Origin of the sequence: Cedecea davisae DSM 4568 (genome assembly GCF_000412335.2) — a bacterium.
In the GTDB taxonomy this organism is placed as follows: domain Bacteria; phylum Pseudomonadota; class Gammaproteobacteria; order Enterobacterales; family Enterobacteriaceae; genus Cedecea; species Cedecea davisae.
Map to the genome: position 1 here is coordinate 34,014 of NZ_KE161030.1, position 57,671 is coordinate 91,684.

Consider the following 57,671-nt stretch of genomic DNA (forward strand, 5'->3'; position numbering starts at 1 on the left):
TTTTTATCAGAACCCTGGAAATTTTCTACACGAGCATGGTCATGCGACAAACGTGTCGGGAACACGTTTGAACGCCGCGTGCGGCGGCCCCGGAGGGGCGAGTATCAGGATGATACGAGTAGTGTGGGAACTGCCAGGCATCAAATAAAACAAAAGACCTCAGCCTGACGGCTGGGGTTTTTTGTTTTCTGCTATCTTAAAAAGCATCAAAAAAAACGGCCTTCCAAAACAATCAAATCTGCTGCCTTTAAGCCAGAAAACCAGCATAACCCTCTGTTTATCATTGCCGTCTCTAAATGAAACATTTTCACCTTTTCGCTTCCGGCTCGACATTATTCACTAATTTCGGTATCTTCAGCTGTCTGGATGTCTAAACGTTTAAACGTATGCTTTGAGGATATAAGGTTATGCCTATTCGGGTGCAGGACGAGCTACCAGCCGTCAATTTCCTGCGTGAGGAAAACGTCTTTGTGATGACATCTTCGCGCGCCAGCAATCAGGAAATCCGTCCGCTAAAGGTGCTGATCCTGAATCTGATGCCAAAGAAGATTGAGACGGAAAATCAGTTCCTGCGTTTGCTCTCCAACTCGCCGCTGCAGGTAGACGTTCAGTTGCTGCGTATCGATAGTCGTGAATCGCGGAATACGCCCAGCGAACATCTCAATAACTTCTACTGTAATTTTGAAGATATCCAGCACGATAATTATGATGGCCTGATAGTCACCGGTGCGCCGCTTGGGCTGGTCGAATTTAACGATGTTGCCTACTGGCCGCAGATCCAGCAGGTGCTGGAATGGGCAAAAGATCACGTCACCTCAACGCTGTTTGTCTGTTGGGCCGTACAGGCCGCTCTGAATATTTTGTATGGCATTCCGAAGCAGACCCGCAATGAAAAACTCTCCGGCGTTTATGAGCATCACATTACACATCCCCACGCTCTGCTGACTCGCGGATTCGACGATTCATTCCTGGCGCCTCATTCCCGCTATGCCGACTTCCCGGCCCAGCTGATCCGTGACTATACCGATCTGGAGATTCTGGCCGAAACGGAACAGGGCGATGCTTACCTGTTTGGCAGTAAGGACAAGCGCATCGCGTTTGTGACCGGCCACCCGGAATACGATGCTCTGACACTCTCCGGGGAATACTTCCGGGACATTGAAGCCGGGCTTGAGACTGAAGTGCCTTATAACTACTTCCCGGACAACGATCCGGGTAAAACACCCCACGCCACCTGGCGCAGCCACGGTAATTTGCTGTTCACAAACTGGCTAAACTACTACGTCTACCAGATCACACCGTTCGATCTGCGCCATATGAATCCTACGCTGGATTAAGCGTTTCAGCCTCCCACCACAAGCGCCTTCGGGCGCTTTTTTTGTACTCTGAAAACCACTTCCCTCTACGATCAAACTTTAATCATATAAATATCAATATGATAAATGATTTTTAATTTCAAAATGGAAATTGTTTTTGATTTTAAAAAATCATGAAGTAGTCTTAATTCTGTTGCATGAAAACTGCACAGCCGTGCCTGATCCACTTTTGGCCGTATCGACGGGATAAGACGAAGGAGTAACCGAATGACACAACAGACAGTTAGCGAAGAGTTGGCCTTTAGCCAGCCGTTTGGCGAGCAAGAGAGACAAATCCTGACGCCGGAAGCCGTAGAATTCATCGGCGAACTGGTGGCTCGCTTCACCCCGCAGCGTAACAAGCTGCTGGCGTCTCGGATTGCTGAACAGCAGGCTATTGATGCCGGCAAACTCCCTGACTTCAATTCGGAAACTGCTTCCATTCGTAATGGTGACTGGACAATTCGTGGCATCCCGCAGGACTTACTCGACCGCCGCGTGGAAATCACCGGGCCGGTTGAGCGCAAAATGGTAATCAACGCCCTGAACGCTAACGTGAAAGTGTTTATGGCCGACTTTGAAGATTCTCTTGCGCCGAGCTGGAGCAAAGTGATCGACGGCCAAATCAACCTGCGCGATGCGGTTAATGGCACCATTAGCTGGACCAACGAAGCCGGTAAAATCTATCAGTTAAAGCCCAATCCTGCGGTGCTGGTTTGCCGCGTTCGCGGTCTGCATCTGCCTGAAAAACATGTGACCTGGCGCGGGGAAGCTATCCCGGGAAGTCTGTTCGACTTCGGGCTTTATTTCTTCCATAACGTTGATGCGCTGCTTGCCAAGGGCAGCGGCCCATACTTCTACCTGCCAAAAACGCAGTCCTGGCAGGAAGCCGCCTGGTGGAGTGAGGTGTTCAGCTTTACGGAGGATCATTTCTCCCTGCCTCGCGGCACGATTAAAGCCACGCTGCTTATCGAAACGCTGCCGGCGGTATTCCAGATGGACGAGATCCTCCACGCTCTGAAAGATCACATCGTTGGCCTGAACTGCGGCCGCTGGGATTACATCTTCAGCTATATCAAAACGTTGAAGAATCACCCGGATCGTGTCCTGCCCGACCGTCAATCGGTCACGATGGATAAGCCATTCCTCAACGCCTACTCGCGCCTGTTAATTAAAACCTGTCATCGCCGTGGCGCTTTTGCCATGGGCGGTATGGCGGCATTTATTCCAAGCAAAGACAGCGCCCGCAATGAGTGGGTACTGAACAAGGTTAAAGCGGACAAAGAAATGGAGGCCAGCAATGGCCACGACGGCACCTGGATTGCTCACCCGGGGCTTGCTGACACGGTAATGGAAGTGTTTGGCAAGAAACTGGGTTCAGGCCATAACCAGCTGGATGTTAAGCGCTACGAAGACGCGCCGATTACCGCGGCTCAACTGCTTGAGCCTTGCCCCGGAGAGCGCACCGAAGAAGGGATGCGCGCCAATATTCGCGTTGCCGTTCAGTACATCGAAGCGTGGATCTCCGGCAACGGCTGCGTGCCTATCTACGGTCTGATGGAAGATGCCGCGACCGCTGAAATTTCCCGTACTTCAATCTGGCAGTGGATACATCACCAAAAGACGCTGAGTAACGGCCAGACCGTGACCAAAGCGCTGTTCCGCCAGATGCTTGCCGAAGAGATGTTGGTGATTCAGGAAGAGCTGGGCGACCAGCGTTTTAGCCAGGGACGCTTCGACGAAGCTGCGCGGCTGATGGAACAAATTACCACCTCAGAAGAATTAATCGACTTCCTGACGCTGCCGGGCTACCGCCTGCTTGCCTGAACCTAACCCTACAAATATGGAGCATCTGAAATGAAAACCTCACGTAGCCAACAGATTCAACAATTACAGCAAGAATGGACGCAGCCTCGTTGGGAAGGCATTCAGCGTACCTATAGCGCCGAAGACGTGGTGAAACTCCGCGGGTCGCTGAACCCGGAATGCACGCTGGCGCAGCACGGAGCGGCTAAGCTCTGGCGCCTGCTGCACGGAGAGTCGAAAAAAGGTTACGTCAACAGCCTCGGGGCATTAACCGGTGGCCAGGCTTTACAGCAGGCAAAAGCGGGTATTGAGGCTATCTACCTTTCCGGCTGGCAGGTCGCGGCGGACGCAAACCTCGCCTCCAGCATGTACCCGGATCAATCGCTCTACCCGGCGAACTCGGTTCCGTCCGTGGTCGATCGGATCAACAACAGCTTCCAGCGTGCGGATCAGATCCAGTGGGCTTCAAACATCGAGCCGGGCGATCCGCGCCATGTCGACTACTTCCTGCCGATCGTTGCCGATGCGGAAGCCGGTTTTGGCGGCGTACTTAATGCTTTCGAACTAATGAAATCGATGATTCAGGCCGGTGCTGCCGGGGTTCACTTTGAAGACCAGCTGGCCTCGGTGAAGAAATGCGGGCATATGGGTGGCAAAGTGCTGGTACCGACCCAGGAAGCCATTCAGAAGCTGATTGCCGCTCGTCTGGCGGCTGACGTAATGGGCGTTCCGACGCTGCTGATTGCCCGTACCGACGCCGATGCGGCCGACCTGATCACTTCCGACTGCGATGAATACGACCGCGAATTTGTGACCGGCGAGCGTACTCAGGAAGGCTTCTATCGCACCCGCGCCGGTATTGAGCAGGCTATCAGCCGCGGCCTGGCCTACGCGCCTTATGCCGACCTCGTCTGGTGTGAAACCTCTAAACCGGATCTGGATCAGGCTAAGCGCTTTGCGGATGCTATTCATGCTCGCTTCCCGGGTAAACTGCTGGCCTACAACTGTTCGCCGTCGTTTAACTGGAAGAAAAATCTTGATGACAAAACCATCGCGGCCTTCCAGCAGGAACTGTCGAATATGGGCTACAAATACCAGTTCATTACCCTGGCCGGTATTCATAGCATGTGGTTCAACATGTTCGACCTTGCCCATGCCTACGCTCAGGGCGAGGGGATGAGGCACTACGTCGAGAAAGTGCAGCAGCCAGAATTTGCCGCGGCTTCTGAAGGCTACACCTTCGTTTCCCATCAGCAGGAAGTTGGCACCGGCTACTTTGACCGGGTGACCACCATCATCCAGGGCGGCGCTTCCTCTGTCACCGCGCTCACCGGCTCCACTGAAGAAGAGCAGTTCTGATCCTAAAATCCCTCTCTCTACGGGGAGAGGGAGCAATCTGGCGGAGAAGCCTATGACGCGCGGCCTGGAACTTCTGATTGCCCACACTATCCTGCAGGGGTTCGACGCGCAATATGGTCGATTCCTTGAAGTGACCGCCGGCGCTCAGCAGCGCTTTGAGCAGGCCGACTGGCACGCCGTCCAGCAGGCGATGAAAAGCCGTATCAATCTTTATGACCATCACGTTGGCCTGGTGGTGGAGCAACTTCGCTGCATCACCGGCGGGCAGAACACCGACGTGGCCTTTTTGCTGCGTGTGAAAGAGCAGTACACCGGACTATTGCCGGATTATCCGCGTTTTGAAATTGCCGAGAGTTTCTTCAACTCTGTCTATTGTCGGCTGTTCGACCACCGCTCGCTTACTCCCGAGCGGCTTTTTATTTTTAGCTCGCAGGCAGGAAAGCAGCTCCGGCCGCTGCCTCGTCCGCTGGCGAAAATCTTCTTCCCCGAGCAGGGATGGAACAAATTGCTGACAACCCTGCTTGCCGACCTCCCGCTGCGCCTTCCGTGGCAGGACCTGGCTCGTGACGTTAGTTATATTACTGCCCATCTTACTGAAACCGTTGATGCCCAGGCGCTGAGTCATGCGTCTCTGGAAGTGGCTAATGAACTGTTTTATCGCAATAAGGCGGCGTGGTTGGTCGGCAAACTGGTGCTGCCGGAGGGCAAAATCCCTTTCTTATTGCCCATCCACCGTACCGACGACGGACAGCTGATGGTCGATACCTGCCTGACCAGTTCCGCGGAGGCGAGTATCGTCTTCGGCTTCGCTCGTTCGTATTTTATGGTGTACGCCCCATTCCCTGCCGCACTGGTGGAGTGGCTGCGCGAGCTGCTGCCGGGTAAAACCACCGCCGAGCTGTATATGGCGATTGGCTGCCAGAAGCACGGCAAAACGGAAAGCTACCGCGAATACCTGACTTATATTACGGGGACGGACGAGCAGTTTATCGAGGCGCCGGGCATTCGCGGCATGGTGATGCTGGTGTTCACCCTGCCGGGCTTTGACCGCGTTTTTAAGGTGATTAAAGATAAATTTGCGCCGCAGAAGGAGGTCAGCGCTGAGAGAGTGCGGGCCTGCTATCAGCTGGTTAAAGAGCACGATCGCGTCGGGCGCATGGCGGACACCCAGGAGTTTGAAAACTTTGTGCTGGATAAACGTCAGATAGGCCCCGAGCTAATGGCCCTGCTACGCCAGGAAGTGCCGGAGAAACTCACTGATTTGGGTGAACGCATCGCCATCAGCCATCTCTACATTGAGAGGCGTATGGTGCCGCTTAACCTGTGGCTGGAGCAGGTTGAAGGCCAGCAGCTGCGTGATGCGGTAGAAGAGTATGGCAACGCCATTCGCCAGCTCGCGGCGGCTAATATCTTTCCGGGCGATATGCTGTTTAAGAACTTTGGCGTTACGCGCCACGGGCGGGTGGTGTTCTACGACTACGATGAGATTTGTTATATGACGGAGGTGAATTTTCGCGATATCCCGCCGCCGCGCTACCCGGAAGACGAGCTTTCGGCTGAGCCGTGGTACAGCATCTCACCGGGCGACGTTTTCCCCGAAGAGTTTCGCCACTATCTCTGCGCTGACCCGCGCATTCGTCCGCTATTTGATGAAATGCACGGCGACCTTTTCCGCGCTGAGTTCTGGCGTGCCCTGCAAACCCGCATTCGTAATGGCCACGTCGAAGATGTCTTTGCCTATCGCCGCCGCCAGCGTTTCAGCCTGCGATTTGGCGAGGTAAAACGGGCGGGTTAGCGCCCGCCGCCGTAAGCCTGAGTAATTTCTTTCGCCGCCTTAATCACCAGCGCGCCCAGCTCCGTAACCCGGTCGTCAGTCACGCGGGAAATCGGGCCGGAAATAGAAATAGCGGCAAACGCTTCACGATGCTCATCATAAATACATGAGGCCACGCAGCGCAGGCCCAGGGCGTGTTCTTCATCATCAAACGAATAGCCGCGCTTGCGCGTCTGGGCTAAATCTTCTTTCAGATGCAGGGGCGAGGTGAGGGTGGCTGGGGTGTAGCTGTGCAGCCCTTTGCGGTGCAGCAGCCCGGCAACTTCATCGTCGCTAAGGTGCGCCAGAAACGCTTTCCCGGCTCCGGAAGCATGCATCGGCAGCTTGCCGCCAATGGGAGCCGACATGCGCATCAATTGGGTACACTGAACCTGGTCGATAATAATCGCCTGATGGTCGCTGCTGTCGAGCACGGCAAGGTTAACCGTTTCGCCGGAATCTTCCATCAGCTTGCGCAGGATCGGGTGAACAATCGCCAGCAGATTACGGCTTTGCAGGAAGCTGCTGCCAACCACAAAAGCGTGGGCGCCAATCGTCCAGTGGCCAAGGTCGCCAATCTGGCGAACAAAGCCCAGCTGCTGCATAGTGGTCAGCAGGCGGTGCGTGGTGGAGTTCGGTAAACCAGCCTGCTGAGCCAGCTCGGTGAGCGCCACGCTGCCGTGAGACTCGGCAATCCATTCCAGCAGTTTTAGCCCGCGGGTGAGGGATTGAACCTGCCCGGTAGCCGGTGGGGCCGCAGCGGCGGCGGCACGCGGTTTTTTACCTCGTTTAGCGGGAACGGTGGCAACCATAGCGGACTCCTTTTTCGTATCGTGGAAATCATTTTCGTTTTATTTGGCGATTTTGCAACCGCTAAGCAGACTGATCGGAGGAGTGATGCTGAACATCTCTCATGTTACCGACTAGCGACTTTTCCGCCCCTGCAGTTTGTGCAAGTATGGGTCTGCAGGTCTGTCTGGCCCGGGAAAACAGGTGGGAGTGAGAGTGAGCAACAACGTAGAACGGCTTCATCAGCAATTAAGCGAACGCATTCTGGTACTGGACGGCGGCATGGGCACTATGATCCAGAGCTATCGTCTTGATGAAAGTGATTTCAGAGGAGAGCGCTTTGCCGACTGGCCGTGCGACCTGAAAGGCAACAACGACCTGCTGGTGCTAAGCAAGCCCGAGGTTATCGCCGCGATCCACTACGCCTACTTCGAGGCCGGGGCGGATATCGTTGAAACCAACACCTTCAACTCCACCACCATCGCCATGGCCGACTACCAGATGGAATCCCTGTCGGCAGAAATTAACTACGAAGCGGCGAAGTTGGCACGAGCCTGCGCCGATGAATGGACGGCGAGAACGCCGGAAAAACCGCGCTATGTTGCCGGGGTGCTTGGCCCCACAAACCGTACCGCATCAATTTCTCCTAACGTTAACGATCCCGCATTCCGTAACATCACTTTCGATCAACTGGTAGAAGCTTACCGCGAATCCACCCGAGCGCTGGTGGAAGGCGGGGCTGACCTGATTATGATCGAAACGGTGTTCGACACCCTGAACGCAAAAGCGGCGATATTCGCCGTTAAAACAGAATTTGAAGCGCTTGGCGTCGAGTTGCCCATCATGATTTCCGGCACCATTACCGACGCTTCAGGCCGTACGCTTTCCGGGCAGACGACCGAGGCATTCTACAACTCGCTGCGCCATGCGGATGCGCTCAGCTTTGGCCTTAACTGTGCTTTGGGGCCGGACGAGCTGCGCCAGTACGTTGCCGAGCTGTCACGCATTGCCGAATGCTACGTTACCGCACACCCTAACGCCGGGCTGCCAAATGCCTTCGGCGAGTACGATCTCGACGCTGACGTAATGGCCCTGCAGATTGGCGAATGGGCGCAGGCGGGTTTCCTGAATATCGTCGGCGGCTGCTGCGGCACTACGCCAGCGCACATTGCCGCGATGAGCAAAGCGGTGGAAGGCGTTGCCCCACGCAAGCTTCCCGAGCTGCCGGTTGCCTGCCGTCTTGCCGGGCTGGAGCCGCTTAATATCGGCGCGGAAAGCTTGTTTGTAAACGTCGGGGAGCGTACCAACGTGACCGGCTCTGCAAAATTTAAGCGGCTGATTAAAGAAGAAAAATATAACGAAGCGCTGGACGTGGCCCTGCAACAGGTCGCCAGCGGGGCACAAATCATCGACATCAACATGGATGAAGGAATGCTCGATGCCGAAGCGGCAATGGTGCGTTTCCTGAATCTGATTGCCGGTGAGCCGGACATTGCCCGGGTGCCGATTATGATCGACTCCTCAAAATGGGAGGTCATCGAAAAAGGGCTGAAATGCATCCAGGGCAAAGGCATCGTCAACTCTATTTCCATGAAGGAAGGGATTGAGCCGTTTATCCACCATGCCCGGCTGGTACGGCGCTACGGCGCGGCCATGGTAGTCATGGCGTTTGATGAAGTCGGCCAGGCGGATACCCGCGAGCGCAAAATTGATATTTGCCGCCGCGCCTACAAGATCCTTACCGAAGAGGTCGGTTTCCCGCCCGAAGATATTATTTTTGACCCAAATATCTTCGCCGTGGCGACCGGCATCGAAGAACACAACAACTACGCTCAGGACTTTATCGGCGCCTGCGAAGACATTAAGCGTGAGCTGCCGCATGCGATGATTTCCGGCGGCGTTTCCAACGTTTCCTTCTCGTTCCGCGGCAATGAGCCGGTGCGTGAAGCCATCCACGCGGTCTTCCTCTACTACGCTATCCGCAACGGTATGGATATGGGGATTGTTAACGCCGGGCAGCTGGCGATTTACGACGATCTGCCTGCCGAGCTGCGGGACGCGGTGGAGGACGTTGTTCTCAACCGTCGCGACGACAGTACCGAGCGACTGCTGGATCTGGCCGAGAAATATCGCGGCAGCAAAAGCGATGAAGCCGCCAACGCGCAGCAGGCTGAATGGCGCAGCTGGGACGTTGTTAAGCGCCTGGAGTATTCGCTGGTGAAAGGTATCACCGAATTTATCGAAGCGGACACAGAAGAAGCGCGCCAGCAGTCCACGCGCCCGATAGAGGTTATCGAAGGCCCGCTGATGGCGGGAATGAACGTGGTTGGCGACTTGTTCGGCGAAGGGAAAATGTTCCTGCCGCAGGTGGTGAAGTCGGCCCGCGTGATGAAGCAGGCGGTGGCTTATCTGGAGCCTTACATTGAAGCCAGCAAGGAAAAAGGCTCGACGAATGGCAAAATCGTGCTTGCCACGGTAAAAGGCGACGTACACGACATCGGGAAAAACATCGTTGGCGTGGTGCTGCAATGTAACAACTACGAAATTATCGACCTCGGCGTGATGGTGCCGGGGGAGAAGATTTTGAAGACCGCCCGTGAAGTCGGCGCGGATATTATCGGCCTCTCCGGGCTGATTACGCCGTCGCTGGACGAGATGGTTAACGTCGCCAAAGAGATGGAGCGTCAGGGCTTTAAGCTGCCGCTGTTGATTGGCGGGGCGACGACTTCCAAAGCCCACACGGCGGTGAAAATCGAGCAAAACTACAGCGGTCCGACGGTGTATGTGCAGAATGCCTCCCGCACCGTCGGCGTGGTCTCCTCCCTGCTTTCAGAAACTCAGCACGATGATTTTGTCGCCCGCACGCGCAAAGAGTATGAGGTCGTGCGTACTCAGCATGCCCGCAAAAAACCGCGCACGCCGCCGGTAACGCTCCAGGCCGCGCGTGAGAACGACCTCGCCTTCGACTGGGATAGCTACACTCCGCCGGTTGCCCATCGCCTGGGCGTGCAGGAAGTCACCGCCAGTATCGAAACGCTGCGTAACTACATCGACTGGACGCCGTTCTTTATGACCTGGTCTCTGGCCGGTAAATATCCGCGCATCCTGGAAGATGAAGTGGTGGGGGAAGAGGCGAAGCGGCTGTTTAAAGACGCCAACGAAATGCTCGACATGCTTCATAACACTAAGGCAATGACGCCGCGTGGCGTAGTGGGCCTGTTCCCGGCAAACCGGGTGGGCGATGACGTGGAAGTTTACGCCGACGAGACGCGCACCCAGGTGAAGGCCGTGAGCCGTCATCTGCGCCAGCAAACTGAAAAAACCGGTTTTCCAAATTACTGCATCGCCGACTTCGTTGCGCCTAAACATAGCGGCAAAGCGGACTACATCGGCGCGTTTGCGGTTACCGGCGGCATCGAGGAAGACGCGCTGGCGGAGGCTTATGATGCCCAACATGATGATTACAACAAAATCATGGTGAAAGCGGTGGCGGACCGCCTGGCTGAAGCATTTGCAGAATATCTTCATGAGCGCGTGCGTAAGGTTTACTGGGGCTATGCGGCAACGGAGAATCTCAGCAACGAGGAGCTTATTCGCGAAAATTACCAGGGCATTCGCCCCGCGCCCGGCTATCCGGCCTGCCCCGAACATACCGAGAAAGCGGCTATCTGGGCGCTGCTCGACGTGGAAAACGTTATCGGCATGAAGCTGACCGAGTCCTACGCCATGTGGCCAGGCGCGTCGGTTTCCGGCTGGTACTTCAGCCACCCTGATAGCAAATACTTCGCCGTGGCGCAGATCCAGCGTGACCAGGTAGAAGACTATGCGCGGCGCAAAGGGATGCCGGTTAGCGAAGTCGAACGCTGGCTGGCGCCTAACCTGGGCTACGACGCAGACTAGTCGCCAAAAATAACCTTTCCTTACAACTTACAAGGCGCTCTGTGAGCGCCTTGTCTCTTTATTGAAGTTAAACCCTTATACTGAAGGATGGTGGCTATTTTTGCCTCAGGAACCCTAAAAACTATAAGGAGAACAAGAATCCGTGCTGACATTGTTACACCTGCTGTCCGCCGTCTCGCTGCTGGTTTGGGGCACGCATATCGTGCGTACCGGCATCATGCGGGTATACGGTGCCAACCTGCGCAGCGTGCTTAGCCGCAGCGTAGAAAAGAAACCGCTCGCCTTCTGCGCCGGTATCGGCGTTACCGCTCTGGTGCAGAGCAGCAATGCAACCACTATGCTGGTCACGTCCTTCGTGGCTCAGGATCTGGTGGCGCTGACGCCTGCGCTGGTAATTGTGCTGGGGGCCGACGTAGGGACCGCGCTGATGGCGAGGGTCCTGACCTTCGATCTCTCGTGGCTTTCGCCGCTGCTGATATTTATCGGCGTCATTTTCTTCCTCAGCCGCAAGCAAACCCGTGCCGGGCAGCTTGGCCGCGTGGGGATTGGCCTTGGCCTGATCCTGCTGGCGCTGGAGCTGATTGTTTCGGCCGTCACGCCGATGACCCAGGCCAACGGCGTGCAGGTGATTTTCGCCTCTTTGACCGGCGACATCATGCTGGATGCGCTTATCGGCGCTATGTTCGCGATTATCAGTTACTCAAGCCTTGCTGCCGTGCTGTTAACCGCCACGCTGACCTCAACCGGCGTTATCTCGTTTGACGTCGCGCTGTGCCTGGTCATTGGCGCGAACCTCGGCTCCGGCCTGCTGGCGATGATCAATAACAGCGCGGCTAACGCTGCCGCTCGTCGCGTGGCGCTCGGCAGCCTGCTGTTTAAGCTGGTGGGGAGCCTGCTGGTGCTGCCGTTTGTGCACATCCTTGCCCGGCTGATGCACCACCTGCCGCTGCCTGAGTCCGAGCTGGTTATCTACTTCCACGTCTTCTACAACCTGATCCGCTGCCTGGTGATGGTGCCCTTTGCCGAGCCCATGGCGCGTTTCTGCCGCCGGGTTATTAGCGAGGAGCCGGAAGTGGATGCGCGCATGAAGCCGAAGCACCTTGACCCAACCGCGCTGGATACTCCGGCGCTCGGTTTGTCTAACGCCGCGCGTGAAACCCTCAGAATGGGAGACGTACTGGAGCAGATGCTGGAGACCTGGAGCAAGGTGATGCACGGCGAGCCGCGCCAGGAAAAAGAGCTGCGCAAGCTGGCCGACGACGTAGACGTGCTTTATACCGCCATCAAGCTCTACCTTGCTCAAATGCCGAAGGAAGATTTGGCGGAAATGGAATCGCGCCGCTGGGCGGAAATTATTGAGATGTCGCTTAACCTTGAGCAGGCGGCGGATATCATTGAGCGTATGGGTAGCGAAGTTGCGGATAAATCCCTTGCCGCCCGTCGCGCCTTCTCGCCGGATGGCCTGACCGAGCTGGATAACCTGCTCCAGCAGTTGATCAGCAACCTGCAGCTTAGCCTGTCGGTATTTTTCTCAAGCGACCTGGGCAGCGCCCGCCGCCTGCGCCGCAACAAGCATCGCTTCCGTATTATGAACCGCCGCTTCTCCCACGCGCACGTTGACCGCCTGCATCAGCAAAACGTGCAGAGCATCGAAACCAGCTCGCTGCACCTTGGGCTGCTGGGCGATATGAAACGCCTGAACTCCTTGTTCTGTTCGGTGGCCTATAGCGTGCTGGACCAGCCGGACGACGACGATGAGCGGGACGAGTATTGATTAAGCCGCGCCTTCATGACGAAGGCGCTTAAAGCGCATGCCGGGCTAAGATCGCGGGGCAATCACAGAAAGGCTGTTCGCAACGCCCTGCGGGTAAGGTATAGTCCTGGGTTTTCGGAGGAGCCATGCTGACTAATTCATCTATTCGTCTTAACAAATACATCAGCGAGAGCGGTATCTGCTCGCGCCGTGACGCCGATCGCTACATCGAACAGGGCAACGTTTTTATCAACGGCAAACGCGCCAAAGTGGGCGATCAGGTTTTTGCCGGCGATAGCGTGAAGGTGAATGGTCAGTTAATCGAGCCTCGCGACGAAGAAGACCTGGTGCTGATTGCGCTGAATAAGCCGGTGGGCATCGTGAGTACCACCGAAGACGGTGAGAAAGACAACATCGTGGATTACGTGAACCACAGCAAGCGCGTGTTTCCAATTGGCCGTCTCGACAAAGATTCCCAGGGGCTGATTTTCCTCACTAATCACGGCGACCTGGTAAACAAGATCCTGCGCGCCGGTAATGACCACGAAAAAGAGTACGTGGTAACGGTGAATAAGCCTGTGACCGACGAGTTTATTCGCGGCATGGGCGCGGGCGTGCCGATCCTCGGCACCGTGACCAAAAAATGCAAAGTGAAAAAAGAAGCGCCGTTTGCGTTTCGCATCACGCTGGTTCAGGGATTAAATCGCCAGATCCGCCGCATGTGCGAGCATTTTGGTTATGAAGTGACGAAGCTTGAGCGCACGCGCATCATGAACGTCAGCCTTTCCGGGATACCGCTGGGTGAATGGCGTGACCTGACTGATGATGAACTGATTGAGCTGTTTAAGCTGATTGAGAATTCTTCTTCTGAAGCCAAACCGGCTCAAAAAAAGGCGAAACCAAAAGCCACCACGGCCGCGGTGAAAAAGCCGCAGGTCAGCGGGCCGAAAAGCTCAGCCAAAACGCCTGCTGAGCTTGCTTCCCGTAAACGCTTTGCCGCCCCGGGCCGTAAGAAAAAAGGCCGTTAAACTAGCGCTTACCGCGCGTGTGGGTGTTGGCCGACCATGAAAAGGTCGCCGAAGTATCCGGCTTTAAAGCATTTTTCTTCTTCAGCTGGCGCGCTTTTTTAGCCGCCAGCTCTCGCTCCGCCATCAGCTTGTCGATGTACTCTTTTTTTACCTGATTGGTTTCTGAGTTGGTCAACGTACGACCGTGTGCAATGCGGGCGCGATCCAGCAGCGTCTTTAACTCGCGCTGCTCGCTTTCCGTCATGTCCTGCTGTGTCAGTCTGGCTGTGGCCATCGTTGCAACCTCCTGGGAAAGGACTTTCAGTGTAAAGCAAACCTTCTGATTTACTGAAACAAAAAAGCCCGCATCGGCGGGCTTTTATCGGAATCTCTGGCGCGGTGGATTATTCAAACAGGTTGTGATGAAGCTTTTTCACCACCTGTTCTGCGTCATCGCCCGGCACCAGGAAGCAGAGGTTATAGCTGGAAGCCCCGTAGCAAATCATGCGGATATTGAACGGGTCGAGCACGCCAAACACCTCTTTACCCACGCCGCAGGCCTGGGACAGCTTGTTGCCGATGATGGCGACCAGAGCCAGATTCTCTTCCACTTCTACGCGGCACAGCGATGAAAGCTCGGTCAGCAGGGCGCTGGTCAGCAGGCTGTCGCCGGTTGAGGTGGAGCCGGTGGTATCCAGCGTCAGGGCGATGCTCACTTCTGAAGTGGTTATCAGGTCTACCGAAATATTATGGCGCGCCAGAATACTGAACACTTCAGCCAGGAAGCCCTGGGAGTGCAGCATGGTCAGGCTGTGCAGGGTTAACAGCGTTTGTTTGCGGCGTAATGCCAGGGCGCGAAACAGCGGTGGATTTTCGGTTTTTTTGCACACCAGCGTGCCGCCGGCCGCCGGGTCTTTGCTGGAACCAACAAACACCGGAATATCACAGCGCACGGCGGGCAGCAATGTAGCTGGGTGCAGCACCTTCGCGCCAAAGGTTGCCATCTCGGCGGCCTCTTCAAACGCAATGCGGTCGATTCGTTTTGCCGCCGGAACAACGCGCGGGTCGGTAGTGTAAATCCCCGGAACGTCGGTCCAGATATCGACGCGAGCGGCATGCAGCGCTTCACCAAGCAGGGCGGCGGTATAGTCGCTGCCGCCGCGGCCAAGCGTGGTGGTACGGCCTTTTTCTTCGCTGCCGATAAAGCCCTGAGTAATCACCAGCGCGTCGTTAAGGCGCGGGAGCAACTGTTGCCCGGCTAATTCAGCCAGAGCCGCAATATCAGGCTCGGCGCGGCCAAAGCGGTCGCTGGTGCGCATGATTTTACGGATGTCGAACCACTGGGCCTCAACGCTGCGCTCGCGCAGGATCTCAACAAACAGCAGGGTAGACATCAGTTCGCCGTGGCTAACCAGCTCGTCGGTCAGCGCGGTAGAGGTGGCAAGGGATGCGGCTTCCGCGAGCGTGGTGATGTTCTCAAGCAGGCGCTCAATCTCTTCACGAATAACGTGCGGGTTAGCCAGACGCTCGACGATGTCGTACTGAATTTTACGGATAGCATCGAGCTTGACGAAGCGTTCGGTAGCCTCAAGTCCCTCAGCAAGAGCGACCAGCAGGTTGGTCACGCCAGCGGAAGCGGAAAGCACCACTACGCGGACATTATTATCGGCAAGCACAACGTCGGCGCTGCGGTTCATCGCGTCGAAGTCGGCAACGCTGGTACCGCCAAATTTGGCTACTACGGTTTGGGACATAACTACCTCGTGTCAGGGGCCATTCAACTGGCAATAAAATATTCAGCCTTGGCACAAGGGAAGAGCGATAAACGGGTGGGCGCAGAGCAGGAGAACTACGAGATCACCCAGAAGTGCTCCACCTTGTCTATCCGGCTGACTGCGCCGAATATGAAACGCTCGACTGCGAACGTTCCTGGTGACAACCCAGAGGATTCAGCCCCTGCAGCCGACAATAAGCGTGACCAGACGCTCCATCATCTCGGCGTTGCTCCCCCTCACGTATCTTCACAGTACTGGTTCCTCGGATACGATTATCTGGGCAACGCGCCTCTTCTGGCCTGCGCATGCGCAGGTAGCGCCTAATAAATAAAGCTTCGGCGATGGCATGTCAACGTCGGGGTTATGCGGATTTTTCATGTTCAATCGATAACCAGGAATTTAACTTATAACAGGCGCTTTTTTGGCGCTTTTTAGAGGGTTACGGTAAAGCGCCGGTTAATGGCATAAAAACCATCACAATTTTCGCCTGCAGGCGCTACAATCGACCGAAGTCACAATTCTCAAATCAGAAGAGTATTGCTATGAAAAACATCAACCCGAAGCAGACCTCTGCCTGGCAGGCGCTCCAGAAACACTACGATGAGATGAAAGACGTTACTCTCTCCGAGCTTTTCGCGAAAGATAACGACCGCTTCACCAAATTCTCCGCCACCTTCGATGATTTAATGCTGGTGGACTTCTCCAAAAACCGCATCACGACCGAAACCCTCGAAAAACTGCAGGCTCTTGCAAAAGAGACCGACCTGCAGAGCGCCATCAAATCCATGTTCGCCGGTGAAAAAATCAACCGCACCGAAGACCGTGCGGTGCTGCACGTTGCCCTGCGTAACCGCAGCAATACGCCGATTGTGGTAGACGGCAAAGACGTGATGCCGGAAGTGAACGCGGTGCTGGAGAAGATGAAAGCCTTCTCTGAAAGCATTATCAGCGGCAGCTGGAAAGGTTACACCGGCAAAGCAATTACCGACGTAGTTAACATCGGTATCGGCGGCTCCGACCTCGGCCCATTCATGGTGACCGAAGCGCTGCGTCCGTACAAAAACCACCTCAATATGCACTTTGTTTCCAACGTCGATGGCACCCACATCGCCGAAGTGCTGAAAAAGGTTAACCCGGAAACAACGCTGTTCCTGGTGGCTTCAAAAACCTTTACCACTCAAGAAACCATGACCAACGCCCACAGCGCGCGTGACTGGTTCCTGCGTGCCGCCGGTGATGAAAAACACGTAGCGAAACACTTCGCCGCGCTGTCTACCAACGGTAAAGCCGTAGGCGAGTTCGGTATCGACACTGCCAACATGTTCGAGTTCTGGGACTGGGTGGGCGGTCGTTATTCCCTGTGGTCCGCGATTGGCCTGTCCATCATCCTGTCCGTTGGCTTCGACAACTTTGTTGAACTGCTTTCCGGCGCGCATGCCATGGACAAGCACTTCAGCACCACGCCAGCCGAGCAGAACCTGCCGGTGCTGCTGGCGCTGATTGGTATCTGGTACAACAATTTCTTCGGCGCTGAAACCGAAGCGATTCTGCCGTACGACCAATACATGCACCGCTTTGCTGCTTATTTCCAGCAGGGCAACATGGAGTCTAACGGCAAGTACGTTGACCGTAATGGCAACGCGGTTGATTACCAGACTGGCCCAATCATCTGGGGCGAGCCGGGCACTAACGGCCAGCACGCGTTCTATCAGCTGATTCACCAGGGCACCAAAATGGTTCCTTGCGACTTTATCGCACCGGCCATTAGCCACAACGCGCTGTCCGACCATCATCCTAAGCTGCTGTCTAACTTCTTCGCGCAGACCGAAGCGCTGGCGTTCGGCAAATCTCGCGAAGTGGTTGAGCAGGAATATCGCGACCAGGGTAAAGATCCTGCAACCCTGGATCACGTTGTGCCGTTCAAGGTGTTTGAAGGCAACCGCCCGACCAACTCCATCCTGCTTCGTGAAATCACTCCGTTCAGCCTTGGCGCGCTGATTGCGCTGTATGAGCACAAGATCTTCACCCAGGGCGCAATCCTGAACATCTTCACCTTTGACCAGTGGGGCGTAGAGCTTGGCAAGCAGCTGGCTAACCGCATCCTGCCGGAGCTGGGCGACGATAAGCAAATCGAGAGCCATGACAGCTCTACCAACGGCCTGATTAACCGCTATAAGTCCTGGCGTGATTAATTAAACCGTGAGTGTGAAATATGCCAGCCTCGTGCTGGCATATTTTTTATAAGAGTTATCCCCTTGCCGTCATAATTTATGATTTTTCCAACCTGAGGTTAATCCTAAAATTAGATTGTCATCAATAAACACAGGCCTTAAATTTAAGAGTAATTGGAATTATGTTTCCGCATTAAATAATCGTAATGATATGTTTTATATTGTTTTATTCTTAATTAAATAACTCTTCCTTTTTGATTTTTACTCTTTTTCTTAAAGTTCACTCCTTATTTCCCGCAAGCCGGATCATCACATTGCGTTGTGTATACTCGATGGCGCCTGAAAGCCTTTCGGGCAAATCTCCATTCATTCAATGAAGGGAAATTGTGATGAGAAAAACCCTTTATGGCGCTTTAGCCATATTTACGCTGGCAGCCGCCGGCGCGGCGAATGCTGATCCCGTAGCAGTGGGTGATGCGGCCGGCGCGCAGGCGACCTCTGTGTCTGCAGGCAGTTCCGCTGCAACCAGCGCCAGCACTGTTGGGTCGGCGGTCGGTGTGGCGTTAGCCGCAACCGGTGGCGGCGACGGTTCTAACACCGGGACCACCACAACCACCACCACCAGCACCACCACCCGCTAACGCTGCGGGTGTTTTTAACCATAACCACACTTCGGTGTGGTTATTTTAAACCGGGGAATCATCGTGTCGCGACTCGCAATACTTTTTGTCTGCCTGTTACTTCAGGGCTGCTCAGCTACAACCCGGGGGCTTGGTGCCTCGCTCTGGCACAGCGTTGCCGGAGGGGGTGGCGTGCAGCTCACCGATGATGAAATCGCCGGGATGCGCTACGCCAGCCAGTACATGAGTATTAACAACGGTCCGCAGCTTTTTGTGGTGCTGGCCTACAACGAAAATGACCAGCAGAAATGGGTCACCCAGGACCGGGCGGTTATCGTCACGCAGAATGGACGCATCGTGAAAACCAGCGGGCTTGGCGACAACCTGACCGAGACAACGAACCTGGGTAATGACCCTCTGGCGAAGGTAAAACAGATAACCGAAGGCGCCGGCTGGACGCGGCAGATTGCATGGACCGAGCATCAGCAGGTGCGCTACGCCACCGCCAGCTCGACCTTCAGCTATGACGGCACCGATACGATAAAAGTCGGTAGCAGCGTCACCAAAGTTCGGGTGCTGGAAGAAGAAGTCACCGCGTTGGGTAAAAGCTGGACTAACCGCTATTGGGTCGATGATGACGGGCAAATCCGTAAATCAAAACAGTACCTTGGCCCGGGCTACTGGCCGATTACCACGCTTCTTGTGAAGGCGGCAAAGCAATGAAAAAAATCTTCCTCGCGCTGGCCTTCGTAAGCCCGTTTGGCTATGCCGAAAGCACCGTCACCGTTTATGCCACCCCGCAGGCCCAGCCTGTAGTCATCAACGATGCCGGGCGGCTTGCCGATTTAGTCACACGCCCCGATCTCAGCCGCAGCTGGTGGCCCGCGGCGGTAATTAGCGAGCATCAGGCAACTGCCGTTCAGGAGCAAAAACACCAGCAGCTGCTGACCCGCCTTGGCGAGCTGGCCGCTGATGAAGGCGGCGATGGCGGGGCGGCCATTAACGGGCTGCGCCAGCAGCTGAGCGCAATTCATGTCACCGGGCGGCAGTTTGTGAACCTTGACCCTGACTGGGTTCGTCTGCGCCCGCAGGCCAACGTGCCGCTGCAGGGGGAATACAGCCTGTGGACCGGCCCTCAACCGACGACGATTACGCTGGTGGGGCTGGTCAGCGCGCCGGGCGTTAAGCCGTTCAAGCCGGGGCGCAGCGTCGATGAATACCTTGACGAGACCAGCCTCCTCAGCGGGGCGGATAACAGTTATGCCTGGGTTATTTATCCCGACGGCAAAACGGAAAAAGCGCCGGTGGCTTACTGGAACAGGCGCCATATCGAACCCTCTCCCGGCAGCATTATTTTTGTTGGTTTCTCCAGCCATCTTTTCAGCTCCACTTTTGACGAGCTGAACCAGCAAGTTCTTAATTCCCTGACCCATCGGATACCGGATTAATGAAAAAACGTTACCTGTATAGTCTGATTGCGCTGGCCGTGACTACCGCCTGCCGCGCCGAAACGTATCCGGCACCCGTTGGTCCCTCTCAGGCTGACTTTGGCGGCGTTGGGCTGCTGCAAACGCCTACCGCCCGCATGGCACCGGAAGGGGAGTTAAACCTCAACTATCGCGATAACGATCAGTACCGCTTCTATTCGGCCTCGATGCAGCTGTTCCCGTGGCTGGAAACCACGCTGCGTTATACCGACGTGCGTACTCGCCGCTACAGCAGCGTGCAGGCATTCTCGGGCGACCAGACCTATAAAGATAAGGCCTTCGACGTCAAGCTGCGGCTTTGGGAAGAGAGTTACTGGCTGCCGCAGGTTTCTGCCGGGATACGCGATTTAGGCGGCACCGGCCTGTTTGACGGCGAATATGTGGTGGCAAGCAAAGGCTGGGGCCCGTTCGATTTCAGCCTGGGCATGGGCTGGGGCTATTTAGGCACCAGCGGCAACATCAAGAACCCGCTGTGCGAATACAGCAATAAATATTGCTACCGCGATAACAGCTATAACATGGCCGGCTCGTTTGACTTCAGCAACATGTTCCACGGCCCAACCTCGCTGTTTGGCGGCGTGGAATATCAGACACCCTGGCAGCCGCTGCGCCTTAAAGTGGAGTATGAAGGCAACAACTACAGCCATGAATTTGCGGGGAAAATAGAACAGCGCAGCAGCGTCAACGTGGGCGCTATCTACCGCGTGACCGACTGGGCCGATGTGAACATGAGCTATGAACGCGGCAATACCTTTATGTTTGGCGTCACGCTGCGGACCAATTTCAACAAGCTGAAACCAGGCTATAACGACGCTCGTCGCCCTGAATACCAGCCTCACCCGCAGGATGAAATCCTGCAACATAGCGTGGTGGCGAACCAGCTTACGGACCTGAAATACAACGCCGGGCTGGTTAATCCAAATATTCAGATCAAAGGTGACACGCTGTATGTCACGGGAGAGCAGGTGAAATACCGCAACTCCCGGGAAGGTATCGAACGTGCAAACCGCATCGTGATGAATAATCTGCCGGACAATATTCGCACCATTCGCATTACCGAAAGCCGCATCAATATGCCGCAGGTGACAACCGAAACCGACGTTACCAGCCTGCGCAATCACCTTGCTGGTGAGCCGCTCGGGCATGAAACAGAGTTGGTGCAAAAACGCGTTGAGCCGATTGTGCCGGACAGCACCGAACAGGGCTACTACATTGAGAAATCACGCTTCAACTATTCGATAGACCCGATTCTCAACCAATCTATCGGCGGCCCGGAAAGCTTCTACATGTACCAGGTTGGGATAATGGGCAATGCTGATTTCTGGCTGACGGATCATCTGTTAACCAGCGGCAGCATCTTTGCTAACGTGGCGAATAACTACGACAAGTTCAATTACACCAACCCGCCAAATGACTCTTCGCTGCCGCGCGTGCGTACGCATGTGCGTGAGTATGTAGAGAATGACGTCTATATCAATAATCTACAGGCTAACTACTTCCAGTACTTCGGCCATGGCGTTTACGGACAGGTTTATGCGGGCTATCTGGAAACCATGTACGGCGGCGCGGGGGCCGAACTGCTTTATCGCCCGGTGGACAGCAACTGGGCAATTGGCGTGAACGGCAACTATGTGAAGCAGCGCGACTGGCGCAGCTCGCAGGATATGATGAAATTTACCGACTACAGCGCCAAAACCGGGCATATCACCGGCTACTGGACGCCGCCATTTGCTCAGGATGTTTTAGTGAAACTCAGCATCGGCCAATATCTGGCGCAGGATAAGGGCGGCACGCTGGAGATCTCCAAACACTTCGACAGCGGCGTGGTAGTTGGCACTTATGCCACCATCACCAACGTATCGAAGAAAGAGTACGGGGAAGGGGACTTTACTAAAGGCTTCTACATCAACGTCCCGCTGGATATCTTCTCCGCCTACCCAACCCGCAGCCGCGCGCAGGTGACCTGGACGCCGCTGACGCGTGACGGCGGGCAAATGCTGGGCCGTAAGTTCGATCTCTACGGCGTCACCAGCGATCGCAGCGAGAATTTCCGTTAGTGAGGATAAGTAAATAAGCTAGATCCAGATCACACTTTCAACGTATAACAGCCTCCTGATACCACAATAATAATGAGAGGCTGTTATGCCTGCGACACCGCGTTTTGCCTGGATCTCTACCGTCATGCAGACGGTACTTAACCTTGGCCTGCTTGCGCTGGGCCTGATCCTGATTATCTTCCTCGGCAAAGAGACTATTCACCTTGCCACTGTGCTGTTTACGCCGGGCGATGAGGCCAGCTCCTATCTGTTTATCGAAGGGCTGGTGGTCTATTTCCTCTATTTTGAATTTATCGCCTTGATAGTGAAGTATTTTCAGTCGGGCTATCACTTCCCGCTGCGTTACTTCATCTATATCGGCATTACCGCGATTGTGCGGCTGATCATCATCGATCATAAGTCGCCGAGCGATGTTCTTATCTACTCCGGTGCGATCCTGCTGCTGGTGATAACCCTCTGGCTTTGCAACAGCCAGCGCCTGAAACGCGAATAAAAAAGGGCGGCCCGTAGGCCGCCTGAAGTATTACGAAGGTCAAAGTGAGGGTTGCAGTGGTATGGCATAAAGATGAAGCAAGTGACTTTCAGGGATAAACTTTAACCTTTCACCCCGCCAGCGGTCAGGCCGCTAACCAGCCAGCGCTGCGCCAGCAGGAACACAAGGGTAATCGGAATAGCGGAGAGTACCGCCGCGGCGGCAAAGTCGCCCCACAGGTAGTTTTGCGGATTGAGGTATTGCTGCATACCTACGGCCAGCGTATAGCTGTCCACGTCGCGCAGCAGTAAAGAAGCCACCGGCACTTCGGTAATCGCGCCGATAAACGAAAGAATAAACACCACCGCCAGAATCGGCACCGACAGCGGCAGCAGCACCAGTCGGAACGCCTGCCACGGCGTTGCTCCGTCCAGCGCAGCGGCTTCTTCCAGCGAACCGTCGATGGTTTCGAAGTAGCCTTTAATCGTCCAGACGTGCAGCGCAATCCCGCCCAGATAAGCAAAGATAACCCCGCCGTGGGTATTCAGGCCGATAAACGGAATGTACTGACCCAGGCGGTCAAACAGGGCATACAGCGCCACCAGCGACAGCACCGCAGGGAACATCTGGAAAATGAGCATGCCTTTCAGCAGCGTCGCTTTCCCCGGGAACCGCATGCGGGCGAAGGCGTAAGCGCAGGTGGTGGAAAGGGCGACGATGCTAATCGCCGTAATGCCGGCAATTTTTACCGAGTTCCACAGCCACAGCAGGACCGGGAACGGCGGCGGAGTCACGCGGCCATCTGCATGCTCGACGCTAAAGCCAAGCGCCAGCTTCCAGTGCTCCCACGAAACCTGATCGGGGATCAGGCTGCCGGTGGCGAAGTTGCCGGGCCGCAGCGAAATGGCAATCACCATCAGCAGCGGGAACATGATTGCCGCAATAAATAACAGCAGCAGCAGATGAGTGATAAACAGACGCAGCTTTTGAGATTTGGGTTGCACCATAGCCATAGGTCAGGTTCCTTAGTCAAACTTCATGCGGGTGGCTTTCAGGTTCACAATGGCCAGCGCCCCAACCAGCAGGAAGATAAGCGTAGCGATAGCCGCGGCGAGGCCGAAGTCCTGGCCGCCGCCGCCCTCAAAGGCGATGCGGTAGGTGTAGCTCACCAGCAGGTCGGTATAGCCGGCTGGCGTGGTGGTGCCAAGTCTGTCCGGCCCGCCGTTGGTCAACAGCTGGATAAGCACAAAGTTGTTAAAGTTAAACGCAAAGCTTGCAATCATCAGCGGCGTTAGCGGCTTGATAAGCAACGGCAAAGTAATTTTAAAGAAGTTCTGGAACGGCCCCGCGCCGTCCATGGCCGAGGCCTCATAGAGGTCATCGGGAATGGCCTTCAGCAGCCCCATGCACAAAATCATCATGTACGGATAGCCAAGCCAGGTATTGACGATGATTATCATCGAGCGGGCGGTTATCGGGTCGGTAAACCATGCCGGTTTAATGCCAAACAGCGCGCTCAGCATCATGTTGATTTCGCCGAAGCTTTGGTTGAACAAGCCTTTGAAAATCAAAATCGAAATAAACGAAGGCACCGCATACGGCAGGATCAACAGCAGGCGGTAAGCGGCTTTGCCTTTCAGCGATTCCCACTGCACCACGCAGGCCAGCACCATGCCGACCGCAACGGTCAGAATCACTGTTAGTACAGAGAAGATAACCGTCCAGACGAAGATGGCGAGGAACGGTTTCTGGATGCCGTCGTCGTGGAACACCCGCAGGAAGTTTTTCCAGCCGATGGTAACGGTGTAGCCGGGGCTTAGCTGTTCACCGGCCCAGCTGCCGTCGGCGTTAATCGCCTGGTAATAGCCGATGTGCTCATTTGGCGCGTATTTTACGCCGCTTTGGTTATTGGTGAGTTCACCATTGTCCGCCAGGGTATAGAGCGGACGCGTGCCGGAGAACTGGCGTAATGAACTCATCACTACTTTGCTTTCATCCGGCAGGACGGCGGTTATCTGGCCGAGCGCCTGGCGGTTTTGGGTAATCACACGCAGGTTACCGCGCTCGCCTTCCGGCAGAGCGTCAACCTGTTTTAGCTGAATTTTTTGCTCGCCGCCAAAAGCAAATTTATCGGAGACATAATGAGTGCCGGTTTCTCCGTCAGTAAGCGCTAACTTCCACTCGCTTCCGTCCGGGTAAAGGCCGAAATTGAAGGTTTTGCCTGCCTGATACTGGCGGTCCAACAGCACCTGCTGGGCGCGTTCAAACGTCAGCTGGTTGGTGCTGCTGTAGTTGGTGAAGGCGATGGCGATGGTGCAAATAAGCGGAAACAGGACGAACAGCCCCATACCGGCCATACCGGGGTAAACATAGCGCCACGCGTAGGTCTTACGGTTGGCGAAAATATAGAGGCCAAGTGAGCTTAATATCAGCGTCATAATGGCGAACAGGTACTCCCCCTGGGCGTACATTAAAACCACAAGATAGCCCACCAGCAGGGCTAACGCGCCGATGACTGACCACTTCAGTCCCTCGCTTTGCCACCAGCGACTCTTTTTAACTGCATCCATGGGGTCTTCCTCTACAGCGTATTGTTTCCCCTCACCCTAACCCTCTCCCCACGGGGGAGAGGGAATAGAAAGGGCCTGACTTTTCATTTCCGCCTTCCCCTGCGGGAGAGAGCTGAAACCCAACCGAATTCCGCCTCTCCCCTGTGGGGAGAGGGCCGGGGTGAGGGGCAAGGCTTACTTAGTGATACGTCCCTGAGCATCCTTCAGCGCAGCATCAACGGTCTGGCGGCCGCTAACGGCGTTGATTACAGCGGTACGAACCGCATACCAGAAGGCAGACATCTGAGGAATATTCGGCATGATTTCGCCTTTCTGGGCGTTATTCATGGTGGCGGCAATACGAGGATCTTTTGCCAGTTGTTCCTGGAAGGATTTCAACGCCACCGCGCCGAGCGGTTTGTCCTTGTTCACATCGGCCAGACCCTGGTCGGTGAGCAGGTAGTTTTCAAGGAACTCTTTCGCCAGTTCTTTATTCGGGCTGGCGGCGTTAATCCCCGCGCTGAGTACGCCAACAAACGGTTTAGACGGTTTGCCTTTAAAGGTTGGCAGCAGCGTGACGCCGTAGTTGATTTTGCTCTTGTCGATGTTGGACCAGGCCCACGGGCCGTTGATGGTCATTGCGGTTTCGCCTTTGTTAAAGGCCGCCTCGGCGATGGAGTAGTCGGTGTCGGCATTCATCTCTTTGTTCTTGATCATATCAACCAGGAAGCCGAGACCCGCTTTTGCGCCCGCGCTATCTACGCCGACATCTTTCACGTCGTACTTGCCGTTTTCAAACTTGAAGGCGTAACCGCCGTCCGCGGCAATCAGCGGCCAGGTGAAGTACGGTTCTTGCAGGTTGAACATCAGGGCGCTCTTGCCTTTTGCCTTCAGCGCCTTATCCAGCGCCGGGATTTCTTCCCAGGTTTTCGGCGGGTTTGGCACCAGGTCTTTGTTATAAATCAGCGACAGGGCTTCTACCGCAACCGGGTAAGCGATGAATTTGCCGTTGTAGCGAACCGCGTCCCAGGTGAACGGGTAGAGTTTGTCCTGGAAGGCTTTATCAGGGGTAATTTCGGCCAGCAGGCCAGACTGCGCATACCCGCCAAAGCGGTCGTGTGCCCAGAAGATGATATCCGGACCGTCACCCGTTGCTGCCACCTGTGGGAATTTTTCTTCAAGTTTATCAGGATGTTCGATGGTGACTTTAATACCGGTATCTTTCTCAAATTTCTTACCGACCTCGGCCAGACCGTTGTAGCCTTTATCGCCGTTAATCCAGATGACCAGTTTGCCTTCTTCGATTTTTGCCAGTGCAGAGGCGGATAGCATCATCGTTGTCAGAGCTGACAGGGCGAGAATGCGGGCGCCGGTTTTAATTTTCATGTTCCCATCCTTTGAGTGGTGGTTTGCGCTTTATAGGGTAGTGCAGATTAACGTTGTTAAGTCTGCGGAGATGGCAAGCGCTTCTCATCCTCCTTTGCTCTACGCCCCTGGGTGGTTATCTGTGATCTGCTTTGCATAACTGGCCGTTATGTGTCCTGGAGCACATAAAAACGCGCTGAAAACTGACGCCACGATCACGAAAATCCCTTGCCGTGCCTGTAACCGGTTGCAGATACCCCTCTCTCATCCTCCCGCCTCCTCCCCCACAAAAAAGCCGAAGGGTGGAGGATTTACCAAATGTAGCCATCCCTCATAGTCGGACACATCTTGAATCACCTGCCCGGCGGCAGGCGGCAGTAATAAGGGAGTGGTAATGGCAAGCGTACAGCTGCGGAACGTAACAAAAGCCTGGGGTGACGTGGTGGTATCGAAAGATATTAATCTCGACATCAATGAAGGAGAGTTCGTGGTTTTTGTCGGACCTTCTGGCTGCGGTAAGTCAACTCTGCTGCGTATGATTGCGGGCCTGGAAACCATCACCAGCGGCGAACTGCTGATTGGTGAAAAACGCATGAATGACATTCCTCCCGCCGAGCGTGGCGTCGGGATGGTGTTCCAGTCCTATGCCCTCTACCCCCATCTTTCTGTCGCGGAAAACATGTCCTTTGGCCTGAAGCTTGCCGGGGCAAAAAAAGACGATATCAACCAGCGCGTCACTCAGGTTTCCGAAACCTTACAGCTCGCACACCTGCTGGAGCGCCGCCCGAAGGCACTTTCCGGCGGGCAGCGTCAGCGCGTGGCGATTGGCCGTACCCTGGTGGCCGAGCCGCGAGTCTTCCTGCTGGATGAGCCGCTTTCAAACCTTGATGCGGCGCTGCGCGTACAGATGCGCATTGAGATTTCCCGTCTGCACAAGCGGCTGGGCCGCACGATGATTTACGTGACCCATGACCAGGTGGAAGCGATGACCCTGGCCGACAAAATTGTGGTGCTGGATGCCGGGCGCGTAGCGCAGGTCGGCAAACCGTTAGAGCTGTACCACTACCCGGCAGACCGCTTCGTGGCGGGCTTTATCGGGTCACCGAAGATGAACTTCCTGCCGGTAAAAGTGACCGCTACGGCCATTGACCAGGTGCAGGTGGAATTGCCGAACCGCCAGCACGTATGGCTGCCGGTGGAAAGCCGCGATGTTCAGGTGGGGGCCAATATGTCACTTGGCATCCGCCCGGAACACCTGCTGCCGAGCGACATTGCTGATGTCACCCTGGAAGGGGAAGTGCAGGTCGTTGAGCAGTTGGGACATGAGACTCAGATCCACATCCAAATCCCCGCCATTCGTCAGAACCTGGTCTACCGCCAGAATGACGTGGTGTTGGTAAAAGAGGGTGCCACATTCGCTATTGGCCTGCCGCCAGAGCGTTGCCATCTGTTCCGAGAAGATGGCACCGCATGTCGTCGGTTGCATCAAGAGCCCGGCGTTTAAGCATTCCCATAAAAAAGAAAAGCAATGATCTCAGGAGATAGAATGATGATTACTCTGCGCAAACTCCCACTGGCGGTTGCCGTTATTGCAGGCATCGTGTCTGCACAGGCCGGCGCCGTTGATTTCAAGGGTTATGCACGTTCTGGTATTGGCTGGACAGGTAGCGGCGGCGAGCAGCAGTGTTTTAAAGCGACAGGCGCGGGTTCTAAATACCGTCTGGGTAACGAATGCGAAACTTATGCTGAAGTTGAATTAGGTCAGCAAGTTTGGCAAGAAGGTGAAAAAAGCTTCTACGTTGACACCATGATCGGTTACGCCACCAGCCAGCTGAACGACGTTGAAGACACCGACGGCGGCCCACGCGTGCGCCAGATGAACGTTGTGGGTAAAAACCTGATCGACGCGCTGCCGGGTGCGAATATTTGGGCAGGTAAACGTTACTACAAACGTCATGACGTCCACATGATTGACTTCTACTACTGGGATATTTCAGGCCCTGGCGGCGGTATCGAAGATATCGACCTGGGCTTCGGTAAAATCTCCCTGGCTGCAACCCGTAATGGTGAAGCCGGTGGTTCAGAGGCCTTTATCAACGGCCAAACCAAAAACAAAGATCTGGCGAACGATATCTTCGACGTGCGTTTAGGCCAGATGCAAGTTAACCCAGGTGGTTCTCTGGAAGTTGGTTTTGACTACGGTCGCGCCAACACCACCAAGCACTACGATTTTGGCGTGCAGGATGCGACTAAAAACGGTTGGTTGGGTACTGTGGAACATACCCAGACCTTCCTTGGTACCAGCCTGAACAAATTTGTGGTGCAGTACGGTACTAACGCGATGGCGCAAACCAACGGTACCGGCCGCCCTGATACTTCCAGAAACAACGACGGCAAAATGTTGCGCGTGATCGACCACGGTGCTATCGACTTCAACGATACCTGGGGCCTGATGTACGTAGGTATGTACCAGGATCTCAACCGTGATGATAACAACGGCACCAAATGGTGGACCGTTGGCGTGCGCCCAATGTACAAATGGACGCCAATCATGAGCACCCTGCTGGAAGCGGGCTACGACAACGTGAAGTCTCAGCTGACCGACAAGAGCAACAACCAGTACAAAATTACCCTGGCACAGCAGTGGCAGGCGGGCAACAGCATCTGGTCTCGTCCGGCTATCCGCGTCTTCGCGACCTATGCCAAGTGGGATGAGAAGTGGGGTTATTCCTCCAGCAATGCCAGCGATGCTAACTACGTCGCGAATACGCCATCCGGTATTGCTTTCAGCGATACCAGCGCCCGTACCTTTAGCCGCGGCAACGATAGCGAAGTGACCTTCGGGATCCAGATGGAAGCCTGGTGGTAAGTTAACCCGCTGCGCGGGTGCTTAGCACCCGCCAGTTTCACATGCCTGACCCGTCTCTTTTTTGCCTGAAGGAGGCGGGTTCGCTTCGAGGATAAAACAATGAAAAAACATCTTCTTGCGCTTTGCCTGCTTCCTGTTCTGGGCTTATCGTCCGTGCCGGCTGCTTTTGCTGCGAACACCGCGATTAACCCACAAAACGTCTCAACCGCACCGGCTATTCCTGCGGAAAAATTACAGAGTCTGCCGTGGATACCTCTGATGCCGCCAGTCAGCCAGAATGTTGTTCTGGATGCGTCATCTGCCGGTATTAACGCGGGTGACCTTACCGGGGGCGTAGCCGCCTTCGTGCTGCCAGCCGATCAGGGCTCGCTCGAAATTACGCTCTCCAGCGTGGTGAAAGACTTAAGCGTTTACGCACCAAACGTATTGATTCTTGACGCTCAAATGCAGCCTTCTGCTTTCTTCCCGAGCAGCTATTTCCAGTATCAAAAACCGGGAATGACCTCCGGCAACCGTCTGGAAAACGTCATGAAACTGACCCCGATGATGGGCCAGAAACAGATCTATATGCTGGTGTACACCACCAAACGCGATCTGACCGAAACTACCCGTATGATTAACCCGGCGAAGCTCTACGCTGAGGGAGCAAGCAACGCCATTCCTGATGTTGCTGACCCGGTTGCCCGCCACGCCGGGCAGGGCGCGCTGACGGTACAAGTCAAAACTGAACAAAACAGCGGCAACATCATGATTGGCAAGATCTTCGGCGGGTCCGATGCCAAACCTGTTGTGGTAGGCAACGTCGCTCCTCCGACGGCTTACTCCGCACCGACCGCCGCTTCTGCACCTGTGGCAGCACCTGCTCCGGCACCTGCCGCGAAGAGTGAGCCGGTGCTCAACGATACTGAAAGCTATTTTAACCACGCGATTAAACAGGCTGTGGATAAAGGCGACATCGATAAAGCCCTGAAACTGCTGAATGAAGCCGAGCGCCTGGGTTCCACCTCCGCCCGTAAAACTTTTATCAGCAGTGTAAAAGGCAAGGGGTAACCATCTCCCCACGTTGCTGATGCTTGAAGTATTGGTGCGCTCCGGCGCACCTTTTTTTTCTCCGTAGCCCGACGGGCTTTGAGCTGCTGTTGCTCAATTGTTGCGATATTTACGGCCAGTGTTGCCATTGCCTGCCGCACGGCGGCGTTCTGCGTTACAATGCCTTCAGGTTATGTATCGGAGAGCATCCCCATGTCCGACGCGCTGTCGCCTTTGCGCGCTCTGAATTTCTTTACGGAGGTCCCGCAAGGGCTTAGCTCCGCTTATCTCGACTGGCTGCTGCTGGAAGATTCGATGACGAAGCGCTTCGAACAGCACTGCTCAAAAGTTACCGTACGCATTGTGCGTGAAGGTTTTATCGACCCGAATAGCGATGATGTGCCCGAGGCTGAACTGCTGCCCCATACCGGGCGCTACTGGCTGCGGGAAATCATTCTCTGCGGGGATGAGGTGCCATGGCTGCTTGGTCGCACCGTCGTGCCAGAAACCACGCTCGACGGGCCGGAACTCGCGTTGCAGAAGCTGGGTAGCACGCCGCTGGGCCGCTACTTGTTTAGCTCATCGACCCTGACGCGAGATTATATCCAGGTTGGCCGCAGCGCCGAACTGTGGGGGCGTCGCTCCCGCCTGAGGCTCTCCGGCAAGCCACTGCTGCTTACCGAACTGTTCCTGCCAGCGTCTCCGCTGTATGAGGAGGAAAAATAATGGAATGGAGTTTGAGCCAGGAAAAACTTCTGGCTTACCACCGGCTGATGCGTACCGATAAGCCGATAGGCGCGCTGCTGCTGCTGTGGCCGACGTTGTGGGCGCTGTGGGTCGCTTCGCCGGGCATGCCGCCGCTGACAATTCTGGCGGTATTTATTGCCGGAGTCTGGCTGATGCGCGCCGCGGGCTGCGTGATTAATGATTATGCGGATCGCAAATTTGACGGTCACGTTAAGCGTACGGCTCAGCGCCCAATACCCAGCGGAGCGGTAAGCGAGAAAGAAGCCCGCACGCTATTTGTGGTGCTGGTGGCGCTGGCTTTTGTGCTGGTGCTGACGCTGAACACGATGACGATTTTGCTGTCCGTTGCGGCACTGGCGCTGGCCTGGATTTATCCGTTTATGAAACGCTACACCCATCTGCCTCAGGTGGTGTTGGGAGCGGCGTTTGGCTGGTCCATTCCCATGGCGTTTGCCGCGGTTAGTGAGTCCGTGCCGCTGAGCTGCTGGCTGATGTTCCTGGCGAATATTTGCTGGGCGGTAGCTTACGATACGCAATACGCGATGGTTGACCGCGATGATGACCTGAAAATTGGCATTAAATCGACGGCAATTTTGTTTGGCCGTAATGACAAACTGATTATCGGGATTTTACAGGTTGCCACGATGGTGCTGATGGCGATGGTTGGCTGGCTAAACGGTCTGGGCGGCACATTTTACTGGTCAATTCTACTGGCTGGCGGACTGTTTGTTCACCAGCAGAAGCTGATTGCCAAACGTGAACGTGAAGGCTGCTTTAAAGCGTTTATGAATAATAACTATGTGGGTCTGGTGCTGTTTATCGGGCTGGTGCTCAGCTACCTGCACTTCTGATTCGGGCCAACAATAAAAAAGGCGGGTTTCTCACCCGCCTTTTTGCATTTTAAGAAACCGCGTCCTGGGACGCCGCGCTCTCAATGGTCAGGCGCACGTCCGAGGTAACGAGATCTGCCAGCATCTGGTAAACCTTCATGGTTTCGGCCGCATCCGCGTCGCCGGTATCGCTGATGTAGCCTTCATCGCGCAGGGTCAGTACCAGCGAGGTGAAGACGGCTTTATCAAAGAATTCCGGGGCGTTAATGCCGTGCAGGACCGACAAACGCTGCGCCACGGTGCGGCTTTCGCGCTCCAGGGTGCCGCGGTTAATCGCCGGGTTGGCGCTCAACTGCCAGAAGGTAATGGCATAACGCTGGATAGTCTCGCGCACGCCCGCCGCCAGAAGCTGCAAGGTGCGTGAGCGGTTCGGATTGATCTGCACTTCATCATCGGCAACGACAACCAGCCCCTGACGCTCCATCTCCGCAATCATTGCATCGATTTCAGCGCCCAGCTCGCTCTTCTCCCAGCGCAGGAACAGTTCGGCCTTAAGCATCGGATAAATAACTTCTATCTGACGCAGCAGCTCGGCACGCGAGATATGACGATGCTGGGTGATAATAGAGGCCATCAGCGAAGGCAGCACCAGCATGTGCATGATGTTGTTGCGGTAATAGGTCATCAGCACTGCCTGCTCGCGCGGCAGAATGATGATGTCGCCGATGGTGTCTTTCTCAACTTCGAACTTGTTCATCTGCAACGCGTGGTCGATAAGCGCATCGGCCGTGACCGTTGGCGCCGTCGCGTCCGGAGAATAAGGCACGTTACGCAGCAGATTCAGGTAGCAGTCCAGCTGTTCGGTCAGCTGTTCGCGGGTAAGAGAACGCTGGCGCGAAGCGAGCAGCGCGGTACAGCACAGGTTCATGGCATTTGCCGCGCCTGCGTTGTTGATGCGCACCATCAGGTCAGCCGCAATTTCATTAACCGTCGGCGTCAGCCAGGCCGGGCGAATCGATTCGATTGGGTCGATAGAGTCGCGCCACTCAGGAACGTGCTGATTCAGATAGGTCATCAGCGGCAGCGGTTCACCGAAGTTCACATAGCCCTGACCCAGATTACGCAGCTTGCTCAGGCCGCGGACCATTTGCATAAAGCCTTCTTTCTCTTTGGTCGCGCCGCGCAGCTCTTTGGCGTAGGTTCCGACCTCCATCACATGCTCGTAGCCGATATAAATCGGCACCAGCGTAATAGGGCGGGTGCCGCCGCGCAGCATGGCCTGAATGGTCATCGACAGGGTGCCGGTTTTCGGGTCAAGCAGGCGGCCGGTACGTGAACGCCCCCCCTCCACGAAATACTCAACCGAATAGCCGCGGCTGAATAGCTCGCCGAGGTACTCGCGGAATACCGTAGAGTAGAGCTTGTTGCCCTTAAAGGTTCGGCGAATAAAGAACGCACCCAGGCGGCGGAATATCGGGCCTGCTGGCCAGAAGTTCAGGTTAATACCGGCGGCAATATGCGGCGGCACCAGCCCCTGGTGGTAAAGCACGTAAGAGAGCAGCAGGTAGTCCATGTGGCTGCGGTGGCACGGCACATAGACGATTTCGTGGCCGTCGTGAGCAAGCTGGCGCACGCGTTCGGCATTGTGCACGTTAATGCCCTGATAGAGACGGTTCCAGGTCAGCCCCAGTACGCGGTCCGTCAGGCGAACGGCCTCATAGGAGAAGTTAGCCGCAATCTCTTCCATCAGCGCGACGGCATTCTGCTGTGCCTTCTCGTGAGAAATTTTCTTGCTGCGCGCTTCATCTTCTACCGCACGTGCAATCGCTTTCGATGCCAGCAGCTTGTTAAACAAGTCCTGACGTACCGGCAAACGCGGCCCAACGGCAGCTAAGCGCTGGCGAGCGAAGTGGGTACGCGCGACGCGAGCCAGCTTCTGGGCGATGATTTTGTCGGTGCCGTGTTCGGTTGCCATACGGCGCAGCGAAACAGGGGGAGAGAAGCGCACAAAGCTGTCGCGACCCAGCCACGAAACGGCAAAGAATTTTTGTACGCCGTTTAGCGTGCGCAGAGGAGGATTAACTTCCCCCTTCTCGCGGCCGGGTGAGCGGCCAAACATCACGGAAACCGGCACCATCTGTACATCGAGATCGGGATTGCTGCGGTGCAGGTCCAGATAATCGTGGAACAGTTTTACCGACTCTTCTTTTGGCGTGTAGTAAGTAAAGACGCGCGGCCCGCCGTGAATAAACACGTAGCGCGGCAGCAGTGCGCCGTCAATTTCCAGAGGTTCCAGCGGATCGGGCAGGTCATGCTCCAGGCATTGGGCGCGCAGGGTCAGTAGGTCTGCCTTCGAGTTATAAGGCAGGACGTACATAATTGGGCGCGAGGGATCCAGACCGAGTTCGGTTTGTGGGTCCGCCGGGATAGACTTGCTTTTTACCAGAACACTTAATGGTAAATTCAGTAATTTGTAGTAAATTCTTGGCCAGCCTGACATAGATGATGTAAAGCCTCAGGTTAATAATGCAAATGCGCCGCAAGGATATCAGAAACTCCGGGGAATTTCTGTGGCGCTGCGATTTAGACTCAATGAGCATTGACGCTCAATATTTAAAAAGGTTTCCTTGAATGGCGAATAATACCACCGGCATCACCCGCATTATTAAGGCTGCAGGCTACTCGTGGAAGGGGCTGCGTGCGGCCTGGATAAACGAAGCTGCATTTCGTCAGGAGGGCGTGGCCGCGGTAATTGCTATTATAATCGCCTGCTGGCTGGACGTTGACCCGATCACCCGCATTTTGCTGATTGGCTCCGTGGTGCTGGTGATGATTGTTGAAATTCTGAATAGCGCCATCGAGGCATTGGTCGACCGCGTAGGCACCGACTACCACGAACTTTCCGGGCGCGCCAAAGATATGGGGTCTGCCGCCGTACTGATTGCGATTATTCTGGCGGTTGTCACCTGGGTCACGCTGCTTTGGTCACATTTGCGATAGGCTTTCCATAATCGGTTAAGTGGCTGGTTTTTGCTTAATTTGTGGTTTCAAATTCACCCGGGGCTGTATATACTCACAGCATAACTGTATAAACACCCAGGGGGCGGAATGAAAGCACTAACTACCAGGCAGCAAGAGGTGTTTGATCTCATTCGGGATCATATCAACCAAACCGGCATGCCACCTACGCGCGCCGAGATTGCACAACGTCTGGGGTTCCGTTCTCCAAACGCCGCTGAGGAACATCTCAAAGCGCTGGCCCGCAAAGGGGTCATTGAGATTGTTTCCGGCGCGTCGCGCGGCATTCGCCTGCTGGTTGAAGAAGAAACCGGCCTGCCGCTGGTCGGGCGTGTTGCCGCCGGTGAGCCGCTTCTGGCGCAGCAGCATATCGAAGGCCATTATCAGGTCGATCCGTCGTTGTTTAAACCTAATGCCGACTTCCTGCTGCGCGTGAGCGGCATGTCGATGAAAGACATCGGCATTATGGATGGTGACCTGCTGGCGGTGCATAAAACGCAGGACGTACGTAATGGCCAGGTTGTGGTGGCGCGTATTGACGACGAAGTGACGGTTAAACGTCTGAAAAAACAGGGCAACACCGTTCAGCTACTGCCTGAAAACAGCGAGTTTCAGCCTATCGTTGTCGATCTGCGCGAGCAAAACTTTAGCATTGAAGGTCTGGCCGTAGGCGTAATCCGCAACGGCGAATGGCTGTAACACGTCTTTCGGTGGTGCGGTAACACGCCGTACCACCCGCTCTATTCCCCCTCATTATTTTCCTGGGTCACTCTCATGCGATTTTTTTCGTCGACGGATAGTGCGCTGTGGCGTCTTGCGCTTCCCATGATTTTCTCCAATATCACGGTGCCGCTGCTGGGGCTGGTTGATACCGCCGTTATTGGTCATCTCGACAGCCCGACCTATCTGGGCGGCGTGGCGATAGGCGCAACCGCGACCAGTTTCCTGTTTATGCTGCTGCTGTTTCTGCGTATGAGCACTACCGGGCTTGCGGCTCAGGCGTTTGGCGCTAACGATCCGCTGCGTCTCGCCCGCGCTTTGCTTCAGCCGCTGATACTGGCGCTGGCCGCCGGTTTGGCCATTATGGTGCTGCGCGGGCCGCTAATCGGTCTTGCTTTGCATATTGTCGGCGGCAGCGAAGAGGTGCTTTATCAGGCCCGGCGTTTTCTTGAAATTCGTTGGTTAAGCGCTCCGGCGTCGCTGGCTAATCTGGTGCTGCTGGGCTGGCTGCTCGGCGTGCAGTACGCTCGCGCCCCGGTTATTTTGCTGGTGGTGGGTAACCTGCTGAATATCGTGCTCGACCTTTGGCTTGTCATGGGCCTGCATATGAACGTGCAGGGGGCCGCATTGGCGACCGTTATTGCCGAGTATGCGACGTTTATCATCGGCTTAGCCATGGTACACAGGGTGTTAAAGCTGCGCGGTATTGATTGGTCATGCCTGAAGATGGCATGGCGAGGAGATCTGCGAAGGCTGCTGGCCCTCAACCGTGACATCATGCTGCGCTCGCTTCTGCTGCAAGTTTGCTTTGCCTCAATGACCATTTTTGGTGCTCGGCTGGGGGGCGAAATTATCGCGCTGAATGCGGTTTTGATGACGCTGCTGACCTTTACCGCCTACGCGCTGGACGGATTTGCTTATGCCGTTGAGGCGCATTCCGGGCAGGCGTATGGCGCCCGTAATCGCGGGCAGCTTCTCGAGGTCTGGGGGGCTGCATGCAGGCAGGCCGGGCTGGTTGCATTGGCTTTCGCCGCTGTTTATGCCGTGGCGGGCGAGCAGATAGTCTCGATGCTGACTTCGCTGCCAGAGCTACGCCAGCTGGCGAATAGCTATCTGCCATGGCAAATCATACTGCCGGTTGTTGGCGTCTGGTGTTACCTGCTGGACGGAATGTTTATCGGCGCTACGCGTGGGGCTGAAATGCGTAACAGCATGGCCGTTGCGGCGCTGGGGTTTGGTCTAACCTTGCTGACACTGCCTCTCTTTGGCAACCATGCGCTGTGGCTGGCTTTGGCGGTGTTTCTGGCGCTGCGCGGTCTTTCGCTCGGTTTTATCTGGCGTCGCCACTGGCGTAACAACAGCTGGTTTCCCGCCGACGCCAGGCAGTAGTGATTTCTCTCTGAATGGTTAAAGATTCTTAGTTTTTCCCAGAGGTCGAAATCATTAACTACAATTAATCTCACGTTCAGCAGATAGTGGGTAGCTGTTCAAAGGAAAGCACCCAACGGCTGATATGTTCAGACCCTAAACCGAACGATGAGGAGACGACTATGAATAAGGACGAACTCGGCGGTAACTGGAAACAGTTCAAAGGTACGGTTAAAGAGAAATGGGGCAAGCTGACCGATGACGATATGACCGTTATCGAAGGTAAGCGTGACCAGCTGGTGGGTAAAATCCAGGAACGCTACGGCTATGCCAAAGACCAGGCAGAGAAAGAAGTGAAGGACTGGGAGTCCAGGAATGACTATCGCTGGTAGCCTGCCAGCCTCTCAAATGTGCTAATGCTCACAGGCTATCCTACCCGGGTACAAGGATGTACCAACCCTTCTAACGTTTTTTCTTCGATTGCACCGTGTGGTCGTGGCCGCAGGCATCGTGATGCCGACAGGCTTCAACTTCTGCGCAGTCACAGCACAAACCATGCGCTTCAATCACGTTGTGGCGCAGCGCAAATCCCATCTTTGACGCAAGATTTTGCATAATATCTTCCACACCCTCAGCCGCCTGCTCTTTCACTGAGCCACATCTGTCGCAGATAAACATGGCCGAAGAGTGGGTAGGGCTTTCGATGAAATTACACAGCACATAGCTGTTATTGGATTCCACGCGATGCACAAAGCCCTGCTCCAGCAGAAAGTCCAGCGCACGATAAACGGTCGGAGGCTTCGCCTGAGGCTCACTGACGCGCAGGAGATCGAGCAGGTCATAGGCGCTGATGGCTCCGGTTTGCTCGGACATCAGGCGCAGCACCTCAAGACGCTGTGGCGTCAGGCGTACATTGCGTTGCAGGCACAGCTTTTCTGCCTGTGCTAACACGTTTTGCGTTGTGGTGGTATCCATCAGCCTCTCCCGGTCATTGACCTGATACTTTACCATAATGCGGATAAAACGCCGAATCCTGGTACATAATGACCCTATCTACCCCGGAGGATGTTATGCAAAAACCAGATTGTATTCGCCACTGGCGCGAACTTGAAGGCGCAGATGACTCAAGCTACCCGGACAGCCCGGAACGCTTTTCCGTTGGCGCTCCGCTGGCCCGGAATTTAGGACTGACGCGACTCGGCATTCACCATGAGCGTATTCCCCCCGGCAGACGAACCTCTTACCCTCATGCAGAAAGCAGCGAAGAGGAGTTTGCCTATGTGCTCGAAGGGCACCCTGAAGTGTGGATTAACGGCCACCTGTGGCGGCTTGAACCGGGTGATAGCGTCGGTTTCCCCGCCGGAACCGGTATTTGCCATACCTTCATTAATAATACTGAGCAGGATGTTCGACTGTTAGTCGTGGGGGAAGCGAATAAGGCTGAAAATAAAATTTATTACCCTCTAAATCAGTCTTATGCCATGCAGCGTAAGGATCGCTGGATCGACCACCCGCCACAATTCTTTGGGCCGCATAACGGTCTTCCTTCACGAAAGCCCAAGGGTAAACTATAAATTAATTAGCAAGGAAACAATAAGACTCGAACCCTAAGGATATATTGGGGATGCTGATGGCTTAAATATCCATCCTTTTATCGCGCTATTCACAGCAATAGTCCGCCTCTGTTCAGTCATAACTGTCAGGGGTGAATTACTTAATCTGACAATCAGACAGGCGTGCTGTGAATGAATAAAATAAAATCTTCGGTGGCGACACTCGCCGCAACGTTATTTATTGCTAATCAGGCCGGGGCGGCAGGAACCTGGTCCGAAGCGCGTAACGATGCGATGGGCGGAACAGGGGTGGCCTCTGCCAACTATGGTAGCGGAGTGTTAATCAACCCGGCGTTATTAGCAAACTCTCAACCTGATGACAATATTACGGTTATTCTCCCGACGGTGGGGGCGCAAATAACCGATAAAGACAATCTCCAGGACAAAATTGATGATATCAGCGACAAAGTTGATAACTATAAACTCGCCATCGGGTCGTTAACGCCGCGAGATATAATTTTAAATCCCGGCGGAACATTAAATCAGTTCCGCAGCGCGGCGGGCGATTTAGCCGGTGAACTGGAAGATTTACGCGGTGAAACGGCAAACGCTAAAGCTGCCGCAGGTATCGCTGTCAGCATTCCCAATGACACACTGTCCGTCGCCTTCGTCACTAAAGCCTACGCGCGGGCCAGAGTCAGCTCTTCTATCGACCAGAACGACATCGACTATTTGCGCAGTATTCAGAACTCCAGCCTGGTTGCCGGAAGCGTGGCGATTGATGCCGCGCTTAATGGTTCTAACCGTATCACCAGTAATCTGAATTCTACTGCCTCCGGGCGGGCTGCAATTGTTTCCGATTACGGGATCGCTCTGGCGCATAAATTCGATGTTGGCGGCGTGCCGGTTTCGGTTGGCGTGACGCCAAAACTGCAGAAAACCTGGCTGTATAATTACACGACTTCGATTTACTCCTATGACAGCGGTGACTGGAAAAAAGGGCAATATCGCAACGACGATACCGGCTTTAACCTTGATGCGGGCGTTGCCGCAGACTTAGGGCAAAACTGGACCGTAGGTCTGAGCGGTCAGAACCTGGTTTCACGCGATATCGACACCAAAGATATTCGCATCACCAACGGGCGCACCGGTGAAACCCGCAGCTACAAAGATACTTTCCAGATTAGCCCTCTGGTGACTGCTGGCGTAGCCTGGCATAACGAACTTGTTACGCTCAGCGCCGACGGCGACCTTACCGAAACGAAAGGTTTCAAGAGCGAAGCTAATTCCCAATATGTTGGTGTGGGTGCAGAAGTCAGGCCGCTTTCCTGGCTGGCGCTGCGGGCAGGTTATCGTGCGGATATGAAAAACAACGACAGCAATGTCTTCACCGGCGGCGTTGGCTTCGCGCCAGGCAAACGCGTACATGTCGATCTGATGGGATTGTACGGCGAAGAAAAGACCTGGGGCGCAGGCGCACAGCTGAGCGTGACTTTCTAATGAGGCTCACCGGGGCAGGCAGATGCTCCGGTGCTGCTTTATGCTATAGTAGCGACCCTTTTTAAACCGTAGCCCGCGTAAACGTATGTCCTCACAAAGCAACCAGACTCCTTTCCAGCCGCATCGTTTCTCTATTGCTCCGATGCTGGACTGGACCGACCGCCACTGCCGCTATTTCCTGCGTCAGCTGTCTCGCCACACGCTGCTGTACACCGAAATGGTGACTACCGGGGCGATCATTCACGGCAAAGGGGACTATCTGGCCTATAGCGAAGAGGAGCATCCCGTCGCGTTGCAGCTGGGCGGTAGCGATCCACAGGCGCTGGCTCAGTGCGCAAAACTTGCTGAAGCCAGGGGATACGATGAAATCAACCTCAACGTTGGCTGCCCTTCAGACCGCGTGCAAAATGGCCGCTTTGGTGCCTGCCTGATGGGCGACGCGCAGCTGGTTGCCGACTGCGTAAAAGCGATGCGCGATGTGGTTTCGATTCCGGTTACGGTAAAAACCCGTATCGGTATTGATGACCAGGACAGTTACGAGTTCTTGTGTGACTTTATCGGCACCGTAGCCGGTAAGGGCGAGTGCGAGATGTTTATCATCCACGCGCGTAAAGCCTGGCTTTCTGGCCTTAGCCCGAAAGAGAACCGCGAAATACCGCCGCTGGACTATCCTCGCGTTTATCAGCTTAAGCGCGACTTCCCGCACCTGACGATGGCTATCAACGGCGGGGTAAAAACGCTGGAAGAAGCCAAAACGCACCTCCAGCATCTGGATGGCGTAATGGTCGGGCGTGAGGCTTATCAAAATCCTGGCCTGCTAACCACCGTCGATCGTGAGATTTTTGGCGCGGACGTAGAAGACCGCGATCCGGTTGCCGTTGTGCGTGCGATGTATCCTTATATTGAGCGCGAACTGGCAAACGGCACTTATCTTGGCCACGTCACCCGGCATATGCTCGGTCTGTTCCAGGGCATTCCGGGAGCGCGCCAGTGGCGGCGCTATTTAAGTGAAAATGCCCACAAAGCCGGAGCAGGGATCGATGTTGTGGAACACGCGCTGTCTCTGGTAGCCGACAAACGGTAGCCGTAGAGACGGAATAAGCCGGGTTAATTTGGGTATTGCGGAGCCGATCACAAGCCTGCACTTAATCCCGGCAGGGCCGTTTCAATTAGCCATCAAATCTGAGAATATCTTTTCGCAGTAACAGAATTCATCGCGCTGTACCCTACATACGGCACGAACAAAAAAGAAAGGGCTTCCTGCGGGAAGCCCTAATTCTTTCTAAGGGATCAACAAACTTGAGCCTTGAGTTGCACGGCTTTCCAGCGTTCGGTGAGCAAGCACCGCATCCTTCAGCGCAAATTTCTGGTTTTCAGCCACATCCACCTTGATTGCTCCGCTGGCAATTAGCGAAAACAGCTCGTTACAGGCTTCGTCAAATTCTGCTCGGGTAGTCAAATAGCCGTTCAGAGACGGGCGAGTGACGTACAGCGACCCTTTCTGATTCAGAATGCCGAGGTTGACGCCGGTCACCGGGCCAGATGAATTGCCGAAGCTGACCATCAGCCCGCGGCGCTGCAGGCAGTCGAGCGAAGCTTCCCAGGTCTCTTTACCCACCGAATCGTAAACCACCGCTACCTTTTTCCCGCCGGTCAGCTCTTTCACGCGTTCAGAGATATTTTCGTGCTGGTAATTAATTGTCTGCCAGGCCCCGGCCTGCTGAGCACGTTCGGCTTTTTGCGCGGAACCCACCGTACCAATCAGCTTCGCGCCGAGCGCTTTCGCCCACTGGCAGGCAATCAGCCCCACGCCGCCGGCCGCCGCGTGAAACAGGAAGGTTTCGTTGGCTTTGATTTCATAGGTTTTGCGCAGCAGATAAAACACCGTCAAGCCTTTCAGAAACGAAGCCGCGGCCTGTTCGAATGAGATAGCATCTGGAATTTTAGCGACCTTGTCGGCCGGAGCATTATGCACGCTACTGTAGGCTCCCAGCCCTGACTGGGCGTAAACAACGCGATCGCCGACTTTCAGGTGCGTGACCTGGCTGCCGACCTTACTGACAACGCCTGCGGCTTCGGTTCCAAGCCCGCTGGGCAGCGATGGAGGCGGGTAAAGTCCGCTGCGAATATAGGTATCGATATAGTTGATGCCTATCGCCTTATTCTCCACCTGAACTTCGTTTTCTGTAGGATCTTTCGGTGTAAATTCAACCGACTTCAGCACTTCAGGCCCGCCGTGCTGGCTAAATTCTATGCGCGTTGCCATGGAAACTCCTTGTGTCGAAGAGTGACAAGAATGGTTATACTTCCGGGTCTCTCACTATGAATTTGGTAACTCCCTCACTATGGCAGGAAATAAACCCTTCAACAAACCGAACGAACCCCGCGACCGCCAGGTGGAAGGGCTGAAAATGCCGCCGCACTCGCTTGAGGCGGAGCAGTCGGTGTTGGGCGGTTTAATGCTGGATAACGAACGCTGGGACAACGTCGCCGAGCGCGTCGTCGCCAACGACTTCTTCAGCCGACCGCACCGCATGATCTTTACCGAAATGCAGCGCCTGCTCGAAATGAGCAAACCCATCGACCTGATTACGCTTTCCGAATCCCTTGAGCTACAGGGAAATCTGGAGAGCGTCGGCGGTTTTGCTTATCTCGCTGAATTGTCAAAAAATACACCAAGTGCGGCGAACATCAGCGCTTATGCAGACATCGTTCGTGAACGTGCGGTTGTGCGTGAAATGATCGCGGTAGCTAACGAAATTGCCGATGCCGGTTATGACCCGCAGGGGCGCAGCAGCGAAGACCTGCTGGACCTCGCCGAATCCCGCGTGTTCCAGATTGCCGAAAACCGGGCTAATAAAGATGAAGGCCCGAAAAGCATCGACCAGATCCTCGAGGCCACGGTTTCGCGTATTGAATCGCTGTATCAGACGCCGCACGATGGCGTAACCGGCGTGGATACCGGCTACCAGGATCTCAACAAGAAAACCGCCGGCCTGCAGCGCTCTGACCTGATTATCGTTGCGGCCCGTCCGTCGATGGGTAAAACCACTTTCGCGATGAACCTGTGTGAAAACGCCGCGATGACGCAGGACAAGCCGGTACTGATTTTCAGCCTTGAGATGCCCGGCGAGCAGATCATGATGCGTATACTGGCGTCGATGTCGCGTGTGGATCAGACCAAAATTCGTACCGGCCAGCTGGATGACGAGGACTGGGCGCGTATTTCCAGCACCATGGGCATCCTGCTGGAGAAGCGCAATATGTATATTGATGACTCCTCCGGCCTGACGCCGACCGAAGTCCGCTCCCGCGCACGCCGTATTTACCGCGAGCATGAAGGCTTGAGCCTGATAATGATCGACTACCTTCAGCTGATGCGTGTGCCTTCGCTGTCTGATAACCGTACGCTGGAAATTGCCGAAATTTCACGCTCCCTCAAGGCGCTGGCGAAAGAGCTTCAGGTGCCGGTTGTTGCGCTTTCTCAGCTTAACCGCTCTCTGGAGCAGCGCGCCGAAAAACGCCCGGTCAACTCCGACCTGCGTGAATCTGGGTCCATCGAGCAGGATGCTGACTTGATTATGTTCATCTACCGCGACGAGGTTTACCACGAAAACAGCGACCTGAAAGGCATCGCCGAAATCATCATCGGTAAACAGCGTAACGGCCCAATCGGCACCGTGCGCCTGACCTTTAACGGCCAGTGGTCGCGCTTCGATAACTACACCGGGCCGCAGTACGACGAAGAATAAAAATCCTCGTCATCCCTCAAGCCACAACTGCGTTGGCTGCACTCACTCACCCGAATCACTTACTTTAGTAAGCTCATCGGGCTGAGTTCTCTTGCCGCCTTGCTGTGACCTGAAAGATTTAGAGGATTTGCACAAATTAATCCAAACACTGAGCAAGGAACGAACATGCAAGCGGCAACCGTCGTAATTAACCGCCGCGCTCTGCGACACAACCTGCAACGCCTGCGCGAACTGGCCCCGACCAGTCGTATGGTGGCGGTAGTGAAAGCAAACGCCTATGGGCATGGTCTGCTGGAGACCGCCCGCACTTTAGATGACGCCGATGCCTTCGGCGTTGCCCGCCTTGAAGAAGCGCTGCGCCTCCGGGCTGGCGGAATAGAAAAACCGATTCTGCTGCTGGAGGGGTTTTTTAACGACGGCGATTTGCCGACGATTGCCGCGCAAAATTTTCATACCGCAGTGCACAGCATCCAGCAGCTTGAAGCGCTGGAGCAGGCCGAACTCAGCCAGCCGATTACCGTCTGGATGAAGCTGGATACAGGCATGCACCGCCTTGGCGTGCGCCCGGAAGACGCCGAAGCTTTCTACCAGCGCCTCACGCATTGCAAAAACGTCCGTCAGCCGGTCAATATAGTCAGCCATTTTGCCCGCGCAGATGAGCCGGACTCGGATGCCACGCCGCGCCAGCTCGATATCTTTAATAGTTTTAGCGCAGGCAAACCCGGCCAGCGTTCGATAGCTGCATCCGGTGGTATTTTGCTTTGGCCGGAATCGCATATGGACTGGGTCCGCCCGGGTATTATCCTGTACGGCGTTTCTCCGCTGGAGCAGAAGCCGTGGGGCGAAGATTTTGGGTTCCAGCCAGCAATGTCGCTCACTTCCAGCCTGATAGCCGTTCGCCAGCATAAAGCAGGCGAACCGGTGGGCTACGGCGGTACCTGGATTGCCGGGCGTGATACCTGCCTCGGCGTTGTCGCTATGGGTTACGGAGACGGTTATCCTCGTAGCGCGCCTTCGGGTACGCCGGTGCTGGTGAACGGCAGGGAAGTTCCTCTGGTTGGCCGTGTGGCGATGGATATGATTTGCGTCGATCTTGGCCCGGATGCAGCCGAAAAACCGGGTGATAACGTGGTGCTGTGGGGCGAAGGATTACCGGCCGAGCGCATCGCAGAATATACGAATGTAAGTGCTTACGAACTTATAACCCGCCTGACCTCAAGGGTGACGATGAAGTATCTGGACTGATTGTCCTCGCCTGGTTTACAGTGGAAATCCGCGAACTGTAAACCAGGAGAACCTCACCGTGTTTCAAAAAGTTGACGCCTATGCTGGCGACCCCATCCTTTCCCTCATGGAACGCTTCAAAGTCGATCCTCGCAGCGACAAGGTCAACCTCAGCATCGGCCTCTATTACAATGAAGACGGGGTTATCCCGCAGCTGCAGGCTGTCGCGGAAGCTGAAGCTCGCCTGAATGCGCAGCCTCACGGCGCTTCTCTCTATTTACCGATGGAAGGGCTTAACGGCTACCGCAGCGCCATCGCACCGCTGCTGTTTGGTGCCGAACACCCGGCTCTGATCGAAGGCCGCATTGCCACCATTCAGACTCTCGGCGGCTCGGGCGCCCTGAAAGTGGGTGCCGATTTCCTGAAATCTTATTTCCCTGATTCTCAGGTTTGGGTCAGCGATCCGACCTGGGAAAACCACGTAGCCATCTTTGAAGGCGCGGGTTTCACCGTTAATACCTACCCTTGGTTTGATAGCGAAACCAACGGCGTGCGCTTCGAAGCACTGCTGGAAAAACTGAACACGCTGCCGGAAAAAAGCATTGTTCTGCTGCATCCGTGCTGCCATAACCCAACCGGCTCCGACCTGAACAACGGCCAGTGGGACGCGGTAGTTGAAATCCTCAAAGCACGTAATCTGATCCCGTTCCTCGACATCGCCTATCAGGGCTTTGGTGCCGGGATTGAAGAGGACGCTTACGCTATCCGCGCCATTGCATTGGCCGGGCTGCCGATGCTGGTCAGCAACTCGTTCTCTAAAATCTTCTCCCTTTACGGCGAGCGCGTAGGCGGCCTTTCCGTAGTCTGCGAAGATAGCGATGCCGCGGGCCGCGTGCTGGGGCAGCTGAAAGCCACCGTGCGCCGCAACTACTCCAGCCCGCCAAACTTTGGTGCGCAGCTTGTCGCTACCGTCCTGAATGACGAGAAGCTGAAAGCCAGCTGGATTGCCGAAGTGGAAAGCATGCGTGTGCGTATTCTGGAAATGCGCCAGGTGCTGGTTGAAGTGCTGACGAAAGCGGTGCCGGGGCGTAATTTTGACTATCTGGTGAAACAGCGCGGTATGTTCAGCTACACCGGGCTCAGCGCTGCTCAGGCAGATCGCCTGCGCGAAGAGTTTGGCATCTATCTGCTCGCCAGCGGCCGTATCTGCGTGGCTGGCCTGAACCACGGCAACGTGCAGCGCGTGGCGCAGGCGTTCGCCGCTGTAATGTAAGTACTTGCTAACTATCTCTTCTTGCCCCTCTTCTTTAGAGAGGGGCATTATTTCCCAGGTTCTGTGATCTCTTCTGTCTTCTCCGATATAAAACAAATAAAACCTTTATATATCAGGCTCCGGCAGGTATGGTCGGGATGCTTTATTATCCGTTTGCGCAATTTAACAACGATTAAAACCAATAAAATAGAAAGGGAAAACAATGCGTAAGATTGCTTTGGCACTGAGTGCCGTCTGCCTGCTGGTCGGCCTTAATCATTCCGTGATGGCGAAGGAATCCGTTCCCGCCCCGCTTAACCCTGGCGTAACCGTGGCTCAACTGGCACAGCAGGTGCCGGTGCATTGGGTTTCCGTGGCGCAAATAGAAAATAGCCTGCTGGGGCGCGCGCCTATGGCAGTTGGCTTTGATATTGATGACACCGTCCTGTTTTCTAGCCCCGGCTTTTATCGCGGGCAGAAAGAGTATTCTCCCGGCAAGCAGGATTACCTGAAGAACCCTGAGTTTTGGGAAAAAATGAACAACGGCTGGGATGAATTCAGCATGCCGAAAGAGGTGGCGAAAAGCCTGATAACCATGCACCTCAAGCGTGGCGACAGCGTTTACTTTGTTACCGGACGCAGCCAGACCAAAACTGAAACCGTGACCAAAACGCTGCAAAATGACTTCCTGATCCCGGAACCAAACGTTAATCCGGTTATTTTTGCCGGAGATAAAGAAGGCCAGAACACCAAGACTCAGTGGCTGAAAGATAAGAAAATCAAGATCTTCTACGGTGACTCGGATAACGACATCACGGCAGCGCAGGAAGTCGGCGCTCGCGGTATTCGTATCCTGCGAGCTTCTAATTCCAGCTATCAGCCGCTGCCAAAAGCTGGCTCATTTGGTGAAGAAGTCATCGTTAACTCCGAGTATTAACTCTGCTTCGGAAAACGGCAGCTAAAATAAATCATCTGCCGTTTTTTTAATCAATATCCTCGTCGGTTGTGCGCTTTTGGCACACAATTAGTTTTGCCGCGGGCTTTTCCGGGCAAAGGCTATTCAGGACGAGGAAATCAAGATGACGAATTCGGATCTTTTAGAATATTGCATGAATAAACCCGGTGCCGCGCAAAGCGTGCACAGCGACTGGAAAGCGACTCAAATTAAGGTCGCCGATGTGCTGTTTGCGATGGTGCACGCCGATGGGCAGCGCCCGGCCGTGTCGCTTAAGGCAACGCCGGAGCTGGCTGATTTACTGCGGCAGAAACATCAGGATGTTTTTCCCAGCGCTCATCTGAATAAAACCCACTGGAGCACGCTATATCTGGACGGTTCTCTGCCGGGATCGCAAATTTACTATCTGGTGGATGCTTCGTATCAGCAGGCGCTGACATTGCTGCCTGAACAGGTCAGGCAGCAACTCTCGGAGTGACTACTTCAGCAAAGGTTTGAGGAAGCGCGCGGTATGAGAAGCTTTACAGGTGGCGACGGTTTCCGGCGTGCCGGAGACCAGAATCTCGCCGCCGCCGCTGCCGCCTTCCGGCCCCAGGTCCACAATCCAGTCAGCGGTTTTAATCACGTCGAGATTATGCTCAATCACCACGATGGTGTTGCCCTGATCCCTGAGCTGATGCAGGACTTCCAGCAACTGCTGGATATCCGCGAAGTGCAGGCCGGTCGTCGGTTCATCGAGGATATACAGCGTTTGCCCTGTGCCGCGTTTGGACAGCTCTCGCGCCAGCTTAACGCGCTGTGCTTCACCGCCTGAAAGCGTGGTTGCCGACTGGCCAAGTCGAATATAGGACAGGCCAACGTCAATCAGCGTTTGCAGCTTTCGCGCCAGCGCCGGAACCGCATCAAAGAACGCGCGCGCGTCTTCAATCGTCATATCCAGCACTTCGTGAATGCTCTTGCCCTTGTACTTAATTTCCAGCGTTTCGCGGTTATAACGTTTGCCTTTGCACTGGTCGCACGGCACGTAAATATCCGGCAGGAAGTGCATCTCGACTTTGATTACGCCGTCACCCTGGCAGGCTTCGCAGCGCCCACCGCGTACGTTAAAGCTGAAGCGCCCCGGCGTATAGCCACGAGAACGTGCTTCCGGCACGCCAGCAAATAGCTCGCGCACGGGCGTGAAAACGCCGGTGTAGGTCGCCGGGTTGGAGCGCGGAGTACGGCCTATAGGGCTCTGGTCGATGTCGATAACTTTGTCGAAATGCTCCAGGCCGTGAACTTCACGGTAGGGGGCCGGTTCGACAATCGTTGCGCCATTCAGCTGGCGCTGGGCAATCGGGAACAACGTATCGTTGATAAGCGTCGATTTACCCGAGCCGGAAACGCCGGTGATGCAGGTAAATAGCCCAACCGGCAGCGTCAGTGTGACATCTTTCAGGTTGTTGCCCTTCGCGCCGACCAGCTTGAGCACCTTTTCCGGATCTGCGGCAACGCGTTTTTTTGGAACAGCTATCTCGCGTTTACCGCTGAGGAACTGCCCCGTCAGAGATTCCGGCACCGCGATAATATCCTTCATGGTGCCTTCAGCGACCACCTGGCCGCCGTGCACGCCTGCGCCAGGGCCAATATCGATAATATGGTCGGCGGCGCGAATCGCATCTTCATCGTGCTCAACCACAATCACCGTGTTGCCGAGGTTACGCAGGTGGATAAGCGTTTCCAGCAGGCGCTCGTTATCGCGCTGGTGCAGGCCGATAGACGGTTCATCCAGCACATACATGACGCCAACCAGTCCGGCGCCAATCTGGCTCGCCAGACGAATACGCTGAGCCTCGCCGCCGGAGAGCGTTTCCGCCGAACGGGAGAGAGAAAGATAGTTCAGGCCGACGTTCACCAGGAACTTCAGGCGGTCGCCTATCTCTTTCAGCACTTTTTCTGCGATCTGCGCGCGCTGGCCGCTGAGCTTCATGTTCTGGAAGAATTCCATCGCATGGCCGATGCTCATATCGGAAATTGTCGGCAGCGCGGTATTTTCAACGAAGACGTGGCGAGCTTCGCGACGCAGGCGAGTGCCTTCGCAGCTGGCACAAGGACGGTTGCTGATAAACTTCGCCAGCTCTTCACGCACGGCGGAGGATTCCGTCTCTTTATAACGGCGCTCCATATTGTGCAGCACGCCTTCAAACGGATGACGGCGCACGGAGGTATCGCCGCGGTCGTTCATATATTTGAATTCAATCGTTTCTTTACCTGAACCGTGCAGCACGACTTTTTTCACCGTGTCGCTCAGCTCGTTCCACGGTGCTTCAACGTCAAACTTATAGTGCTCGGCCAGAGAACGCAGCATGGTGAAGTAGTAGAAATTACGGCGATCCCAGCCGCGGATGGCTCCGCCAGCCAGAGAGAGTTCACCGTTCTGCACTACGCGGTCCGGGTCAAAATATTGTTGTACGCCCAGGCCGTCGCAGGTCGGGCAAGCCCCGGCCGGGTTATTGAAGGAGAACAGGCGCGGTTCAAGCTCGCGCATGCTGTAGCCGCAAATAGGGCAGGCGAAGTTGGCGGAGAACAGCAGTTCTTCGGCTTTTTCGTCGTCCATATCGGCCACTACCGCAGAGCCGCCGGACAGTTCCAGCGCGGTTTCAAATGACTCGGCCAGGCGCTGGGCAATGTCTTCGCGCACCTTAAAGCGGTCAACAACGACTTCGATGGTGTGCTTCTTCTGAAGCTCCAGCTTTGGCGGGTCGGAAAGGTCGCACACCTCGCCGTCGATACGCGCGCGGATATAGCCCTGGCTTGCCAGGTTTTCCAGCGTTTTGGCGTGCTCGCCTTTGCGGTCTTTAATGATGGGAGCCAGCAGCATCAGGCGCTTGCCTTCCGGCTGCGCCAGCACGTTGTCGACCATCTGGCTCACGGTTTGTGCCGCCAGCGGGATATCGTGATCCGGGCATCGTGGCTCGCCTACTCGGGCGTACAGCAGACGCAGGTAGTCATGGATTTCAGTGATAGTGCCGACGGTTGAACGCGGGTTATGGGACGTGGATTTCTGTTCAATAGAAATCGCAGGCGACAACCCTTCGATATGGTCGACATCCGGCTTCTCCATCAGCGACAGGAACTGACGCGCATAGGCGGAGAGAGACTCGACGTAGCGGCGCTGCCCCTCTGCGTACAGGGTATCAAATGCCAGTGAGGATTTGCCTGAACCCGACAGCCCGGTGACAACGATCAGCTTGTCGCGCGGGATGACGAGGTTGATATTTTTGAGATTGTGGGTGCGGGCGCCCCGAACTTCGATCTTATCCATTCACCTTTCCCGGAATGATGACTACATGCGCCTGGTATATAAAGGAACAACCGACGGCCAGAAACGGCTAATTATGACACAATAAAACCTGAATGGATATCCAGTGCTTTAATGAAACGAGCTATACTTACCCGACATTCTGGAATGTCCCTCGCAGCTATAAACATTGTGGGTGGCATAGTGTAGAATCCCCGGTTTAGACTATCTATAAACGTTTCAGGAGACACGAACATGGCCAGCAGAGGCGTAAACAAGGTGATTCTCGTTGGGAATCTGGGTCAGGACCCGGAAGTACGCTATATGCCAAATGGTGGCGCAGTTGCCAACATTACACTGGCCACGTCAGAGTCCTGGCGTGATAAGCAAACCGGCGAAACCAAAGAAAAAACCGAATGGCACCGCGTTGTGCTGTTCGGCAAACTGGCAGAAGTGGCCGGTGAATACCTGCGTAAAGGCTCTCAGGTTTACATCGAAGGCGCACTGCAAACCCGTAAATGGACCGACCAGGCTGGCGTAGAAAAATACACCACCGAAGTCGTGGTTAACGTTGGTGGCACCATGCAGATGCTCGGCGGCCGTCAGGGCGGCGGTGCACCGGCAGGCGGCAACGGCGGCGGCCAGCCGCAGGGCGGGTGGGGTCAGCCTCAGCAGCCACAGGGCGGCAACCAGTTCAGCGGCGGCGCGCAGTCTCGCCCGCAGCAGCAGAGCGCACCAGCTCCGTCTAACGAACCGCCAATGGACTTCGACGACGATATCCCGTTCTGATGAATTCAGGTTCCAGACCTGTATATTAAGAACAGACAAACCCTGCTTCGGCAGGGTTTTTTGTATTCTGGCGGCTGGATCAGGTGGCGCACGCTACTTTCCGTTAATCACAGGTCGCTTCTCATCGCTAAAACTTGACTAAACTTGACTTCTGTCTATAATTTGCGCATGCAAAAGAAATTGAATACTGATAAAGCGCAATTGGCAATCGATAAAGCCGGTTTGACTCAGACTGCCGTTGCTGAGGCGCTGGGCGTTACTAAAGAAGCCGTTTCCCAGTGGCTTTTACACAAATCTTTTCCTCGTCCAAATAAGCTGCTTCAATTAGGTAAGTTACTGAATCTTTCTTTCGAGGATTTAGTTATTAAGGAAGATCCATATACTCCAAAAGTCGCTTTCCGTAAAATGCGTGGAACCAGGACAAAGAACCATCATATTGAAAAAGCACAGGAAGTTGGCCGCTTCTTACGATATCTTGTGCCTTATTTGCCATTCAATACCTTTGAAATGCCGCCGGTACTCAAGTCCCCAAACTGTGATTACGATTATCTCCGTGCCGTCACTGCGAAAGTCAGGGCGGATATTAATCTCGGGCTTGTAGAGTGTGTCGATTTTACACACCTCATACGGCGTTTTAACGAATTGCAGGCGGTAGTTATCCCGGTAATATGGGGCGCTAAAAAACGCCATGAAAATGCGCTACATATCTACCTTCCTGATTCTGGAAGTACCTGGGTATATTTGAATCTGGATACTAATATTCACGATTTCAAATTCTGGATGGCTCATGAACTGGGGCATTGTTTATCTCCTGGCCTGGAAGGTGATGAGGCTGAAGATTTTGCGGATGCTTTTGCTGCAAGCCTGCTCTACCCGCATGAACTGGCGGAACGAGCATATGACTCTATTCAGTTGCAAGCTACTCCAGCGGCTCAAATTTCTCATGTTATCGACCTGGCTAATCAATTAACAATCTCGCCCTGGACAGTAATAGGCCAAGTCAACAAATATGCTAAATCGACTGGAAAACCTGAAATACTGCTCAGTAAGGTGATTTTTCCCGGGGCGGTTACCAATTTTAATAAGGGATATAAGAATCTTAGTGAAGCGTTGTTCGGTGATGCAGAACTAGATCTACAAGGTAAGCCGAGCGCTCGTGATTATATTAAAAAGGTCGAGGCGGCTTTCGATACGTCATTTTTTGATCTGCTTCGAAAGTATTTAAAAGAACACAACAAGGGACCGGGTTATGTTCAAACCGTGCTGGATTTGCCGCTACTTGATGCACAGAGTATTTATGCCGAGTTGACCTGATGCCTCAATCGAAAATCCTCGTTGATACCAATGCATATTTAAGATTGGCTAAAACCATACGTCCCCTTCTGTTCGTACCCTTTGGTGACAATGAGTATTGCCTGTACATCTTACCTGAACTCAATGAAGAGTTGGCTGGCAGGAGGCTGCAAAGCAAATTTCCCTGGGTAGATGAGGAGGAATTCGCGGAGAATCGTAAACATTTTCCTGTGATAGCCAAAAAACAGAAACTGTCTATTCAACAAACCTTCGAATATATTTGGGATCATGTGCAAACCGAGTTACCTGGGCCATCCAGAGTTGATGCCTGGTATATCGCTTATGCGCTTGAACTTGGCGTTCCGGTCGTCACCGACGACCAGGATATGACCGAGCTAGCCAAAGTCTTTGATGCGCGGGTGATGTCGACGATGGCGTTGCTTAAAATAATGTTGGACTGCGGCCATACCGATATGAGAACTATCGACGGTTTGATTGATTACTGGCGATACTTCTCAGATATTCCTGCCAATCTAAGGGCTGATTACTCGCACCTATTTGGCAAGTCTTAAGGTTGCTTTCCCGCAAGCAGTAAGAACAATATTGGATGACAATCGATACGTCGATTATGAATAACGGTACGTAATAAGCAATTCTCTATGCTGCGTTTTTCATTGAAAATCTCCCGCCAAAATTAACCAGTAGCTCCGCCAATCTGCATGCCCAACATCATCTTGCTCCAGTCGTAAAAAGCCCGAATAGCCGGGGAAACGTGGCGGCTTTGCGGGTAAACCAGAAACAGAGGCATATCGACGGCGTGTTCTTCCAGGCAGGGGTGCAGCTCACCGGCCTTAACGTAATGTTTCACTAAATAGCTGGCAACGCGAATCAGGCCGATGCCCTGAAGACCGGCCTGGATATAGGCGTCGGTGTCATCAACAGTTAGCGTTTCATTCATCCGTACCGGCACTACGCCGCTTTTATCAATAAAGCTCCACTCCGTTGTGCGCCCCGTGCTGTGGATGAGGTAGCCAACGGCGTGGTGATTTTTGAGGTCTTCTAGGCGGGCAGGCTTACCGTGCCGGGCAATGTACTGCGGGGAGGCCAGCACCGACCATTTGAACTGGGCGAGCTGGCGGGCAACCAGCGTGGTGGAATCTTCCACGCTGCCCGTCCTGATAACACAGTCGAATCCTTCCTGAATCAGGTCTACCACCCGATCGCTGGAGCAGAGAATTAGCTCAAGCTCAGGGTAGCGCTCAAGAAATTCCGCGACGCCCGGTAAAATACAGTGCCTGGCAAGAGACTGCGGCATACCAATCTTAAAGCGCCCTCGTGGCTGCCCGGCTTTTCCGGGGAAGGAGGATTCAAGGGCGGCAATATCACCGAGAATTTTTTTACACTCAGCGTAATAGTTCTGGCCGTCGCTCGTGACGCTCAGTTTTCTCGTCGTACGCTGAAGAAGCTGCACCGCCAGAGAGTTCTCAAGGTCTTTAATCATGCGGGAGACGGTTGATCTCGGTAGCCCAAGCAGCTCCGAGGCTCGGGAGAAACTTTGCGTTTCAACCACGTGGCGGTAGACCCGCATGGCTTCCAGTTTATCCATTGAATCCTCCATCAGTTCAGCACAATTGTGCCATTTTTATGAACAGTCTAACCCAATCAGGACGGCTTATCGCTCGCTAAACACGTCGGTAGACTCTCCAGTGATGTAGCAATTCAGCTGCAAATAAAGGGTGAGGAGAGTGATATGACCATCAATGCTGAGAAGGCGGGTGAGAAAATATTGGTGCTTGGTGTGGGACAACTGGGTGCCGCAGTTCTGGACGCATTGCTTCCGGCGGCGGCTTCTCACGGGCACATTGTTACGGCAGGCGTTTCGCCAGGTTCGCTCGACGAAAACGGGCAGCTTCTTTCGCAAAAATATAAGAAATACGCGGCCGCGGGCGCTGATTTTGTTGCGCTGGATATTTCCGCCAGCGGCATCGAGCCGTTGGCTTCGCTGTTCCAGCAATTCGACACTGTCATCAACTGCATGGGGTTTGTTGCCGGGGCGGGAACACAGCTGAAAATCACCACGGCGGTGATTCAGGCGGGCGTTAAACGCTATTTCCCGTGGCAGTTTGGCGTTGATTACGATGTGGTTGGCAAAGGCAGCGGCCAGCCGGTGTGGGATGAACAGCATGATGTCAGGACATTGTTGCGCAGCCAGTCTTCTACCGAGTGGGTGATTGTTTCTACCGGCATGTTTACCAGTTTCTTGTTTGAGCCCGCGTTCGACGTGGTGAACTTGCAGGCCCGGACAATCAACGCTCTGGGCAGCTGGCAGACCCAAGTAACTATCACTTCTCCGGAAGATATTGGGCGTTTAACGACGGCCATTTATCTCGAGCAGCCGCGCATCGTTAATCAGGTGGTTTTTATCGCGGGCGAAACGCTTAGCTACGGCAAACTGGCAGAGATTGTCGAAAGCGTTAGCGGAACGGGCTTTAGCAAAGCGGTGCTCGGCCTGCCGGATTTGCGAAGCGAACTGGGGCGTCAGCCGGATGAGCAGATGCTGCGTTATCGCACCGCCTTCGCGCGCGGAGAAGGTGTCTGGTGGCCGATGGAGAAAACGTATAATTTCGGGAAAAATATTCCCACTCAGAAGGTTGAGGATTGGCTGCGGGCGTTACTGGCTGAATAAAATAAAAAGCCGATGGCGATTGCTCACCATCGGCTTTTCTCTGAGTACAAACGCTTAGGCGTTCAGCAGCGGCTCTGCGGTTTTCTCAACCAGCGCCAGCAGGACTTTTACGTCTTCCAGCGTCACGGTTGGGTTCAGCAGGGTCAGCTTCAGGCAGGTAACGCCCCGGTGCTCGGTCACGCCGACATTGGCGCGGCCGGACTCCAGCAATGCATCGCCGATTTTCTGGTTCAGCAGCGCCACTTCGGCGTCGCTGTAGCCAGCAAGGCTTGCAGGGCGGAAGCGGAACAGCACGCTTGCCAGCTGCGGCTGCATCACCAGCTCCAGAGAAGCATGGTCAGCCACATAGGCCGCTACGTTCTGCGCCATGGTCACGCCGTGATCGATGATTTCGGCATACTGTTTCTGGCCCAGGGCTTCCAGACCCATCCACAGCTTCAATGCATCAAAGCGGCGGGTTGTTTGCAGAGATTTGGAGACCAGGTTTGGCACGCCTTGCTCTTCGTCGAACTCGGAGTTCAGGTATGCAGCCTGGTAGCGCATCAGCTCGTAATGGCGTTCATCCTTGAGCAGGAACGCGCCGCAGCTGATGGTCTGGAAGAACTGTTTGTGGAAGTCCAGAGTCACGGAATCCACCAGCTCCAGGCCGTCCAGGTAATCGCGATACTTTTCGGAAAGCAGCAGTGCGCCGCCCCAGGCCGCATCAACGTGTACCCAGATTTTGTGTTCGGCAGCCAGCTTAGCAATCTCGCGCAGCGGGTCGATAGCACCGGCGTCGGTTGTCCCGGCGGTAGCGACAATCGCCATAATCTGCTCGCCGTTCGCTTTTGCCTGAGCGATTTTGTTCGCTAGGTCGCTAACGTCCATGCGGGCAAACTCGTCGGTTTTCACCAACGTGACGGACTGGTAGCCCATGCCCATCAGCGCCATGTTTTTCTGCACGGAGAAGTGGGCATTTTCAGAGCACAGCACCCGAATTTTGCGGATGTCGCCGGTCAGACCGTCCTGCTGGACGGAGTGACCCTGACGTGCAAAGTAAGCGTCACGCGCCAGCATCAGACCCATCAGGTTGCTCTGAGTGCCGCCGCTGGTGAACACGCCCGCGTCGCCAGCCGGGTAGCCAACTTGTGCGCGCAGCCATTCAATCAGCTTCATCTCAATGATGGTGGCCGACGGGCTTTGGTCCCAGGAGTCCATGCTCTGGTTGGTGGCGTTAATCAGCACTTCCGCGGCCTGGCTTACCACCAGGCTAGGGCAGTGCAGGTGCGCCACGCACTGCGGATGGTGCACCAGCAGGCTGTCTTTCAGGAAATACTCAATCGCGCGTTCAATCGCGACCTGGTTGCCCAGGCCCTGAGGATTGAAGTCGAGCTGAATACGTTCTTTCAGCTCGGCGACGGTTTTGCCCTGGTACATCTGAGGCTGCTGCAACCATTCCACTACGGCCTGGCTGGTCTGGGCGATCGCCTGCTGGTATTCCTCAATGCTCTGCGCTGAGGAGGCCAGAATCGGGTTAGATCGGGACATATTATTCACTCCGGTCAGACAGCTTTGGCGCCAGCGGCTAACAAGGCTTGTTCAAATTTGCTCAGGAAAATTTCCAGCTCATCGTCAGTGATCAACAGAGATGGCAGCAGGCGCAGCACGCAGCCGTTACGGCCACCGCGCTCCAGAATCAGGCCCGCTTCGAAGCATTTCTTCTGAATAAGAGCAGACAGCGCGCCGTCGGCCGGGTAGCAACCCATATGATCCTGGGCTTCTTCAGGCTTAACGATTTCAATCCCGAGCATCAGGCCCAGGCCGCGAACGTGGCCGATAACCGGGTAGCGCTTTTGCAGCTCAACCAGTTTGCCTTTCAGCCATTCGCCCTGAGCGGCAACTTTGTCTGCAACTTTGTTGTTTTTCAGGTATTTCAGCGTGGTCAGGCCGGTCGCCATTGCCAACTGGTTGCCGCGGAAGGTGCCGGTGTGGTGGCCAGGCTCCCAGGCATCGATCTCTTTTCTCAGGCCCAGCACGGCCAGCGGCAGACCGCCGCCAACGGCTTTGGACATCACGATGATGTCTGGCTCAATACCGGCGTGTTCGTAGGCGAACAGCTTGCCGGTACGGGCAAAGCCAGCCTGAACTTCGTCGATAATCAGCACGATGCCGTGCTCTTTGGTCACTTTACGAATGCGTTGCAGCCACTCGGCCGGAGCCGGGTTCACGCCGCCTTCGCCCTGAACCGCTTCGAGAATAACGGCCGCAGGTTTGCGCACGCCGCTTTCAACGTCGTTGATCAAGTTGTCGAAGTAGTAGGTCAGCGCTTTCACGCCGGCGTCACCGCCAATGCCCAGCGGGCAGCGGTACTGGTGCGGGTACGGCAGGAACTGGACTTCCGGCATCAGGCCATTGATGGCCTCTTTCGGAGACAGGTTGCCGGTTACCGACAGCGCACCGTGGGTCATGCCGTGATAGCCGCCGGAGAAGCTGATAACGCCGCTGCGGCCGGTGTGCTTTTTAGCCAGCTTAATCGCCGCTTCTACTGC

At 54.9% G+C, this 57,671-nt stretch carries 47 protein-coding genes and 1 riboswitch (1 of these 48 only partly in view); of the genes, 34 read left to right on the plus strand and 13 right to left on the minus strand.

What is annotated here, in order from left to right; translation table 11 throughout:
* Window positions 1-407 precede the first annotated feature (407 nt).
* From metA to aceK, 4 genes are all read left to right on the plus strand, one after another.
* Window positions 408-1,337 carry a homoserine O-acetyltransferase MetA gene (gene metA / locus HMPREF0201_RS00170; protein ID WP_016517399.1) on the plus strand — a complete coding sequence of 310 codons (930 nt, stop codon included), beginning with the start codon at window positions 408-410 and terminating at the stop codon, window positions 1,335-1,337.
* Window positions 1,338-1,583: 246 nt separating this feature from the next.
* Window positions 1,584-3,182, plus strand: coding sequence for a malate synthase A (gene aceB, locus HMPREF0201_RS00175; RefSeq protein ID WP_016517401.1), 1,599 nt, complete (start codon window positions 1,584-1,586; stop codon window positions 3,180-3,182).
* Between the two features lie 30 nt (window positions 3,183-3,212).
* Window positions 3,213-4,520, plus strand: a complete 1,308-nt coding sequence (aceA, locus tag HMPREF0201_RS00180; RefSeq protein WP_016517402.1) for an isocitrate lyase — start codon at window positions 3,213-3,215, stop codon at window positions 4,518-4,520.
* Window positions 4,521-4,572: 52 nt separating this feature from the next.
* Window positions 4,573-6,315, plus strand: coding sequence for a bifunctional isocitrate dehydrogenase kinase/phosphatase (aceK, locus tag HMPREF0201_RS00185; RefSeq protein ID WP_016517403.1), 1,743 nt, complete (start codon window positions 4,573-4,575; stop codon window positions 6,313-6,315).
* On the opposite strand, the gene iclR is transcribed toward aceK, so the two are convergent.
* The gene (gene iclR, locus HMPREF0201_RS00190) at window positions 6,312-7,145 is read right to left on the minus strand and encodes a glyoxylate bypass operon transcriptional repressor IclR (protein WP_016517404.1); all 834 of its coding nucleotides are present in this window, start codon (window positions 7,143-7,145) and stop codon (window positions 6,312-6,314) included. The genes aceK and iclR overlap by 4 nt on opposite strands.
* Window positions 7,146-7,338: 193 nt before the next feature.
* On the opposite strand from iclR, the gene metH reads away from it, so the two are divergent.
* The 3 genes from metH to rluF all read left to right on the plus strand — a co-directional run bounded on the left by metH (window position 7,339) and on the right by rluF (window position 13,803).
* Window positions 7,339-11,022 carry a methionine synthase gene (gene metH / locus HMPREF0201_RS00195; protein WP_016517405.1) on the plus strand — a complete coding sequence of 1,228 codons (3,684 nt, stop codon included), beginning with the start codon at window positions 7,339-7,341 and terminating at the stop codon, window positions 11,020-11,022.
* Window positions 11,023-11,164: 142 nt separating this feature from the next.
* Complete coding sequence (locus HMPREF0201_RS00200; RefSeq protein ID WP_016517406.1) at window positions 11,165-12,796, plus strand: Na/Pi cotransporter family protein; 1,632 nt, start codon at window positions 11,165-11,167, stop codon at window positions 12,794-12,796.
* 125 nt (window positions 12,797-12,921) lie between these two features.
* Window positions 12,922-13,803, plus strand: a complete 882-nt coding sequence (gene rluF, locus HMPREF0201_RS00205; protein ID WP_016517407.1) for a 23S rRNA pseudouridine(2604) synthase RluF — start codon at window positions 12,922-12,924, stop codon at window positions 13,801-13,803.
* Window position 13,804: 1 nt separating this feature from the next.
* On the opposite strand, the gene HMPREF0201_RS00210 is transcribed toward rluF, so the two are convergent.
* Window positions 13,805-14,077, minus strand: a complete 273-nt coding sequence (locus tag HMPREF0201_RS00210) for a YjbD family protein (RefSeq protein ID WP_016517408.1) — start codon at window positions 14,075-14,077, stop codon at window positions 13,805-13,807.
* Window positions 14,078-14,186: 109 nt separating this feature from the next.
* Window positions 14,187-15,536: a lysine-sensitive aspartokinase 3 gene (lysC, locus tag HMPREF0201_RS00215; protein WP_016517409.1), complete on the minus strand. Its 1,350-nt coding sequence runs from the start codon at window positions 15,534-15,536 to the stop codon at window positions 14,187-14,189.
* A 103-nt stretch (window positions 15,537-15,639) separates the two neighbouring features.
* Window positions 15,640-15,859, minus strand: a riboswitch (Lysine riboswitch).
* A gap of 240 nt (window positions 15,860-16,099) precedes the next feature.
* Here lysC and pgi point away from each other — a divergent pair.
* From pgi to psiE, 6 genes are all read left to right on the plus strand, one after another.
* Window positions 16,100-17,749, plus strand: coding sequence for a glucose-6-phosphate isomerase (gene pgi / locus HMPREF0201_RS00225; protein WP_016517411.1), 1,650 nt, complete (start codon window positions 16,100-16,102; stop codon window positions 17,747-17,749).
* Window positions 17,750-18,117: 368 nt separating this feature from the next.
* Window positions 18,118-18,369 (plus strand): exopolysaccharide production protein YjbE, encoded by a 252-nt coding sequence (gene yjbE / locus HMPREF0201_RS00230; protein ID WP_008455862.1) that lies wholly within the window; start codon window positions 18,118-18,120, stop codon window positions 18,367-18,369.
* 63 nt (window positions 18,370-18,432) lie between these two features.
* The gene (locus HMPREF0201_RS00235; RefSeq protein WP_039897791.1) at window positions 18,433-19,071 is read left to right on the plus strand and encodes a YjbF family lipoprotein; all 639 of its coding nucleotides are present in this window, start codon (window positions 18,433-18,435) and stop codon (window positions 19,069-19,071) included.
* On the plus strand, window positions 19,068-19,796 hold the full coding sequence (locus HMPREF0201_RS00240) for a capsule biosynthesis GfcC family protein (protein ID WP_016517413.1): 729 nt from the start codon (window positions 19,068-19,070) through the stop codon (window positions 19,794-19,796). The genes HMPREF0201_RS00235 and HMPREF0201_RS00240 overlap by 4 nt, the downstream gene beginning before the upstream one ends.
* Window positions 19,796-21,892 (plus strand): YjbH domain-containing protein, encoded by a 2,097-nt coding sequence (locus HMPREF0201_RS00245; protein ID WP_016517414.1) that lies wholly within the window; start codon window positions 19,796-19,798, stop codon window positions 21,890-21,892. Before HMPREF0201_RS00240 ends, HMPREF0201_RS00245 begins: the two co-directional genes overlap by 1 nt.
* An 85-nt stretch (window positions 21,893-21,977) precedes the next feature.
* Complete coding sequence (psiE, locus tag HMPREF0201_RS00250; protein ID WP_016517415.1) at window positions 21,978-22,385, plus strand: phosphate-starvation-inducible protein PsiE; 408 nt, start codon at window positions 21,978-21,980, stop codon at window positions 22,383-22,385.
* Between the two features lie 101 nt (window positions 22,386-22,486).
* Here psiE and malG read toward each other — a convergent pair whose 3' ends face one another.
* From malG to malE, 3 genes are all read right to left on the minus strand, one after another.
* Window positions 22,487-23,377, minus strand: coding sequence for a maltose ABC transporter permease MalG (malG, locus tag HMPREF0201_RS00255; protein WP_016517416.1), 891 nt, complete (start codon window positions 23,375-23,377; stop codon window positions 22,487-22,489).
* A 12-nt stretch (window positions 23,378-23,389) separates the two neighbouring features.
* Window positions 23,390-24,934: a maltose ABC transporter permease MalF gene (gene malF, locus HMPREF0201_RS00260; protein ID WP_016517417.1), complete on the minus strand. Its 1,545-nt coding sequence runs from the start codon at window positions 24,932-24,934 to the stop codon at window positions 23,390-23,392.
* A 174-nt stretch (window positions 24,935-25,108) separates the two neighbouring features.
* Complete coding sequence (malE, locus tag HMPREF0201_RS00265; protein WP_016517418.1) at window positions 25,109-26,299, minus strand: maltose/maltodextrin ABC transporter substrate-binding protein MalE; 1,191 nt, start codon at window positions 26,297-26,299, stop codon at window positions 25,109-25,111.
* 373 nt (window positions 26,300-26,672) lie between these two features.
* On the opposite strand from malE, the gene malK reads away from it, so the two are divergent.
* The 5 genes from malK (at window position 26,673) to ubiA (ending at window position 31,774) form a co-directional block, all read left to right on the plus strand.
* Window positions 26,673-27,782, plus strand: coding sequence for a maltose/maltodextrin ABC transporter ATP-binding protein MalK (malK, locus tag HMPREF0201_RS00270; protein WP_016517419.1), 1,110 nt, complete (start codon window positions 26,673-26,675; stop codon window positions 27,780-27,782).
* Between the two features lie 42 nt (window positions 27,783-27,824).
* Complete coding sequence (locus tag HMPREF0201_RS00275) at window positions 27,825-29,147, plus strand: maltoporin (protein ID WP_039897792.1); 1,323 nt, start codon at window positions 27,825-27,827, stop codon at window positions 29,145-29,147.
* Between the two features lie 99 nt (window positions 29,148-29,246).
* Window positions 29,247-30,197 carry a maltose operon protein MalM gene (gene malM, locus HMPREF0201_RS00280; RefSeq protein WP_016517421.1) on the plus strand — a complete coding sequence of 317 codons (951 nt, stop codon included), beginning with the start codon at window positions 29,247-29,249 and terminating at the stop codon, window positions 30,195-30,197.
* Between the two features lie 192 nt (window positions 30,198-30,389).
* Complete coding sequence (ubiC, locus tag HMPREF0201_RS00285) at window positions 30,390-30,902, plus strand: chorismate lyase (RefSeq protein ID WP_016517422.1); 513 nt, start codon at window positions 30,390-30,392, stop codon at window positions 30,900-30,902.
* Complete coding sequence (gene ubiA / locus HMPREF0201_RS00290) at window positions 30,902-31,774, plus strand: 4-hydroxybenzoate octaprenyltransferase (RefSeq protein WP_016517423.1); 873 nt, start codon at window positions 30,902-30,904, stop codon at window positions 31,772-31,774. Before ubiC ends, ubiA begins: the two co-directional genes overlap by 1 nt.
* Window positions 31,775-31,823: 49 nt before the next feature.
* On the opposite strand, the gene plsB is transcribed toward ubiA, so the two are convergent.
* Window positions 31,824-34,253: a glycerol-3-phosphate 1-O-acyltransferase PlsB gene (gene plsB / locus HMPREF0201_RS00295; RefSeq protein WP_039897793.1), complete on the minus strand. Its 2,430-nt coding sequence runs from the start codon at window positions 34,251-34,253 to the stop codon at window positions 31,824-31,826.
* A 131-nt stretch (window positions 34,254-34,384) separates the two neighbouring features.
* Here plsB and HMPREF0201_RS00300 point away from each other — a divergent pair, with 131 nt between their 5' ends.
* From HMPREF0201_RS00300 to HMPREF0201_RS00315, 4 genes are all read left to right on the plus strand, one after another.
* Window positions 34,385-34,753 (plus strand): diacylglycerol kinase, encoded by a 369-nt coding sequence (locus HMPREF0201_RS00300; RefSeq protein WP_016517425.1) that lies wholly within the window; start codon window positions 34,385-34,387, stop codon window positions 34,751-34,753.
* Window positions 34,754-34,861: 108 nt separating this feature from the next.
* Complete coding sequence (lexA, locus tag HMPREF0201_RS00305) at window positions 34,862-35,470, plus strand: transcriptional repressor LexA (protein ID WP_016517426.1); 609 nt, start codon at window positions 34,862-34,864, stop codon at window positions 35,468-35,470.
* 75 nt (window positions 35,471-35,545) lie between these two features.
* Entirely contained in the window at window positions 35,546-36,880 is a 1,335-nt protein-coding gene (gene dinF / locus HMPREF0201_RS00310; protein WP_039897794.1) for an MATE family efflux transporter DinF, read from the plus strand.
* 161 nt (window positions 36,881-37,041) lie between these two features.
* Window positions 37,042-37,251 carry a CsbD family protein gene (locus HMPREF0201_RS00315; RefSeq protein WP_016517428.1) on the plus strand — a complete coding sequence of 70 codons (210 nt, stop codon included), beginning with the start codon at window positions 37,042-37,044 and terminating at the stop codon, window positions 37,249-37,251.
* A 70-nt stretch (window positions 37,252-37,321) separates the two neighbouring features.
* Here the strand turns inward: HMPREF0201_RS00315 and zur are convergent, their stop codons facing one another.
* Window positions 37,322-37,834: a zinc uptake transcriptional repressor Zur gene (zur, locus tag HMPREF0201_RS00320; protein WP_039897795.1), complete on the minus strand. Its 513-nt coding sequence runs from the start codon at window positions 37,832-37,834 to the stop codon at window positions 37,322-37,324.
* A 95-nt stretch (window positions 37,835-37,929) separates the two neighbouring features.
* Between zur and HMPREF0201_RS00325 the strand changes: the two genes are divergently transcribed.
* The 3 genes from HMPREF0201_RS00325 (at window position 37,930) to dusA (ending at window position 40,996) form a co-directional block, all read left to right on the plus strand.
* Entirely contained in the window at window positions 37,930-38,433 is a 504-nt protein-coding gene (locus HMPREF0201_RS00325) for a cupin domain-containing protein (protein WP_039897797.1), read from the plus strand.
* A gap of 171 nt (window positions 38,434-38,604) precedes the next feature.
* Entirely contained in the window at window positions 38,605-39,912 is a 1,308-nt protein-coding gene (locus HMPREF0201_RS00330) for a conjugal transfer protein TraF (RefSeq protein WP_016517431.1), read from the plus strand.
* Between the two features lie 85 nt (window positions 39,913-39,997).
* The gene (dusA, locus tag HMPREF0201_RS00335) at window positions 39,998-40,996 is read left to right on the plus strand and encodes a tRNA dihydrouridine(20/20a) synthase DusA (RefSeq protein WP_039897800.1); all 999 of its coding nucleotides are present in this window, start codon (window positions 39,998-40,000) and stop codon (window positions 40,994-40,996) included.
* 198 nt (window positions 40,997-41,194) lie between these two features.
* Here the strand turns inward: dusA and HMPREF0201_RS00340 are convergent, their stop codons facing one another.
* On the minus strand, window positions 41,195-42,178 hold the full coding sequence (locus tag HMPREF0201_RS00340) for a quinone oxidoreductase (protein ID WP_016517433.1): 984 nt from the start codon (window positions 42,176-42,178) through the stop codon (window positions 41,195-41,197).
* A 79-nt stretch (window positions 42,179-42,257) separates the two neighbouring features.
* Between HMPREF0201_RS00340 and dnaB the strand changes: the two genes are divergently transcribed.
* The 5 genes from dnaB (at window position 42,258) to HMPREF0201_RS00365 (ending at window position 47,573) form a co-directional block, all read left to right on the plus strand.
* Window positions 42,258-43,664 (plus strand): replicative DNA helicase, encoded by a 1,407-nt coding sequence (gene dnaB / locus HMPREF0201_RS00345; RefSeq protein WP_016517434.1) that lies wholly within the window; start codon window positions 42,258-42,260, stop codon window positions 43,662-43,664.
* A gap of 165 nt (window positions 43,665-43,829) precedes the next feature.
* On the plus strand, window positions 43,830-44,909 hold the full coding sequence (gene alr / locus HMPREF0201_RS00350; RefSeq protein ID WP_016517435.1) for an alanine racemase: 1,080 nt from the start codon (window positions 43,830-43,832) through the stop codon (window positions 44,907-44,909).
* 58 nt (window positions 44,910-44,967) lie between these two features.
* Entirely contained in the window at window positions 44,968-46,161 is a 1,194-nt protein-coding gene (locus tag HMPREF0201_RS00355; protein WP_016517436.1) for an amino acid aminotransferase, read from the plus strand.
* A gap of 202 nt (window positions 46,162-46,363) precedes the next feature.
* On the plus strand, window positions 46,364-47,077 hold the full coding sequence (gene aphA, locus HMPREF0201_RS00360) for an acid phosphatase AphA (protein ID WP_016517438.1): 714 nt from the start codon (window positions 46,364-46,366) through the stop codon (window positions 47,075-47,077).
* 142 nt (window positions 47,078-47,219) lie between these two features.
* Window positions 47,220-47,573: an MmcQ/YjbR family DNA-binding protein gene (locus tag HMPREF0201_RS00365; RefSeq protein WP_016517439.1), complete on the plus strand. Its 354-nt coding sequence runs from the start codon at window positions 47,220-47,222 to the stop codon at window positions 47,571-47,573.
* On the opposite strand, the gene uvrA is transcribed toward HMPREF0201_RS00365, so the two are convergent.
* Window positions 47,574-50,399 carry an excinuclease ABC subunit UvrA gene (gene uvrA / locus HMPREF0201_RS00370; RefSeq protein WP_016517440.1) on the minus strand — a complete coding sequence of 942 codons (2,826 nt, stop codon included), beginning with the start codon at window positions 50,397-50,399 and terminating at the stop codon, window positions 47,574-47,576.
* 231 nt (window positions 50,400-50,630) lie between these two features.
* Between uvrA and ssb1 the strand changes: the two genes are divergently transcribed.
* The 3 genes from ssb1 to HMPREF0201_RS00385 all read left to right on the plus strand — a co-directional run bounded on the left by ssb1 (window position 50,631) and on the right by HMPREF0201_RS00385 (window position 53,029).
* On the plus strand, window positions 50,631-51,164 hold the full coding sequence (gene ssb1, locus HMPREF0201_RS00375) for a single-stranded DNA-binding protein SSB1 (protein ID WP_016517441.1): 534 nt from the start codon (window positions 50,631-50,633) through the stop codon (window positions 51,162-51,164).
* Between the two features lie 168 nt (window positions 51,165-51,332).
* A complete protein-coding gene (locus HMPREF0201_RS00380) occupies window positions 51,333-52,478 on the plus strand; it encodes a helix-turn-helix domain-containing protein (RefSeq protein ID WP_016517442.1) in 1,146 nt (381 codons plus the stop codon).
* A complete protein-coding gene (locus tag HMPREF0201_RS00385) occupies window positions 52,478-53,029 on the plus strand; it encodes a hypothetical protein (protein WP_016517443.1) in 552 nt (183 codons plus the stop codon). The genes HMPREF0201_RS00380 and HMPREF0201_RS00385 overlap by 1 nt, the downstream gene beginning before the upstream one ends.
* A gap of 122 nt (window positions 53,030-53,151) precedes the next feature.
* Here HMPREF0201_RS00385 and HMPREF0201_RS00390 read toward each other — a convergent pair whose 3' ends face one another.
* Window positions 53,152-54,063 (minus strand): LysR family transcriptional regulator, encoded by a 912-nt coding sequence (locus HMPREF0201_RS00390; protein WP_039897804.1) that lies wholly within the window; start codon window positions 54,061-54,063, stop codon window positions 53,152-53,154.
* A gap of 144 nt (window positions 54,064-54,207) precedes the next feature.
* Between HMPREF0201_RS00390 and HMPREF0201_RS00395 the strand changes: the two genes are divergently transcribed.
* Window positions 54,208-55,143, plus strand: coding sequence for an aromatic alcohol reductase (locus tag HMPREF0201_RS00395; RefSeq protein WP_016517445.1), 936 nt, complete (start codon window positions 54,208-54,210; stop codon window positions 55,141-55,143).
* Between the two features lie 54 nt (window positions 55,144-55,197).
* Here HMPREF0201_RS00395 and HMPREF0201_RS00400 read toward each other — a convergent pair whose 3' ends face one another.
* On the minus strand, window positions 55,198-56,670 hold the full coding sequence (locus HMPREF0201_RS00400) for a pyridoxal phosphate-dependent decarboxylase family protein (protein ID WP_016517446.1): 1,473 nt from the start codon (window positions 56,668-56,670) through the stop codon (window positions 55,198-55,200).
* Between the two features lie 14 nt (window positions 56,671-56,684).
* Window positions 56,685-57,671 carry the 3' portion of a diaminobutyrate--2-oxoglutarate transaminase gene (locus tag HMPREF0201_RS00405; protein ID WP_039897806.1) on the minus strand. It continues 396 nt past the right edge of the window, so 987 of the gene's 1,383 nt are visible here — the last part of the coding sequence; the start codon falls outside the window, past its right edge; the stop codon is at window positions 56,685-56,687.

Bases quoted from the DNA above. Each gene is read 5' to 3' on its own strand.
- metA (WP_016517399.1), top strand. From the start codon at position 408: ATGCCTATTCGGGTGCAGGACGAGCTACCAGCCGTCAATTTCCTGCGT.
- aceB (WP_016517401.1), top strand. From the start codon at position 1,584: ATGACACAACAGACAGTTAGCGAAGAGTTGGCCTTTAGCCAGCCGTTT.
- aceA (WP_016517402.1), top strand. From the start codon at position 3,213: ATGAAAACCTCACGTAGCCAACAGATTCAACAATTACAGCAAGAATGG.
- aceK (WP_016517403.1), top strand. From the start codon at position 4,573: ATGACGCGCGGCCTGGAACTTCTGATTGCCCACACTATCCTGCAGGGG.
- iclR (WP_016517404.1), bottom strand. From the start codon at position 7,145: ATGGTTGCCACCGTTCCCGCTAAACGAGGTAAAAAACCGCGTGCCGCC.
- rluF (WP_016517407.1), top strand. From the start codon at position 12,922: ATGCTGACTAATTCATCTATTCGTCTTAACAAATACATCAGCGAGAGC.
- HMPREF0201_RS00210 (WP_016517408.1), bottom strand. From the start codon at position 14,077: ATGGCCACAGCCAGACTGACACAGCAGGACATGACGGAAAGCGAGCAG.
- lysC (WP_016517409.1), bottom strand. From the start codon at position 15,536: ATGTCCCAAACCGTAGTAGCCAAATTTGGCGGTACCAGCGTTGCCGAC.
- pgi (WP_016517411.1), top strand. From the start codon at position 16,100: ATGAAAAACATCAACCCGAAGCAGACCTCTGCCTGGCAGGCGCTCCAG.
- yjbE (WP_008455862.1), top strand. From the start codon at position 18,118: ATGAGAAAAACCCTTTATGGCGCTTTAGCCATATTTACGCTGGCAGCC.
- HMPREF0201_RS00240 (WP_016517413.1), top strand. From the start codon at position 19,068: ATGAAAAAAATCTTCCTCGCGCTGGCCTTCGTAAGCCCGTTTGGCTAT.
- HMPREF0201_RS00245 (WP_016517414.1), top strand. From the start codon at position 19,796: ATGAAAAAACGTTACCTGTATAGTCTGATTGCGCTGGCCGTGACTACC.
- psiE (WP_016517415.1), top strand. From the start codon at position 21,978: ATGCCTGCGACACCGCGTTTTGCCTGGATCTCTACCGTCATGCAGACG.
- malG (WP_016517416.1), bottom strand. From the start codon at position 23,377: ATGGCTATGGTGCAACCCAAATCTCAAAAGCTGCGTCTGTTTATCACT.
- malF (WP_016517417.1), bottom strand. From the start codon at position 24,934: ATGGATGCAGTTAAAAAGAGTCGCTGGTGGCAAAGCGAGGGACTGAAG.
- malE (WP_016517418.1), bottom strand. From the start codon at position 26,299: ATGAAAATTAAAACCGGCGCCCGCATTCTCGCCCTGTCAGCTCTGACA.
- malK (WP_016517419.1), top strand. From the start codon at position 26,673: ATGGCAAGCGTACAGCTGCGGAACGTAACAAAAGCCTGGGGTGACGTG.
- HMPREF0201_RS00275 (WP_039897792.1), top strand. From the start codon at position 27,825: ATGATGATTACTCTGCGCAAACTCCCACTGGCGGTTGCCGTTATTGCA.
- malM (WP_016517421.1), top strand. From the start codon at position 29,247: ATGAAAAAACATCTTCTTGCGCTTTGCCTGCTTCCTGTTCTGGGCTTA.
- ubiC (WP_016517422.1), top strand. From the start codon at position 30,390: ATGTCCGACGCGCTGTCGCCTTTGCGCGCTCTGAATTTCTTTACGGAG.
- ubiA (WP_016517423.1), top strand. From the start codon at position 30,902: ATGGAATGGAGTTTGAGCCAGGAAAAACTTCTGGCTTACCACCGGCTG.
- plsB (WP_039897793.1), bottom strand. From the start codon at position 34,253: ATGTCAGGCTGGCCAAGAATTTACTACAAATTACTGAATTTACCATTA.
- HMPREF0201_RS00300 (WP_016517425.1), top strand. From the start codon at position 34,385: ATGGCGAATAATACCACCGGCATCACCCGCATTATTAAGGCTGCAGGC.
- lexA (WP_016517426.1), top strand. From the start codon at position 34,862: ATGAAAGCACTAACTACCAGGCAGCAAGAGGTGTTTGATCTCATTCGG.
- dinF (WP_039897794.1), top strand. From the start codon at position 35,546: ATGCGATTTTTTTCGTCGACGGATAGTGCGCTGTGGCGTCTTGCGCTT.
- HMPREF0201_RS00315 (WP_016517428.1), top strand. From the start codon at position 37,042: ATGAATAAGGACGAACTCGGCGGTAACTGGAAACAGTTCAAAGGTACG.
- zur (WP_039897795.1), bottom strand. From the start codon at position 37,834: ATGGATACCACCACAACGCAAAACGTGTTAGCACAGGCAGAAAAGCTG.
- HMPREF0201_RS00325 (WP_039897797.1), top strand. From the start codon at position 37,930: ATGCAAAAACCAGATTGTATTCGCCACTGGCGCGAACTTGAAGGCGCA.
- HMPREF0201_RS00330 (WP_016517431.1), top strand. From the start codon at position 38,605: ATGAATAAAATAAAATCTTCGGTGGCGACACTCGCCGCAACGTTATTT.
- dusA (WP_039897800.1), top strand. From the start codon at position 39,998: ATGTCCTCACAAAGCAACCAGACTCCTTTCCAGCCGCATCGTTTCTCT.
- HMPREF0201_RS00340 (WP_016517433.1), bottom strand. From the start codon at position 42,178: ATGGCAACGCGCATAGAATTTAGCCAGCACGGCGGGCCTGAAGTGCTG.
- dnaB (WP_016517434.1), top strand. From the start codon at position 42,258: ATGGCAGGAAATAAACCCTTCAACAAACCGAACGAACCCCGCGACCGC.
- alr (WP_016517435.1), top strand. From the start codon at position 43,830: ATGCAAGCGGCAACCGTCGTAATTAACCGCCGCGCTCTGCGACACAAC.
- aphA (WP_016517438.1), top strand. From the start codon at position 46,364: ATGCGTAAGATTGCTTTGGCACTGAGTGCCGTCTGCCTGCTGGTCGGC.
- HMPREF0201_RS00365 (WP_016517439.1), top strand. From the start codon at position 47,220: ATGACGAATTCGGATCTTTTAGAATATTGCATGAATAAACCCGGTGCC.
- uvrA (WP_016517440.1), bottom strand. From the start codon at position 50,399: ATGGATAAGATCGAAGTTCGGGGCGCCCGCACCCACAATCTCAAAAAT.
- ssb1 (WP_016517441.1), top strand. From the start codon at position 50,631: ATGGCCAGCAGAGGCGTAAACAAGGTGATTCTCGTTGGGAATCTGGGT.
- HMPREF0201_RS00380 (WP_016517442.1), top strand. From the start codon at position 51,333: ATGCAAAAGAAATTGAATACTGATAAAGCGCAATTGGCAATCGATAAA.
- HMPREF0201_RS00385 (WP_016517443.1), top strand. From the start codon at position 52,478: ATGCCTCAATCGAAAATCCTCGTTGATACCAATGCATATTTAAGATTG.
- HMPREF0201_RS00390 (WP_039897804.1), bottom strand. From the start codon at position 54,063: ATGGATAAACTGGAAGCCATGCGGGTCTACCGCCACGTGGTTGAAACG.
- HMPREF0201_RS00395 (WP_016517445.1), top strand. From the start codon at position 54,208: ATGACCATCAATGCTGAGAAGGCGGGTGAGAAAATATTGGTGCTTGGT.
- HMPREF0201_RS00400 (WP_016517446.1), bottom strand. From the start codon at position 56,670: ATGTCCCGATCTAACCCGATTCTGGCCTCCTCAGCGCAGAGCATTGAG.